Source organism: Mycobacterium innocens, assembly GCF_900566055.1.
Taxonomy (GTDB): domain Bacteria; phylum Actinomycetota; class Actinomycetes; order Mycobacteriales; family Mycobacteriaceae; genus Mycobacterium; species Mycobacterium innocens.
On record NZ_UPHQ01000212.1, the window covers coordinates 1 to 50,899 of the forward strand.

Consider the following 50,899-nt stretch of genomic DNA (forward strand, 5'->3'; position numbering starts at 1 on the left):
GCCCCAGCCCCGCCACCACCGGCTGCCCCGGCACCGTCCGGCTCGGCGTCGCCGAAACCGGCCGGGCCTTCGCATGCCCCGGCGCCCACCACGCCCGTGCCGGGCGGGCCGATGCTCACCCCGGTGAGCTGACCGGTCGACCGCCCGGCCGGCCGGAGCCGCCGCCGCATAAACTCGGCGTTGATGTCCGAAACTCGAGATGACGCCGCCGACCTGACCGCCGCAGTTCGCTCCGCGCTGGCGAAAGTGATCGACCCCGAACTACGGCGGCCCATCACCGAACTCGGAATGGTCAAGGGTATCGACGTCAGCCCGCAGGGCGAGGTCCATGTCGGGATCTACCTGACCACCGCGGCCTGCCCGAAGAAGTCGGAAATCACCGAGCGTGTCGCCCGGGCGGTGTCCGACGTTCCCGGCACCGGAGCCGTCCGGGTCAGCCTGGACGTCATGAGCGACGAGCAGCGCACCGAGTTGCGCAAACAGCTGCGCGGTGACGCGCGGGAACCGGTCATCCCGTTCGCCCAGCCAAGCTCCTTGACCCGGGTCTATGCCGTCGCTTCGGGCAAGGGCGGCGTCGGCAAGTCCACCGTCACGGTCAACCTGGCCGCGGCGATGGCCGCCCGTGGCCTGTCGGTCGGCGTGCTGGACGCCGACATTCACGGCCATTCCATTCCCCGGATGATGGGTACCACCGACCGGCCGACGCAGGTGGAGTCGATGATCCTGCCGCCCATCGCCCATGAGGTGCGGGTCATCTCGATCGCGCAATTCACCGAGGGCAACACGCCGGTGGTGTGGCGCGGGCCGATGCTGCACCGGGCGCTGCAGCAGTTCCTGGCCGACGTCTACTGGGGTGATCTGGACGTGCTGCTGCTCGACCTGCCGCCCGGGACCGGCGACGTCGCCATTTCGGTGGCTCAGCTGATTCCCAACGCCGAGATCCTGGTGGTGACCACGCCGCAGCTGGCCGCCGCCGAAGTGGCCGAACGGGCCGGCAGCATTGCCCTGCAGACCCGCCAGCGGATCGTCGGCGTCGTCGAAAACATGTCCGGGCTCACGCTGCCGGACGGCAGCACGCTGCAGGTGTTCGGCGAGGGCGGAGGTCAGCAGGTGGCCGAGCGGCTGACCCGCGCGATCGGCGCCGACGTGCCGCTGCTGGGTCGGATCCCGCTGGACCCGGCGCTAGTGGCCGCCGGTGACTCGGGCGTGCCGCTGGTCTTGAGTGCGCCGGATTCGGCGGTGGGTAAAGAGCTGCTCAACATTGCCGAGAGCTTGGCCTCACGGCGGCGCGGGCTGGCCGGCATGTCGCTGGGGCTCGACCCGACCCGGCGCTGAGCGGCTGTTCAGGTCGCGTCGGAATCGAACGGAGGACGGGCGGGCTCGTCGGGAACGGGCCGTTCCGTCCCGGGCGTCGGGTGGGCCGGCTGCGCCGGAGTCGCGGCGGCCGGCTGGTCGAAGTTGCCGGTGAAGAAGGAATCGTCGCCGTCGAGCAGGTGCTTGGTCAGCGCCGCGCGCGGCGTCATGCCCCGCAGCTTCTGCAGGTCGCTGATGTGCCCGCGAAGGTCGTCGAATTCAGGCCCCATGTCCTCGCGCAGCTGATTGGTCACGCCGCTGAGGTATTCCCGAGCCTGACGCAGCGCGCCCGCAGTCCAGCGGATCGCGCCGGGGAGCCGTTCCGGGCCAAGCACCACCAGCCCGACCACGACGAGTACGAGCATCTCCCCCCAACCGACGTTGGCGAACATCAGGTCGGATGGTGATGACCCGCTGCGCCCGGCTGCGCCGCGCTTGCGATCATCATGAGCTGGTATCGGGTTCGGGCTTGACCGTCAGCGTGACGTGGCGACCCTCGCGGACCACCTCCACCGGCGCGTCCTGCCCGATAGTCAGCTGCCGCACGGCGACGACGAATTCATCGGAGTCGGCCACCTTTCGGTCGCCGATTTTGACGATCACATCGTTTTCCAGAATTCCGCCCTTCTGCGCGGGGCTTCCGGCCTTCACGTTGGCCACCTGCGCACCCGATGCGATCGCGTTGCTCACCGAACGGGTGCTGATACCCAGCGTCGGGTGGACGATCTTTCCGTCCTTGATCAGCGTTTGGGCGACCACCTTCATCTCGTTGACCGGAATGGCGAAGCCCAGTCCGCTCGCGCTGTCCGAGAGCGACTTACCGGCGGTGTTGATGCCGATCACCTGCGAATCCATGTCGATCAGCGGACCGCCGGAGTTGCCGTGGTTGATCGAGGCGTCGGTCTGAAGCGCGTCGATCACCGTATCCGTGTCCGAACCCTCGCCCGACAGCGGGACGGGGCGGTGCAGTGCGCTGATGATGCCATGGGTCACGGTGCTGCGCAGTCCCAGCGGGGCTCCGGCGGCCAGCACCTCGTCGCCGACTCGCACCTTGCCGGAGTCACCGAGCCGGGCCACGGTCAGGTTGTCGACATTGTCGACCTTCAGGACGGCCAGGTCGGTCTTGGGATCGCGGCCCACCAGGCTGGCGGGTACCTCCTTGCCGTCGTTGAACACCACGGTCGTCTTGAACTGGCTGGGGTTGTTGGCGGCCTCGGAGATCACGTGGTTGTTGGTGACGATGTAGCCGCGACCGTCGATGATGACGCCGGAGCCCTGCATGCCCTCCTGGTCGCTCTTGGACTCGATGGTCACGACCGAGTCGGCGACCGCCGCGGCCACCTTGGTGAACCGGCCGGCCGGCTCCTCGGCGTTGCCGCTGGTCGACAACGTCACCTTCGACGTCGTGAACGCCTCGACGACTTCGGCGGTCTTGCGACCGATCACACCGCCGATCACCCCGATCACCAGCGCCAAGACGGCCAGGACAACCAGCGCGAGATAGGACACCTTGCCGCCGAACAGCACATCGCGCACCCCGAGCTTGCCCCGCTGGCCCAGCGCGCTGTGTGGTGGCGGCGGGGTCAGTGCCGGGGTTCCCAGCGCGGCCGCCGCGGCGGGATCGCGCCACGGATCATCAGGCTCGTCCTGCTGGCCGTCCTTTTCGGCGGCCAGCGCCCCGGCGTCGATGGGGTGGCGTTGCAGCGAGTCGACGCCGCCGGGTGGCCGGCTGAAGGCTTCCTCCAGCACCGGGTCGGCTGGTTGCTCGTGCGCTCGGAACTCGGCCTGGTCCTGGTACTTCGGCGGACGCACTCGCTCTGCCACAAACGAACCCTGCACCCCCGATGGTCGCCCGAACGCTTGACGCGATGCGGAATCGACCGGTGGCCGAAAGACTGGACGCGGCGCCAGGCGGGGGCCGCCGTCCCCCACACCGGTACTGCCACTGTTTTTGCCTTGGTCGGAGGTCACGTGATCCTCTTCTGGTTCTCTGCTGAGCGTTGGCGACACGGACCACGACGGCCCGCCCTGCCGGACGCGGCGTTATCGGTGTCCACCCTAGTATCCGTGACATTTCTGATGGCTGAAGCCAGCAGCCGGCCGGCCTTCATTCGGGGTGCAGCCAACCAAGCTAGCGACGCTTCCGCTGGCCACGGACATCGCGCGGAACGAAGGGATCCGGCAGCGGGGTCGCGTCGTCGGACGGCCGATGCGGGATTTCGGACAGCAACCCGAGCAGCGTGCTGGGGATGCGGATCGGGCGCGAGTCGCGTAGCGCGGCACGAGCACGGCTGTGGTCGTCTACTTCGGCAGCGCACTGCGGGCACAGCGACAGGTGATGCGCCGCGCGCAAGTGGGCGTTCATTGTCAGCTCACCATCGACAAACGCGGCAATGGCCTCGATGGAGAGGTGCTCGGTGGACCGGAACCGACGCGGCGCACCGACCGGCGCATCGCTTTGGGAAGCGAATTGGGTGGGAAGCCAGGAGAACGCGCGCCGAAACACATGTCCCCGGTCGGCCATCACCGGCTCCTTCCCTGCGCTTTCGAGCCTTTTCCAGGCGTCATCTAGCCATTTGTTGGCTTGGTATTTCGAATGTAGCGCGGCCCGGTGCCGGATAACCATCTTCAGCGAGTAAAACCCGAGGATTTGGGACCAGTTGGCAACCACGAAGTAGCCAAACCGATGGTTGGCTTGCTGGCGAGCGTCTTAACCGCCTGCCCTGGCCGGTCGTGCGTAAGCCTCGCCGTGTTCGGGATGGGCGGCAAGATAGTCGCGCAACGCCTGGCGTCCGCGGTGAATCCGGCTCCGCACGGTGCCGAGCTTGACACCGAGGGTGGCGCCAATCTCCTCGTAGGACAGACCTTCGATATCGCACAACACGACTGCGGCACGGAACTCCGGCGGCAGCGAATCGAGGGCAGCCTGCAAATCGGGCCCCAGACGTGCGTCGTGATAGATCTGCTCGGGGTTGGGGTCGTCGGCAGGCACCCGGTCGTAGTCCTCGGGCAACGCCTCCATCCGGATGCGGGTCCGGCGGCGGACCATGTCGAGAAACAGGTTGGTGGTGATGCGGTGCAACCAGCCCTCGAAGGTCCCCGGCTGGTAGTTCTGGACCGACCGGAAAACCCTGATGAACGTTTCTTGCGTCAGGTCCTCGGCATCGTGCTGATTGCCGGAGAGCCGATAGGCCAGCCGGTACACCCGGTCGGCGTGCTGGCGCACCAACTCGTCCCACGACGGCATTGTGGCCTTGTCCCCGGTCGCGTCGAATACAGCCGTACCCAGCAACCCGTCGGACGGTTCGACCCACTCGTCATCGCGGATCTGTCGGGGGTGAGACATGGTTGTCGTGCTCAAAGTGGCGATGTCCTGTCCCTCCGGAACTCCCCTGCCATCAAGAGTTGGCAGCTCGTCTCCGGCAACGCGAAGTTGCCACTCAGTATTCCCCGCCCAGCGTCCGCCTCGTTCCATACCGATACCGTCGCGTACCGGCGTGTGGGCGGTATATGAGCAAACTGAGCTTTAGCTGAGAAACCATTTTGTTACCTGGATTTTCCTGGGCTTTTCGGTGGCGGGGTGACCTTCATCGCGCGACGCATCCCGGGCGTGTCCGCAGCGGCTGCGCGGTGCGGGTGCAGGTCCGGCCATCGGGCGCGCCTGCCCGACGGCGTCGCCGATCCGGCATACGCTGCCGACATGGACGGCACCGGTGACAGCTCGGTCGCCCACGGCCCGCAGGCCCCCAGTCGAGCCGAACTGATGTCTGCGCACGCCGAGGGGTCGATATCTGAAGACGCGATCCTGACCAGCGCCCGTGAGCGGGCCATGGACATCGGCGCCGGAGCGGTGACTCCCGCGGTCGGCGCCCTGCTGAGCCTGCTGGCCAAGCTCAGCGGCGGCAAGGCGGTCGCCGAGGTGGGTACCGGAGCGGGTGTCAGCGGACTGTGGTTGCTGTCCGGCATGAGCAATGACGGCGTGCTGACCACAATCGATATCGAGCCCGAGCACCTACGGCTCGCCAAGCAGGCCTTCCACGAGGCGGGAATCGGACCGTCGCGCACCAGACTGATCGGCGGGCGTGCCCAAGAGGTGTTGACCCGACTCGCCGACGAAGCCTATGACCTGGTATTCGTCGACGCCGACCCGATGGACCAACCGGACTACGTGGTCGAGGGTGTGCGGTTGCTGCGACCCGGCGGGGTCATCGTGGTGCACCGGGCAGCGCTGGGCGGACGGGCCGGTGATCCGGCGGCACGCGACGCCGAGGTGACCGCGGTCCGGGAGGCGGCCCGACTGATCGCCGAGGACGAACGGCTCACCCCGGCACTGGTGCCGCTGGGTGATGGGCTGCTGGCCGCCGTCCGGGATTAGGAGAAAGCTCGGATTTGGCCGAGTGCTCGTCTGGCTTCTACGACGTTCGCGTCGAATCGTCCACGGTGGATCCACCCGTGACCGCCGCGGGGATCGGCCTGGGCTTGATCGCCGCCGAACAGATTCCGGCGGTAGGAGGCAGCAACGCGAACATGTTGCCCTCAGGTACCTGATGGCAAACAAGCCTCGCGTCCACGAGTTCCCGACCGCCCCCTCCACACCCAGTGCTTCACTGCTCAGGCCGATAATCCAGCGAGGCGCACCGGCCAACGATCAGGGGCACATGAACGAAATCGGCGGGCAGACAAACGTGCCCGGGTCAAGTGGGCCTTCGGCATAGACCCCTGGCTGGCCTGATACCTGGTGGTATTCGTGGCAGATGTTCATGTCCCAGCCAGTCGCCAGGTCTCGAACCCGAAAATCAACTGGGTCTCCCGGGCAAGGTGCCGTGGCAGACCGGGTCGCACCGAACATCGGCACCCGCAGTCGCGGCGCCCGGCCCTTCCATGTCCGCGCCCATCCTCAGGGAGCATGTTCTTTTGCTGCGCCCAAGTACACATTGGCGGCGCCGCTATCGATCCCAAATTGCGTAATCGCACGAAACGCGTTGAGGCCGACATCACATAGGGAAGGTCCGGCATCTCGTCGGCTGCCGCGTCGGTTGGCCACTCGGTAGGCCGATGACGCATGGGCGGCCGCGTCCGCGGTCTTGCAGAACTGAACAAAGGCCCGCAGAGACACAGGCCACCTCCTTGACTTTGTCCTGAACGACCGTTTAACCTACTGAACATGCGTTCAGTCGACTTGACTGCGGCGGCCCGCATCAGAGACGCGGCCATCGAGCAGTTCGGTCAGCATGGCTTCGGCGTTGGACTGCGAACCATCGCCGAAGCCGCGGGAGTGAGCGCCGCCCTGGTCATCCACCATTTCGGCTCCAAGGAGGGTTTGCGCAAGGCCTGCGACGACTACGTCGCCGAAGAGATCCGCAGCGAAAAGTCGACGGCCATGCAGTCCAACGACCCGGCCACCTGGCTCGGCCAGCTCGCCCAAGTCGAGTCCTACGCACCACTGATGGCCTACCTGGTGCGCAGCATGCAATCCGGCGGTGAATTGGCAATGACGTTGTGGCAGACGATGATCGACAATGCCGAAGACTACCTCGAAGAAGGAGTGCGCGCCGGCACCGTCAACCCCAGCCGCGACCCGCAAGCCAGGGCCAAATACCTGGCCATCACCGGCGGTGGCGGCTTTCTGTTGTACCTGCAAATGCACTCAACCCCAACCGATCTGCGTGCGGTACTCCGTGATTACACGCGCGACATGGTGCTGCCGGCGCTAGAGGTCTACACCGAGGGCCTGCTGACTGATCGCTCCATGTACGAGGCCTTCCTCGCCGAAGAGAAGCAAGGAGAATCCGATGTCCAGTGACAACGCCTCGACCCTCATCGATATTCGAGGGCTGATCAAGAACTTCGGGGTGGTGCGTGCGCTCGACGGCCTTGACCTCACCGTGCACGAAGGCGAGGTGCACGGATTTCTCGGACCCAATGGCGCCGGGAAGTCGACCACCATCCGGATCCTGTTAGGCCTGGCGAAAGCTGACGGCGGCAGTGCGCGGCTGCTGGGTCGCGACCCCTGGGCTGACGCGGTTCAGTTGCACCGCCAAATTGCCTATGTTCCAGGGGATGTCACATTGTGGCCGACGTTGACTGGTGGCGAGACGATCGATCTGCTGGCTCGGATGCGGGGGGGTATCGACGAGAAGCTTCGGGCGGAGTTGATCGAGCGCTTCGAGTTCGACCCTGGCAAGAAGGTACGCACCTACTCGAAAGGCAACCGCCAGAAGGTGTCCCTGATTTCGGCATTTTCGTCACGGGCCAGGCTGCTGCTGCTGGACGAACCTTCCAGCGGGTTGGACCCGTTGATGGAGAACGTCTTTCAGCAATGTGTCAAGGAAGCGCGCGACCGTGGGGTCACCATCCTGCTCTCCAGCCATATTCTGGCCGAAACGGAAGCCCTGTGCGAACGGGTCACCATCATTCAGGCCGGCAAGACCGTCGAGAGCGGCTCATTGGAATCCATGCGCCACCTCAGCCGAACCTCGATCAAGGCCGAAATGATCGGCGACCCGGGCGATCTCACCAGGATCAAGGGCGTCGAGGACGTTACGGTCGAGGGCACCACGGTGCGGGCCCAGGTCGACAGCGAAAGCCTGGGTGAACTGGTCCGGGTGCTCGGTGACGCCGGGGTGCGCAGTCTGGTCAGCCAACCACCTTCGCTCGAGGAACTTTTCCTGCGCCACTACAGCGTCGGCTCGCGCGCCGGCGAACACGCCCAGGAGGTACCGGCGACATGAGCACCGCAACGCTGAATCGCCCGCGCCCCGAACCACAATCTGCACCGCCACGCGGCTCGGCTTTCACCGGCACCCTCGGACTGCTGCGGCTTTACCTGCGTCGCGACCGCGTGGTGTTGCCGCTGTGGGTGTTGCTGCTCTCGGCGCCGCTGGCCACGGTGTACGTGAGCAGTATCGAGAAGGTCTACCCCACCCAGCAGGATCGTGCGGGGTTCGTGGCCTCGATCGCGGCCAGCCCGGCCCAGCGAGCGCTCTATGGTCAGGTCTACAACGACAGTCTCGGCGCCGTCGGCGTCTGGAAAGCCGGAATGTTTCACACCCTCATCGCGGTGGCGGTCATCCTCACCGTTATCCGCCACACCCGGGCCGACGAGGAGACCGGCCGCGCCGAGCTGATCGAGTCCACCGCCGTCGGCCGCTACGCGAGCCTCAGTGCGGCACTGCTGTTGTCGTTTTCGGCATCGATCGCTACCGGTGCTATCGGTGCGGCGGGGCTGCTGACCACCAAGGTGGCACCAGCCGGGTCGCTGGCCTTCGGCGCGGCCCTGGCCGGGTCGGGATTGGTGTTCACCGCCGTGGCCGCCGTCGCCGCGCAGCTATCGCCCAGCGCCCGAGTGACCCGGGGTGTCGCGTTCGCCGTGCTCGGCACGGTGTTCGCGCTAAGGGCCGTCGGTGACGCCGGATCGGGCGCGCTGTCCTGGTTTTCCCCGCTGGGGTGGTCACTTCAGGTCAGGCCCTATGCGGGGGATCACTGGTGGGTGTTGCTACTGCACCTGGCGACGGCCGCCGCGCTGACCGTGGTGGCCTATCGGCTGCTCGCCGGCCGCGACGTCGGCGCCGGGCTCATCGCCGAACGCGGCGGCCCCGTCGCCGCCGCACCCTGGCTGGGCAACGTCTTCGGGCTGGCGTGGCGGCTTGACCGCGGCGCGGTGCTGGTCTGGACCGTGGGGCTGGTGCTTTACGGCCTGTTGATCGGCAGCGTGGTGCACGGCATCGGACAGGAGTTGGGCAGTGGCACCGCGGTACGAGACATCGTCGCGCGGTTGGGCGGCACCAGCGTGCTGGAGCAAGCCTTTGTCGCGGTGGGCTTCACCATGCTGGGCATGATCTCCGCCGCGTTCGCCGTCTCGGTGTCGCTACGCCTGCACCAGGAGGAACTCGCACAGCACGCCGAGACCCTGCTCGCCGGATCGGTGTCCCGGATTCGGTTACTGTCAAGCCATTTGGTGATCGCGCTGGCCGCGCCTGCGGCGGCGATACTGCTCGGCGGCGTGGTCACCGGCCTTACCTACGGCGCCGCCGCCGGCGACCTCGGCGGCAAGCTGACCACCGCTGTCGCCACCGCGGCGGTCCAGCTGCCGGGCGTCTGGCTGCTGTCCGCGGTGACCATCGCATTGTTCGGTGTGGCACCGCGGTTCACCCCGGTGGCGTGGGGGGTGCTGGTCGGCTTCGTCGCGTTGTACCTGCTTGGTTCGTTGTCGGGGTTCCCGCAGTGGGTGCTGGACTTGGAACCTTTCGCACACACTCCGCGAGTTGGCGGCAGCGACTTCACCGCCGAGCCACTGCTGTGGCTGCTGGCGATCGATGCGGGATTGACCACGTTGGGCGCCGTGGCTTTTCAACGGCGTGACATGCGGAGTTAGCCGAGAGCATCGGGAGGGGATATGAAAACTGGTCTGCGGGCCGTGATCTCGGGGCTGGCCGGTCTGGCCGTATTCGGATTCGTGCTGTTTTACCCTGCGGGCACGTTCAACTATTGGCAGGCATGGGTTTTCATCGCAGTATTCACGGTTGCAACGATGGTGCCCAGCATCTACCTGGCCCGGACAAACCCGGCCGCACTGCAGCGGCGCATGCACGCGGGACCGCGCGCGGAAACCAGAACTGCCCAAAAATTCATCATCATGGGCGCGTTCGTCGGTGTCTTCGCCATCATGGTGCTCAGCGTGCTCGACCATCGATTCGGGTGGTCGGCAGTGCCGATGGCGGTATGCGTAGTCGGCGACCTACTCGTCGCGACCGGACTCGGAATCGCCATGCTGGTGGTCGTCCAGAACAGTTACGCCGCCGCGACGGTGACGGTGGAGGCGGGCCAGAAGGTAGTGTCCAGCGGTTTCTACCGGTTCGTGCGGCACCCGATGTACGTCGGGAACGTGATCTTGATGGTGGGCATGCCGCTTGCGCTCGGCTCCTATTGGGGGCTGCTGGGTGTCATCCCGGGGATGCTCGCCCTCGTTTTCCGCATTCTGGACGAGGAGAAGGCACTCGCCGTCGAACTGGATGGATATCGCGACTACATGCAGCGGGTGCGCTATCGGTTACTGCCCCACGTCTGGTAGCAAGTCGGATCTGAGCTACGAAATTCGGTTGCTGCCAAGCCGGCACGTTCTAAGGTAACGGCGTGGCCAGAGATCCGGCACCCGCCCTGGACCGGCCGTGGCGACGGCCGGGGGCTCTTCGGTACGCACTCAGCCGGATTCGCGGAATCGTCAAACCCCCGGTCACCGTTACCGATCCCCCGGCCGACGTCCTCGTCGAGCGTGACGTCGACGTCATTACCCGCGACGGGACCGTATTGCGGGTCAACGTTTTCCGGCGATCCGGCGGGGCCGCCCGACCGGTCGTCGTCAGCATCCATCCCTACGGCAAGGACGATCTGCCGACCAGGCGGCGCAAGCGCTGGACCGTCCCCCGGCTATACCGGGTGCTGCGCCAACCCAAGCCGGTGAAATTCTCCGCCCTGACCGGTTGGGAGGCGCCGGACCCCGTCTGGTGGACCGCACACGGGTTCACCGTGGTCAATGCCGACTCGCGCGGCTGCGGTCGCTCTAACGGCACGGGGAGGCTGCTCTCCGCCCAGGAAGCAGAAGACACCTACGACCTGGTGCAGTGGGTGGCCGACCAGCCCTGGAGTGACGGCCGGGTGGTCATGCTCGGAGTGTCCTACCTGGCCATCAGCCAGTACGCCGTCGCCGCCCTGCAGCCACCGGCACTGCGGGCCATCTGCCCGTGGGAGGGCTTCACCGATGCCTACCGTGACCTGGCGTTTCCCGGCGGAATTCGCGAGGTCGGCTTCACCCGGTTTTGGTCACGCAACGTGCGTCGTACCCGGCAGGCCTACGACCTGGAGCAGATGCAGGCCGATCATCCGTTGCGCGACGAGGAATGGCGCGCAATCGTTCCCGATCTATCGGCGATCACGGTGCCGATGTTGGTCTGCGGCAGCTTCTCCGACAACAACCTGCACAGTCGCGGCTCGATCCGGGCGTTCACCGATGCCGGCTCCCGGCACGCCCGGCTCTATACGCATCGCGGTGGCAAGTGGGAGACGTTCTACTCCGAGTCCGCGTTGGCCGAGCAGCTCGAGTTCTTCCGCGACGTGCTCGACGGCGCACCCACGTCGCGCAGCGTTCGGCTCGAGGTTCGCGAAGATCGCGACACCATCGCCGCGGTGCGCGAGGAGGCTGAATGGCCCCTCGCCCGCACCCGTTGGCGGCCAATGTATCTTGCCGACGCTGGAATGCTGACGGCCGAAAGGCCGCCGAAAGCCGGCAGCGTCACATTCGAAACAAATTCTCGCGCAGCATCTTTCAACTGGACAGTGCCGTCCGACATCGAACTGACCGGACCTATGGTGGCCCGGCTGTGGGTGCAGCTGGACGGCGGCCAAGACGCGAACCTGTTCGTTGGCGTCGAGAAGTGGCGCGACGGGCGGTTCGTCGGATTCGAAGGGTCCTACGGCTGGGGCCGCGACCGGGTCACCACCGGCTGGCAGCGGGTCGCGCTGCGCGAGCTAGATCCTGAAGCCTCCCGGCCCTGGCAGCCGGTCCCGGCGTGCGTCCGGGCGCGGCCGGCTACCCCGGGCGAGGTGGTCGCCGTTGATGTCGCCCTCGGTCCGTCGGCGACGTTGTTTCGCGCCGGAGAGCAACTGCGCCTGGTGATCGCCGGTCGATGGTTATCCCCGCGCAACCCGCTCACGGGTCAATTCCCGGCCGCCTATCCTGACCCGCCGCGCAGTCGAATCACGCTGCGCTGGGGCCCCCGCTACGACGCCCACCTGCTGGTCCCAGAAATCCCCTGACCCGGTCACGGCCGGACAAGCCTGCACGTCCGGCTGCAACGCAGGCTGTGCAGGCGCGACGATCTGACGCAGTCGCCGGACGGTCCAGACCGCGACACGTTGCTGGCACCGCGCCGCTACCAAACCCGCTGGAAACCGTGCCGGGTGCGATGAACGCGGCTACCCAAGCGTGATCGGACACTGATCGGCGGCGTCTGACCACTCACCGGTGTCGTTCTACACGCTTCAGATCCAGACGCCCTTGCCCACCGCGACCACGCCGCCGGCGCTGACCGCGAACCTATCCCGGTCTCGGTCCAGGTCCACTCCCACCATCTCGCCAGGCCCCACGACGACGTTCTTGTCCAGGATCGCGTGGCGTACCACCGCGCCACGGCCGACCCGGGTGCCGGGCATGATCACACTGCCCTCCACGATGGCGCCGTCGTCGACAACGACATTGGACGACAACACCGAGTTGCGTACCGAGGCCGCCGAAATGATGCTGCCGGCACCGACCACCGACTCCTGCGCCGAACCTCCATTGACAAATTTCGCCGGCGCCAGGTTCTCCGACTCACCCCGGATGGGCCAGCGCCGGTTGTACAGGTTGAACACCGGGTGCACCGACACCAGATCCATGTGGGCGTCGTAGAACGCATCCAGCGTCCCGACGTCACGCCAGTAAGCTCGGTCGCGGTCGGTGGCACCCGGCACGTCGTTGTCGGAAAAGTCGTATACCGCCGCCATCCCGTCCTCCACCAGCCGCGGGATGATGTCCCCGCCCATGTCGTGATCCGAGTGATCGTCATCGGCGTCGGCGCGAATTGCGTCGATCAGCACCTTGGTGGTGAACACGTAGTTGCCCATAGAGACGAACGTGCTGGTGGGGTCATCGGGGGTGGCGGGGGGGTCCAGCGGCTTCTCGAGGAAGCTGCGGATGCATCCGGAGTCGTCGGCGTCAATGCAGCCGAACGCGCTGGCACCGGCACGCGAGACCCGGATGCCGGCCACCGTAGCGCCGGCACCGCTGTCGATGTGGAACCGGACCATCTGTTCCGGGTCCATCCGGTACACGTGATCGGCCCCGAAAACCACCAGGTAGTCGGGATCTTCGTCGTAGATGAGATTGAGCGACTGGTAGATCGCGTCGGCGGAGCCGGTGTACCAGCGCGGACCCAGACGCTGCTGCGCCGGCACCGGAGTGATGTACTCACCGGCCAAACCCGACAACCGCCAGTTCTGCGAAATGTGACGGTCCAGCGAATGTGACTTGTATTGGGTGAGAACGCAGATCCTGAGGTATCGGGCATTGACGAGATTGGAAAGCACGAAATCGATCAACCGGTAGGCGCCCCCGAAGGGAACCGCGGGTTTGGCCCGGTCCGCCGTCAACGGGTAAAGCCGCTTGCCCTCACCGCCGGCCAAAACGACGCCCAGCACGTGTGGCGCTTCCCTCATGGCCTCAAACCTATCGGCACCCGCGAACCGTTGCCAGGGGCATCCCTGTCTAACCGCCGTTGTGACGGGCTGCTGGCCAAGGTAATTGGCCGGTCCGTCCGGCTCCTCAACTGCCCGCAATGCGGGCCGCCTCGTCGCCGACACCACCCACCCGTCCGGCTCCTCAACTGCCCGCAATGCGGGCCGCCTCGTCGCCGACACCACCCACCCGTCCGGCTCCTCAACTGCCCGCAATGCGGGCCGCCTCGTCGCCGAACTACGGTGCTGCGTATGCGGGTAGCGATGATGACTCGGGAATACCCACCGGAGGTCTACGGCGGCGCCGGGGTACATGTCACCGAACTGGTATCCCAACTGCGGCGTTTATGCGCAGTCGACGTGCACTGCATGGGCGCGCCTCGTCCGGGAGCCATCACACATCAGCCCGACCCGCGGCTGCGCAACGCCAACACCGCACTGTCGACCCTGTCCGCGGACCTGGTGATGGCCAACGCCGCGAGTGCGGCCACGGTCGTGCATTCACACACCTGGTACACCGGTCTGGCGGGCCATTTGGCCGCGCTGCTTTACGACATCCCGCATGTGTTGACCGCGCACTCGCTCGAGCCGATGCGGCCGTGGAAAGCCGAGCAGCTAGGCGGCGGCTACCAGGTCTCGTCCTGGGTGGAGAACACCGCGGTGCTCGCCGCAGACGCCGTCATCGCCGTCAGCGCCGGTATGCGCGACGACCTGCTGCGCATCTATCCGACGCTGGACCCGGATGTGGTGCATGTGATCCGCAACGGGATCGACACCGACGTGTGGTATCCGGCCGGACCGGTGCGCACCGGGTCGGTACTGGCCGAACTCGGAGTCGACCCGAACCGGCCGATAGTGGCGTTCGTCGGCCGGATCACCCGGCAAAAAGGCGTTCCACATTTGCTGGCAGCGGCCCACCAGTTCAGCCCGGATATTCAGGTGGTGCTGTGCGCAGGGGCTCCCGACACCCCCGGGATCGCCGATGAGGTGCGGTCCGCAGTGGCCCAGCTGGCCCGCACCCGCACCGGCGTTTTCTGGGTGCGCGACATCCTCCCGATCGGGAAACTACGCGAACTACTCTCTGCTGCAATGGTTTTCGTATGCGCTTCGGTGTACGAGCCGTTGGGCATCGTCAACCTGGAGGCAATGGCCTGCGCAACCGCGGTAGTGGCCTCCGACGTTGGGGGGGTACCTGAGGTGGTCGCCGACGGGGTCACCGGGTCCCTGGTGCATTACGACCCTGATGACCCGAGCGGTTACGAGGCAAGGTTGGCCGAAGCGGTCAATGCGCTCGTCGCCGACCCTGCCACAGCGAAGCGTTACGGCCAGGCCGGACGTCAGCGTTGCATCGAGGAGTTCTCCTGGGCGCACATCGCCGGGCAGACGCTGGACATCTACCGGAAGGTCTGCCAGTGACGCACCACCCGCCCGGAGCTGATTCAGCTGGTAACGCTCTTCAGTTCGTCACCGAGGGCCGCGGCCTCGTCGGGCGTCAGCTCCACGACGAGACGGCCGCCACCCTCGAGTGGTACCCGCATCACGATGCCGCGCCCCTCTTTGGTTGCTTCCAGAGGACCGTCGCCGGTCCGGGGCTTCATCGCCGCCATCGAGTGCTCCCTCCAGATTCGAGCTGGCCCGCCCTCGCGGACCTGGTCGGCGCCGAGCATGCCCCGTAAGTGGATTCCCAGCCGTACCCGACATTGAACTGCCAAATCACCCCTCCATTGTTCCCTATTCCGGTTCACCAGGTGCACAAGACCCGGTTCTGTGGCCGTGCAGGGCTGTCAAACCCGCTTGCCGGTCCCCCTGCAGGATTTTCGGCGCCCGGCGTCAAGAGATGCCTGCAACACCTCTGCACGGGGACTTATGAGGATTCCCGCCGTCCTCGACCGCCCGGCACCGGGCCGTCGACGGCGCATACTCACCGGGGAGGTACCCAGCACGTGCGGACGTGGTCGTCCACCATTCCGGTGGCCTGCATCAGCGCGTAGCCGGTGGTGGGCCCGACGAAGCGAAACCCACGCCGTTTCAATTCGCGCGCCATCGCCGCGGATTCCGCAGTGGCTGAAGGGATTTCGGATAGGGTTGCCGGCCGCCGCCGGGGCGGCGGCGCGAACGACCACAGCAGGTCCGACAAGTCCTGCGCTGACCCGAGCTCGGCAGCAGCCCGCGCGTTGGCAATCGTGGCCACGATCTTGGCCCGGTTGCGCACAATGCCCGCGTCTGCCAGCAATCGCTGCACATCGGTGTCGGTGTAGTCGGCGACCGCCTCGATGTCGAACCCGGAAAACGCGCGCCGAAAGTTCTCCCGTTTACGCAAGATGGTCAACCACGACAGGCCGCTCTGGAAGGCCTCCAAGCTCATCCGCTCGAACAATGCCACCCCGCCGTACAGCGGGCGACCCCACTCCTGGTCGTGGTAGTTGCGGTAAAGCTCGGCGTCAGGCCCGGCGCGAACCACCGCCCAGCCGCAGCGCACCAAGCCGTCGTCGTTCACGTCGGGTTGGGACGGTCGTAAGCGACAGCGTCCACGTCAGCTGCCTCGGCGCCCTGCAGCCGGGCCTCGGCTTCACCGGCGGGCGATCCGTGGACGGCAGCCAGCTGGCCGCGCAGCGCATCCAACTCGCGGCCGAGCCGGTCCAGCACCCAGTCGACCTCGCTGGTCTTGTAGCCGCGCAGCACCTGCGTGAACTTGACCGCCTCGACGTCGGCCGCGGTGATGCCGGACGCGGGCAGCACCGTCGCCGTCGTCGCCCGCGGCAGCGGCGGCAACTGCTCGCCGCGCCCGAACAGCAGGCTCGCCGCACCGAACAACACGATCGCCACCAGGACCAGCACCACCAGGTACAGCAATACCAACGCCACGTCGTCGATCTTGCCCTAAGCGGCCGACAATCGGCGTGGTCAGCGGGGTCTCAGCACTTTCATCGGCGGCCGGTCGGCCAGCGAGACCGGCCAGGTGTGCTCGGTGTAGCCGTCACCGACGGCGAAGAACTGGGTCAACCCGACCCCGGAATCGGGGATTCCGCACCGGGACAGCAAGGTAGCCATGACCTGGCGGCTCATCGCGCCCAGCTCTGCCAGTGGCCGGTTGCGGTGGGCCCGCACGCCAAGGTTGACCTGCGCGATCGCGTCCAGGCCCAGCCGGTCGAAAGTGTCGACCAACAGACCGATCTCCACGCCGTAGCCGGGGGCGAACGGTAGGGACGTCAACAGCTCCCGGCTGGCCGCATACTCACCGCCCAGCGGCTGCAGCACGCCGCCCAGCTCGGGCCGCAGCGCCGCCAACAACGGTCGCGCCACCAGCTCGGTGACCCGGCCCCCACCGGTGGCCCCCGCACCGCCGCCGGCATCGCTGACGGTGAGCGGACGCCGGTAAAAGCTTTTGACCAGGTGAATACCGTCGCGGGTGAGCAGTGGGCCGACCAGCCACGGAACGAACATCGGGTGCGGGTTGACCAGGTCGGAGTCGACGAACACCACGATGTCGCCACTGGTGGCGGCCAGCGAGCGCCACAGCGCCTCACCCTTGCCCGGACGCGTCGGAACCTCGGGCAGCGCCTGTTCGCGGCTGACGACGCGGGCGCCGGCGGCGATGGCACGGATCTCGGTGTCGTCGGTGGAGCCGGAATCCAGGACGATCAGCTCATCGACCAGGCCGCCGGAGTCCCGGACCAACGGCGAGATGCTGTCGATCACCGATTCGATGGTTTCTTCCTCGTTGAGGGCCGGCAGCACCACCGAGATCGTCCGCCCCGCCTTGGCCGCCACCAGTTCGCCGATCGTCCAGCGGGGACGGTTCCAGCTGCGGTCCGACAACCAGGTGTCGCCGGGTTTGGCCGCCAGGATCGCGTCATGGGTGAGGTCGCCTGCGACCAACTCCGATGCCGTCATGCGAGTCCCCTCACCGTGCGCATCGGAGGTCGCGTGCCCTGGATGGAGGCCACCATCTCCAGCACTCGTCTGGTGGCCGCGACCTGGTGCACCCGAAACATGCGTGTTCCGGCAGCCGCTGCCAGCGCGGTGGCTGCCAGCGTTCCCTCCAGGCGTTGGGTCAGGTCCACCCCCAGAGTCTCCCCGATAAAGTCCTTGTTGCTCAAAGCCATGAGCACCGGCCACCCGGTCTTAACAAGATCGTCCACGTGGCGCAACAGCATCAGCCCGTGGAAAGTGTTCTTCCCGAAGTCGTGAGCCGGGTCGATCAGCACCCGATCGCGGGCTACTCCCGCTGCGACTGCTCGCTCGGCCGCGGCGGTGACCTCCCGAATGACGTCGTCCACGACACCGCGGGCGCTCGTACCGTAACTCACCCGGAACGGACGGGTGCGCGGCAGCGCTCCCCCGGTGTGGGCACACACCAGGCCCGCGCCGAACTCGGCCGCCACATCCGGTAACGCGAGGTCTACACCACCCCAGGTGTCGTTGATCAGATCGGCGCCGGCCGCGCAGGCCAGCCGGGCCACCTCCGAGCGCCAGGTGTCGACACTGATCAGCTGGTTGGGGTAGGCATCGCGCAGCCACTCGACGAACGGCAGCAGCCGGGCGATCTCGGTGCCGGCGTCGACGTCCTGCCCGGGGCCGGCTTTGACGCCACCGACATCGATGACGTCGGCCCCCTCATCGATGGCCCGGTGGGCGGCTTCTCTGGCGGCTCCGTCGCTGAAGGTCGCACCCTTGTCGTAGAACGAATCCGGGGTGCGGTTGACGATCGCCATGATCAGCGGACGATCCGCGGCGACTGGGCGGCCGCACAGCGTTGACTGCACGTCTACATAGTGCCCGACCATCGGGCCTGCGCTCAGCGCTACTCGACGGTGGGGTGAGCGCGCTGTGGGCGCAGTTTCGACGCCTTCAACGCAGGCTCGACGACCACGCTTGGCCCCAGCGCGCCAAGCGGCTCGATTAACGGGTGCGCTACCGCGGCGCCGTTACGCCCGGGGGCGTTTGCCGGCCGCCACTTCGTCGGGGTAGCCCGCATAGAACGGCACATAGCCCTCGTCGCGGCCGGCCAGGACATACAGCGGATCCTCGATATCCGCGCCGTAGGCCTGCTGACGGAGCTCCACTTTGCGGCTCTTGAACGTCGTGGTGTGCGCCATCGACTCGACCACCCGCACGAACAGCGGCAGGGCATAGCCGGGCAGCCGACCGTACACGGCCCGGGCCAGCGATTGCCCGTCGAACTCGGCGCCGTCGCGCAGCTTGATCGCGGCCATGCCGGCGCGGCCACCGGTGTTGGGCACCTCCACGCCGTAGACCGTGCACTCCTCGACCGCAGGGTCGGCCGACAGCGCCGCTTCCACCTGCGTGGTGGCAACGTTTTCGCCCTTCCACCGGAAGGTGTCGCCCAGCCGGTCGACGAACGCGGCATGCCCCATGCCCTGCGGACTCATCACGTCGCCGGTGTTGAACCAGCAGTCGCCGTCACGAAAAGCGTTGCGCACCAACTTCTTTTCGCTGGCCGCCGGGTCGGTGTAGCCGTCGAAAGGCTGCAGCCGGTTGACCGGGCTGAGCAATAGGCCCGGCTCACCGGGGGGCACCCGGCGTACCCGGCCACTCTCGTTGCGCAGCGGAGCTCCGGTGTCCGGGTCGTATTCCACGTAGGCCAGCGGCAACGGCGAAACGCCGGTGGTTCTGGGCACGTTGAAGATGTTGATGAAAGCGGAGTTCCCCTCGCTGGCAGCGTAGAACTCGCAGACGCGCGCAATGCCGAACCGCTCGGTGAACTCGTCCCAGATCTCCGGCCGCAGGCCGTTGCCGGTGATCACGCGCACCCGGTGCGCGCGGTCGGTCGATTTGGCCGGCTGGTTGAGCAGATAACGGCAGATCTCGCCGATGTAGATGAACGAGGTGGCGCCGCTGGCGATCACCTCGTCCCAGAACCGCGAAGCCGAAAACGATGCGCCCAGCGCCAACGTCGCCCCGGAATTGATCACCGACGACACCGCCACCGTCAGCGCGTTGTTGTGGTACAGCGGCAGACAGCTGTACAGCGTGTCGGAGCTCTTCAGCCGCAGCCCCATGCCGCCGAACACCGCCAGCGCCCGCAACCACCGGTGGTGAGTCATCACGCTGGCTTTGGGGAAGCCGGTGGTGCCCGAGGTGAAAATGTAGAACGCGGTGTCCTTGGCTCGCACCCCCGCGGCTGAAGCCGGGTTGTGGGCTGGAGCGGTGGCGGCGAAGCGCTCCAGGTCGTCGACGGTCACCACCTCGCCGGCCGGGCCGCCGCTTTCGCTGACGGCGCTGACCAGGTCCGACTCGGCGAGCAACAGCTTGGCGTCCAACAGGCCCAGGCTGTGGGCGAGCACCTCGCCGCGCTGGTGGTAGTTGAGCATGCCGGCGACGGCGCCACACTTGACGACGGCCAGCATCGCCAGCACCGTGTTGGGCGAGTTGCGCAGCATGATGCCGACCACGTCGCCGGGGCCGACACCTCGGGCGGCCAGCACCGCGGCGTACCGGTTGGCGATCGCGTTGGCCTCGCGATAGGTCAACTGCTGCTCGCCGAACTTCACGAAGACCCGGTCACCGAAGCGGGCGGCCCGGTCCTGGAAAACGCTCCCGATCGATGCCTTGGACGTCGGCCGGGCCAGAAAACCGGTCACCGCCCCCCGCACGATCGACGGGGTGTCGGCCAGCACTGCGGGCACCCGGGCTGCGACGTCGGTGAGCTTGACCCGTGCGCGCGCGCCACCCTGGTGATCGGACACGTTCTCCCTCGATTCGCTGCTGAGAAGTGACGGGCGCGGCGCCCATGCCCGGTCACACGGGTGCGCACAACTCCAGCGCCGCGCCCACCTTATCGACCACCGTCAGCCGCTCCATTGCTACCTGCGCGATGTAACCGGTATCGACCAATCCGTTCAGCCACGCCAACAGACCGTCGTAGTGTCCCCACGGGTCGAGGATCACGATGGGTTTGCGGTGCATACCCAGATAGCCGGTAGTCCAGGCATCGAGAAGCTCATCCAACGTCCCTAAGCCACCCGGCAGCACGATGAATCCGTCGGCGCGTTCCTCCATGATGTGCTTACGCTCGCGCATGGTGTCGGTGACGATCAGCTCGTTGGCCGCGTCAGCGTCGGACAGTTCGCGGCGGATCAGCAACTTGGGAATCACGCCGACGGTCCGGCCGCCGCGCGCGTGCGCCGCCCCGGCGACAGCGCCCATGGCCGACAGGTTGCCGCCGCCCCAGACCAGGGTCCAGCCGGAGTCGGCGATTGCCTCTCCGAGCTCCGCGGCGAGCTCGAGCAATTCCGAGTGCGTCGGTCCGGCCGCGCAGTAGACACATACGGCCCACTCGCGTTCGGTTGAGTCGAGTCTTGGGCACATATACCGAAACGTAGACCAACGCCGGCTCGGGGGCGGCGGAACGCAAGCAGAATTGGGCCACCCTTGCGCCAGTTCATATCGAGCGCCATAAGATTTCAGCGGTGGCCATTCGATGGAACGTCCCGCAACATGCGGCCGCGCTGGAGCGGCTGGACGTTTCTCTGGGTGACGCATCGGCTACCGGGGGGGCCGTCGTCCTCGGACCCGATGGCGTCGGCAAATCCACCTTGGCCCGGTTAGCGGCCGAACAATTCTGCCGCCGGCACCCGGCCACTCTCATCCGCTGGGTCATCGGCACCCCGACCGAACGCGTGGTGCCATTCGGCGCCTTCGGCCATCTGGTGAACATCGCCGAGCTTGGCAAGCCGGCCGCCTTACTGCGGGCCGCCCGGGCATCGCTGAGCGGCGACGATCAGCAAGGCGATTTGCTGCTCATCGTCGACGACGCCCACAACCTGGACATCCTGTCGGCCACCCTGGTGTACCAATTGGCGCTGACCGGTACGGGCCGGATGATCGTCACCGCCCGCGGCGCGGATGTCAGCGCCGCGCCCGAGGCCATCGCAGCGCTGTGGACCGACGGTTTGCTGGACCGGATCGACATCGAGCCGCCGGGCGGAGCGACCGAACCGGGCGAGGTCGACGAATTCATCGCCGAACTGCCCGCCGCGGCGCGGTCGGTCCTGGATTACCTCGCCATTGCAGAACCCTTGTCGCTCGCGGACCTGACATACCTCGCCGGTGACGGCGCCGTGCAGCAAGCGGAGGAGCTGGGAGCGGTGGAAACCCGGGTACGGGGCGGACACGCCGAGGACCCGGTGGTCTACACGGCGCACCCGCTGTTCGCCGAACGCGCGCGTGCGGCGCTGGGCCACGACGGGGCGCGACGACTCCGAACCGACATAGTCGCGCTGCTGTCGCGGCATCCGACCGAACACCTCAGCGACCGGCTGCGGCTGGCGTCGCTCGCACTGGACAGCGAAGCCGCGCAGCCGCTGACAGAGGTCGTCGACGCCGCGCAGCAGGCGCTGCGACTGGGCGACGTGCGGCTTGCCGAGCGGTTGGCCCGAGCGGCGCTGGATCGCTCGGCCGCACTGGACGCACGACTGGTGCTGGCCCAGGCGCTGAGCTGGCAGGGACGCGGCCGGGAAGCCGCCGGAGTGCTGGCGGCGGTGGACCCTGACGGCCTGTCCGAGACCGAGCTGAGGGCGTGGGCGGTACCGCGGGCGGCCAACCAGTTCTGGATGCTCGGCGAGCCGGAGCGGGCCACGGCGTTCCTGCAGACGACCCGAAACCGGATCGCCGAGCCCACCGCGCAGGCCGAGCTGGACGCGTTGACGGCGACGTTCGCCATGAACGCCGGCAACCTGCCGCGGGCAATCACGCTGGCCGGCAAGGTGTTGTCCCAACCGTCCCCCGGCGACACGGCCGTGGCCTGGGCGGCGAGCGCGGCCGCGCTGTCCTCGGCTCGAATGGGTCGCTTCCGCGACGTCGAGCCACTGGCCCAACGGGCGTCGGCCGCCGAGCATCCCGGGCTGCTGCGGTTCACCGTGGGCCTGGCTCAGATCACCTCGCTACTGATGGCGGGTGAGGTCGCCCAGGCTCAGGCGCTGGCCCAGCAGTTCACCGACTTTGCCGAGCTGCAGCAGCCCGGTCGGGCCATCGGTGAGGTGCTGCTGGGACACGTGCTGCTCACCAAGGGCGAATTCGATGCTGCGGCATCGCTATTGGAGCCCGCCGCCGCCGAACTGGAACGCAGCGGCTATTCCTGGGGTCCGCTGTCGCTGATGCTACTGGCCACCGCCATCGCGCAGCAGGGCCGCATCGCCGAGTCCGCGAAAGCGTTGCGGCGCGCCGAAACCCGACACGGTACCAAGTCAGCGTTGTTCGCACCCGAACTCATGCTCGCCCGCGCGTGGACCAAAGCGGCCGCCCGGGACAAGGCCGGCGCAATCGCCGATGCCCGCGAGGCGGCCCGGACCGCTGAGCGTGGCGGGCAGTCGACGGTGGCGCTTCGGGCCTGGCACGACGCCGTTCGCCTCGGCGATATCCGGGCGGTAGTCCCGGTGACCCGGCTGGCCACCGAAATCGACTGCCTGGTAGGTGATCTCGTGGCCAAACAGGCCCGCGCGCTCGCCGATGGCGACGCTGCCGCGCTGACCGCGGTAGCCGAAGAGCTGGCCGCGATCGGGATGGCCGCCGCGGCTTCGGACGCAGCAGCAGCCGCGGTGGCGAACCAGTCGGGCTCGGTGTGACTCTCGGACCCAGGCGTCGCGACGGCGGCGGTTTCCGGTTTGCCCGAGCGACCCAATCGCGTAACTAACACCAGACTCAGCAACACTGGTCCCCGAACGGCCCAGCTCTTCGACTCCCTCCGCGGCGGCCGCAACATGCTCGCCAGCCACCGCGCTGAACCCGGCCGCGGTCTCCAGCGACACCGGGTCCGCCGCCGGTGGTACCACCGCCGTAATCGCCGGTATTGCAGCAGCATGTGCAGCAGCCAGGCGAGCCGTCAGTGCGTCCACCGCTGCACTTGCCGCCGCTAAACCCTCAGGAACCACTCGTAACATCAACCGCAACTCCTCAATTAATCGACGAATCCGCTGCGTATGGAAGTCCGCGTGCTCACAACCGTTGGAGCAGAACATCTTTGAAGCCCCGCCCGCATAAGCAACGCGCCTGATGAATTCTCGACCAGCTGCACACGAGAGTTACAGGGCCAAATCATCCCAATCCACCCCGCAACATGTGGCAGAGCGCTCAAGTTGGCGGACGACGGCGACGCCCGGTTGTGCGAAACGACCACGCGAACTGCTTGTGCAATGGGCACAGTGCACCATTCGGACTGTCCACAGCGGGCAGCTACGACGTGGTTCGCTATGCGAGGTCACCCCCACGTCGACCGGAACAAGGGATCTAAGCCGGCCCGTCAATCGGGCCGTGTCCAGCCCGCAGCTTGCGTGGCGGCGGCTAGCTGCTACGACAAACTGATCGTCACTGAGCGCCGTGGCACCATCCTGCTACGCGCCATCACCGTATGAATCAAGCAATGTGGGAATGCGCTACCCGCTCAAGTAGCGCCGCAACATGTCTACGGCCACCGTGATCTGGGCGGCCGGAACCCGCTCATCGCGCCGGTGCGCCAGGTTGGGATCACCGGGTCCGTAGTTGACCGCGGGGATGCCCAGCGCCGCGAAGCGCGACACGTCGGTCCACCCGTACTTCGCCCGGACCTGCCCACCGGCGGCCTCGACCAGTGCTTTAGCGGCCGGCTCCGACAGCCCGGGCAGTGCGCCCGGGGCGGCGTCGGTCTGCTCGATCTGCACGCCGAGCCCGTCGAACACCTGGTGGACATGTTGCAGGGCCGCGGCCACCGACCGGTCGGGCGCAAAGCGGTAGTTCACCGTGACCGAGGCGCGATCGGGAATCACGTTGCCGGCCACGCCGCCGTCGACACGCACCGCCGACAATCCCTCGCGGTAGGTGCAACCGTCGATGTCGACGCTGCGGGCCTGGTATCGCGCCAGCCGGTCCAGGACCCCGCCCAGTTTATGAATTGCGTTGTCGCCCAACCAGGGACGCGCCGAATGGGCCCGGATTCCGGCGGCGCTGATCACGACGCGCAGCGTACCCTGGCAGCCGGCCTCGATATAGCCGGCGGTCGGCTCGCCGAGGATGGCCACGTCGGCCGACAACCAGTCCCGCAGCTCATTTTCGATGCGGCCCAAACCGTTTGCCGCAACCTCGATTTCCTCGCAGTCGTAGAACACCAGCGTCAGGTCGTGCACCGGATCGGCTACGGTGGCGGCCAAATGGAGGAAAGCCGCGTCACCGGACTTCATGTCGGCGGCGCCGCAGCCGTACAGGTCGCCATTGTCGAGCCGGCTGGGCAGGTTGCCGGCAGGCGGCACGGTGTCGAGGTGTCCGGCCAACAGCACCCGTGACGGCCGGTTGCGGCTGGTGCGCGCCAGCACGGCGTTGCCGTTGCGAGTGATCTCGAAGCCGGTTGTCTGGGCCCGCAGCGCGGCCTCCACCTCGTCGGCGATGCGGGCCTCGTTGCGCGACTCGCTGGGGATATCGACCAGCGCCGCGGTCAATTCGATCGGATCCCCGTGTAAGTCCAGCACAGCGACCAGGGTAGTGGGTCGCCCCTTGCGGCGAGCAGACACCGAATCGCATTCCCGGGCGCCCCGGGATGCGATTCGGTGTCTGCTCGCGCCAGCAAGTAGCGTGTCGAGGCGTGACTGGAGCAGCAGGCATCGGCCTGGCGACCCTTGCCGCCGACGGATCGGTCCTCGACACCTGGTTCCCCGCACCGGAGCTCACGGAATCGAATAGCAGCGGAACCTCCCGGCTGGCGCTGTCCGACATTCCCCCCGAGCTGGTCGCACTGGTCGGCCGCGACGACGATCGCGGCACCGAAGTCGTCGCGGTCCGCACCGTCATCGGCTCGCTGGACGATGTCGCCGCCGACGCGTACGACGCCTACCTTCGGCTCCATCTGCTGTCGCATCGATTGGTGGCGCCGCACGGGCTGAACGCCGGCGGCTTGTTCGGGGTGTTGACGAATGTGGTGTGGACCAATCGCGGACCGTGCGCCATCGAGGGTTTCGAGGCGGTGCGGGCCCGGCTGCGCCGCCACGGTCCGGTCACGGTTTACGGCGTCGACAAGTTCCCGCGGATGGTCGACTACGTCCTGCCCACCGGGGTGCGCATCGCCGACGCCGACCGGGTGCGGCTGGGCGCCCACCTGGCGCCGGGCACCACCGTGATGCACGAGGGCTTCGTCAACTACAACGCCGGAACCCTGGGCGCCTCAATGGTCGAGGGCCGCATCTCGGCGGGCGTGGTAGTGGGCGACGGCTCCGACATCGGCGGCGGAGCGTCGATCATGGGGACCCTGTCCGGGGGTGGCACCCAGGTCATTTCGATCGGCAGACGCTGCCTGCTCGGCGCCAACGCCGGGCTGGGCATCTCCCTGGGCGACGACTGCGTGGTGGAGGCCGGTCTCTACCTCACCGCGGGCACCAAGGTCACCACGGCGGACGGCACGCCGGTCAAGGCGCGCGAACTTTCCGGCCGCAGCAACCTGCTGTTCCGCCGCAATTCGGTGACCGGGGCCGTCGAGGTGGTAGCCCGCGACCGGGAAGGCATCACACTCAACGAGGATCTGCACGCCAACTAACCCTCAAGTAAGCGAGCCGAACGCGGTGCCCGTGGTTTCGGGAAGCAGAGTTTCGGGAAGCAGATAGGTGCAAACCAGGCTGACCACCGCCAGAGCGGCCATCATCACGCCGACCGCCCAGCTGCCGTAGACGGCCACCAGGGTGCCGGCGACCAAGGGCGGCACCGCCCCCCCCGGCAATGCCGGCGAGGTTGATCGACAGGGCCGTGCCGGTGTAGCGGTAGCGGGTGGCGAACAGTTCGGGGATCAGTGCGACGACGGGTCCGAAACCAGCCGCCGCGATGGCGTAAACGCCCAGGATGGCGACCGCGAACCAGGTGCGATCGCCGGAATCGATAAGCGACATCACCACCAGCGACCACGGGAGACCCGCTGCCCACCCGACCAGCATGAGGCGCCGGCGCCCGAACCGGTCGCACAGCGCCGCCGTCGTCGACGCGAACACGATGCAGGTCAGCCCGCCCAGCACCCCGACCAGCAGGATGAAGTCGCGGGAATAGCCCAGGCGGGTTTGCGCGTACGAGGGAAGGTAGGTGCTGGCCAGATACAGGTCGCCGAAGACCGCGAGCACACAACCCGCAGCCAGGACCAGTTCGCGGCGCTGCCGGCGCAGCACTTCCGCCAACGGAGCGGGGCTATCGGTTGCTTTCCCAGCGTCAGTCCTGGCCATCTCGGTGGCGAAGACCGGGGTCTCGCTGATCTTCAGGCGCACAAACAAGGCGATGACCACCAGCACCGCACTCAGCAGGAACGGGATACGCCATCCCCAATGCATGAAAGCGGAGCTGTCGGCTCCGACGGTGTAGTTCACCACCAAGAAGGTGAGGCCGCTGAGCACCAGTGCGATGCCGCCGCCGATCGCGGTGAACATCCCGTAATAGCCGCGTTTGTGCGCGGGCGCTGACTCGGCGCTCAACAGCGCCGATCCGGCCCATTCACCGCCGGCGGCGAAACCCTGCAGCAGGCGCAGCAGTATCAGGATCAGTGGGGCTAGCACCCCGATGGTGGCCGTCGCCGGAACAACGCCGACGGTGACCGTCGCCATGGCCATGATCAGCAACGTCGCGACCAGGGTTTTCTTACGGCCCAGTCGGTCCCCGAAATGTCCGAACACCGCCGCACCGAGCGGCCGCGACAGAAACGCCGTGGCGAATGTCCCCATCGAGGCGACGGTGGCCATCGTAGGGCCGAGACCGGGGTAGAACACCGAGGGAAACACCAGCGCGGCCGCGGTGCCGTAAATGTAGAAGTCGCAGTGCTCGACCGCTGAGCCGACGACGCAGGCAAGCGCCACCCTTCTCATCGGCGTTACCAGCGGACTGGGCTTACCCGTCCCGATGCCGGCCACTGCGCCGCCGGCCGTCTCCGCGGCTCCATACACGGCGATCACGATAGGCCATGAAGCCGACCGGATTCCGTTCCAGCGCCGTGAATGTACTGCCAACATGCTGAGCAATACCGAGCATGCGGATGGTCACGAGCTCGCGGATCGCTATCCGGCCTGACGAAACCCGTTGCGCCCCAGGCTGAGCCTCGTCCGGTGCGCGACGATCGTCACATTAAGCAACCATAGTTGACAATAAGGGCGCGTGGCCCTACCGCCATATTGTCAACCATGTATGACAGCCAGGCGCCGGGGCGGACTCGACGACATGGCAACGGGTTTCCAGCAGACCCGGTTCATTCAGCGTCGACAACGCGGGCTTTTCGAGCCGAACAGGCTCATACCGAACCGAAGGGAGTTCGACATGTCAACCATTCGCATCTTGTCGGCGGGTGTCCTGTGCGCCCTTGGCCTTTCGCTCGCGGGGACGTTTGCCGGACCCGCTATAGCGTCGGCCGCCCCCGGGCAGCCTGTCGCGGGTCCGATGGATCCGGGCGGGGCTCCGATGAACTCGGTCGCGGGCCCGCTTCACCCGGGCCGGGGGCCGATGAACCCCGCGTCAGGTCCGATGCGCCCGGACGTGGCTCCGATGCATCCGATGCACCCGGTGCCGCCGGTGCCGCCGCCAACCCACCCGATCTACCACTACACCGATGACTTGACCCACCCGGCTTGGTCGGTCACCCATCCGTTCGGGGCACTTGTCCCCTGATAGACCCACTGCTTTGCCCCCGGCACATCCCCCCTCCCCCGTGTGCCGGGGGCAAACCCCGTTGATCGACCGGTCGTCCGCACCGGCCCGGGCGGGCCGCACGGGCGACCGGTCACCGCCTGATGTGGTGCACGACGACCCGCCCGCCGTCTTTCGGCAGGAAGCCGAGCCCGCCCGCCCGAATCTTCTCCGGCGGTGCCGTGGTGATTTCGATGGTCAAGTGGCGCAAGATGGTTCGCAGCACCACGTTCATTTCCATCTTGGCGAACGCGGCCCCCGCACAGCGCCGGGTTCCGCCCCCGAACGGAACCCAGGCAAACGGAGACGGTTTCCCCTCGATGTAGCGTTGCGGATCGAAGCGATCAGGATTGGGGAACGTGCCGGCATCGGCGTGGCACCGCGAAATGCTGACGACGATGGAATAGCCCTCGGGAATGACGTACTCCCCCAATTGGAACGAGGGCGCGAGCACCCGGCGACCGGAGAAGTCGATCACCGACCTGGTGCGCTGCACCTCGTAGATCGCCGCATGGCGCAGCTCGTTGTCGTCGGTGTCGGCCTCCTCGACGAGCGCCGACAACACCTCAGGTTGGCGGGTCAGCCGTTCAAACACCCAGGCCAAGGTGGTTGCGGTGGTCTCGTGTCCGGCGACCAGAAGAGTGAGCAGATCGTCCCGGACGTCCTCTCGCGACATGGGTGAACCGTCGTCGTATGCGCTGCGCAGCATCAGCGAGAGAATGTCGCCGCGGTCCGCCAACTCCGAGCCCGATTGGGCGCCTGATTGGGACTTGTCGATGATTCTGTCGATGATCGTGTCGTACTTGCCCCGCCATTCCGCTAGCCGGCCCCACGGCGTGTAGCGACCATAGGTTCGGTTCGGCAGGGGCAGCGTCGACAAGCGTGAACCCCACTTCGCCCACGGCACGATGACCTGGCGCAGCTCGTCGAAGTCGTCTCCCTCGGCGCCGAACACGGCGCGCAAGATCACGTTGAGGGTGATGCGCTTCATCGCCGGCAGCGTCGGGAAGGCCGTGCCGTCGGGCCAGTCGGCGATTTCGCGCAGCGTCTCCTGCTCGACGATCCGCTCGTAATTCCGCATGTTGCTGGCGCGGAAGGGATGCGCCAGCAGCTTTCGGCGCCTGCGGTGCTCTTCGCCGTCGAGCCCGAATACCGAACCCGAGCCCAACAGCCGGCTCAAGTTCGGCTGAATGGCGCCGAGTTCGTCTGTCGTGCTGGTGAATACCTTTTTGGCCAGCCTCGGGTCGGCCACGACGACCAGGCGTCCGAACACCGGGACATCGAGCCGAAACGCACCGCCGTAGCGACGTGCCAGCTGCTCGGTAGCCCACCGCCGCGCCGCGAAGAACGCAATGCCCTGCAGGCCCTTGGGGATTATCCGCGGTGGCGCCGGCGGCAACGTGGCCGTCGTGATCGCCGGGCCGGCGGGCCCGACCGGTTCACTCATGTCGGCAATCCTGCGAGACGGTGATCGCGCGGCCGGCGGCTAGTGCGAGGGTCATGAGCGAGGGATACCCGGCGGAATACGTCTAAAACGGTTGACAGTCTTTATGAGTTTGCTATGCCCGACAGCGGATCCCGGTTACTCGATCACCCCGCTGAGATCGAACTCGGCCAGGGTACGCGCCGCCAGCTCACGCAATTGCGGCTTGGAGCAGACCTCACCGGCCTGGTAGGCGACGACGGTGATGCACATCTTGCCGCTGATCCGGACGAATACCAGCGATAGCTCGCCGTGGCGCTCGAGATGCTCCCGCATGACCCGTTGGATCACACCACCGCCGAACGCGTATTCGGCTTCGGTTCCGTCCGGGCAGGCCGCCACGGCGGCCAGATCGCCCAGACTGGAACACGCCACGGGCAGATCACCATAGCCGAACGCGGCTTCGGCCAGCCGTTTGAGCGCGCGCTTCGGGACGAACGACACCAGCGGGGCAAGCGGAAGCATCGGCGCGGCCACTTCCGGGGTTTCGCGCAAGGTGTTGAACACCTGCTTGATGGCCGCGCGGGTTTGCGACAAGTCGGTCGTCACCAGGCTCGGGTCGACACTCACGCTCACAAACGACAGCGTGTTGGCCCGGGCGTCGTCTTCGGTCCGGTCGCTGAGCGGCACCTGCAGGGTGACCGTGCCGTCACCGGCACGCCGGCGCCCCATCCGCTCGCCGAGTTTGGCCGCCAACCCGGCAGCCAGGTGGTGGCTGGTTCCGCCAAGGGCGTTGGCGCGCTCATCCCACTGATCCAGATCGACGTGGACGGCGATAGCCGGCACCACGACACGTTCGTCGCCGCAACCGCTCCCGGCGGCGACGGACCGCGACGGTGACGACGCGGTCGCAGTCGCCTCCTCGTCGCGACGACGCCGGGCCGCTCGCGCCGCCCCGGCAAGGGCCCGGCCAACCTCGGGCGCGTCCCGCACGGTTTGGCGGGCGTCCTGGGCCAGCGCCCGCAGCCGGGTCCGGGAATGCGGCGGCGGATAGCCGAGGTTGCGTGTCTTGCCGATGGCCGCCTCGGCGACCGCCAGGCCCATCCCCAGCCCGTCGATCAGGCAGTGCGACGCCACCAGGCTGATCGCGGTCGAGCCGTCCGTCAGCGGAAGGACGCCAAGGTGCCAGGCGGGCCCCCGCTCCGGATCGATCGGTTCCTGGGCCCGCTCGTCGATCCAGTCGCTGAGTTCACCACGCGGACGCGGACGCTCGGCCACATCCATGTCCGCCGGCCCCCGGTCGCAGACCCAGCGATGGCGGGCGAACGGCAGTGGCGAACGCTCGATGCGCCGCCCCAGCAATCCATGGCCGAGGTTGTGGTGGAAGCGTTTCAGTGCCTCGAAGTTGACGGGATGTTCGTATACCCACACACACTGGACGACAGCGGCCCGGTCCATGGCGTGCAGCAGCGCAAACATGGCTTGGTCCATAGACGACAGCTGATTGTCCGGCGGTACTTCGCCGATGGGTGCGTTGCCTTTCCGGAGCGTCTGCAGCGCTCGCGCCGGCCTTATCTGGACTGGCACTTGTCAGCCTCCGATCGATTGCGGGTTGTGTCGCCGGGCAAACACCCGCACCGCGTCAACGGGTCAACGCCGGCACCACGCGCCGGCCTAACCGCTTGCCGGCGATGGCCACCAGAACCCGTTTCCGGTCCTTTCCCGCTGCGCGCCGAACGCGGCATCAGACATTGGTCACGACGCGGTTGGCGACGGTGTTGGTGTGCTCGTTGATGTAGAAGTGCCCGCCGTCGAAAAACGACAACGTGAATTTGCCGTCGGTGTGGTTGGCCCACCGGTGCAGCGACCCGGCATCGACGCGGTTGTCATGGCGGCCGCCGATGACGTGGATATCGGCGCGAATGCGCACCCCGTTGCTGCAGTCGTACCGGTTGAGCGCCTCGTAGTCGCATCGCGCCGCATTGGTCAACAGCTCGGCGAACTCCTCGTCGGCCAACAGCCGGGGGTCGGTCCCGCCCATATTGGCAAGATCGGCCAGCAGTTCGGTGTCACTGGTCGGCAGCTCGGGCAGATCTGCGACCGCGGACGGTACCGGGCCGGCCGATACCCACAGCTTGCGCACCGCGATGCCGCGTTGTTCGGCAATCCGGGCGAACTCGAAAGCGACCACCGCGCCCATGCTGTGCCCGAACAGCCGCAGCGGCGCCGCCTGGTGCCAGGGGCCCGCCTGGAACAACCCGCGGGCCAGGTCGTGGATATCTCTGGGCGCCGGATGGTTCAGCCGCTCGGCCCGCTGCGGGTATTGGACGATGAACGTGTCGCCGCCGGCGGCCAGGGCCGCTGCCAATTTCCGATAGCTGGCGGCCGCCGCTCCGGCGTGCGGGAACACTACGATAGCGCCGCGGTGAGGTTGTCGTTCTGGCCCCGGCACGCGCTTGATCCAGGGCGCGAATGTGGTTGACATGCTTGTCCTTTCATCGATTGTCAGTGGGTGCCGTGTGGGGCATCGCTTGGTGGCGGCCCGGCCCTTGTTGACCGGGTCCTCCTTGGTTGTCGGTGCGCTCTGGTGTGTTCTGGGCAGCTCGCGACGGCTGCGTCACACGACATCTGATTCGGGATCGGGTGCCGCTGCGGCCCGGGCTGCATTCGTGGCGGGCCCGCGGCGCGCAGTCGCTATGGTCATCGGCGTCATCGGCGTCATCGGCGGTCGGTGCGGCCAACACCGACCCGGACCCAGTCCGCGCCAGGTGTTGCCCGCCGAGCCGCCCGCCGATCCGCTCGAACACATTCACTGCGATTCCCTGCGCAGACGAAATCAAAACTATGACGGGGATAACGAAATAGCGGGCCCTGACGATCGCCTTTGACAGGCCATCTCAGCGTCGGCAACGGTCATGACCAGGATGCGCCGGGGATGCGCGGCAGGACGTCGTGCACGTCGTGGCCGGCGGGGCGGTGAAGGTCCGTTCATCGGGTCGCCCATAAACCGCGCGGTGCACTCTCAGCTGCGTGTTTACCGGCTGGCAGCGGCGGGTATCCGGGTCTCGACGGTCAGCCTATTGGCTGATCGCACATCGACATCGATTTCGGAACTTCGGCCGGTGGGTGGTTCGTCGGCGTTGCATCGCCAGCCGATCTGCCGGCCGGCCAAAAGATGAACATTCGGAGCTGATCGTGGGGGGAGGTGGCTATGGCGGCATTGCACCTGGGTTCCCCCAGGTTTGGCCGGTACCCGCATGGGTACGGACGAACCTATGGCTCGGCCAGACTTGGCCCAGTTGGGTGCGGCGGCGCTAGACCTGCCGTGCGCCGATCGGTCGCCGCGCCCCGAGGCGAGGCAAACCACGATGTCTGACCACCAGCCGAGCACCGTCGTCGACCCCGATCCGATCGTCATCGTCGGCATGGCGATCGAAGCACCCGGCGGTGTCGACACCGCGGAGCGCTACTGGGAGTTCCTGTCGCAACGGCGGGAGGGGTTGTGCCCGCTGCCCACCGACCGGGGCTGGCCGATTCGCGACCTGCTGACCGGATCCTGCCGTAAGGGATTCAAGAGGATTCGCGATTGCGGCGGTTTTTTGACCGGGGCGGCGACCTTCGACCCGGCGTTCTTCGGCATTTCGCTGCGCGAGGCCATCGCGATGGACCCGCAGCAGCGGGTCGCCCTGCGAGTCGCCTGGCGCGCCCTGGAAGGCAGCGGTATCAACCCCGACGACCTGGCCGGACACGACGTCGGCTGCTACGTCGGCGCCTACCTCACTGGTTACGGCCCCGACATGGCGGAGTTCTCCGGCCACAGCGGACGCTTGCTCACCGGCACCGCGTCCGGCGTGATCTCCGGCCGGATCTCCTACCTGTTGGGGCTGGCCGGCCCGGCGTTGACGATCGACTCCTCCTGCTCGTCTGCGCTGGCAGCACTTCACGTTGCGGTGCAGGCATTGCGGGCCGGCGACTGCGACATGGCCCTGGCCGGCGGGGTCACCGTGATGGGCTCTCCCGGCTTCTTCGTCGAGTTCTCCAAGCAGCACGCCCTGTCCGACGATGGCCACTGCCGCCCCTACAGCGCCCAGGCCAGTGGCACCGTCTGGGCCGAGGGTGCGGCAATGTTTGTCCTGCAACGGAAGTCGGCTGCGCTGCGCAACGGCAGGCGAATCGTCGCCGAGGTCCGCGCCAGCGCCCTGAACCAGGACGGCCGCAGCGCGGGGCTCGCCGCCCCGTCGAGTGCGGCGCAGAGCCGTCTGTTTCTGCGGGCCATGGCCCAAGCAGGGCTCGGGCCCGAGCAGATCGGCATGATCGAGGGACACGGCACCGGCACCCGGCTCGGTGATCGCACCGAATTGCAGGCGCTGGCCGAAACCTACGGTGACACCGAACCGGGTCGCGGCGCACTGCTGGGGTCGGTGAAGTCCAACTTCGGCCACGCGCAGGCCGCCGGCGGCGCGCTCGGGCTGGCCAAGGTTCTGGTCTCTGCCGAGCATGGCGCTGTTCCACCCACCCTGCACGCCGCCGAGGCGAGTCGGGAAATCGATTGGGACAGCCACGGTTTGCGACTAGCGCAGGAACTGACCCCGTGGCCGGCCGTGGACGGGCAACGGATCGGCGCCGTCTCCGCCTTCGGCATCAGCGGCACCAATGCCCATCTCATCGTCTCGATGGCCTCGATAGCAGGCGCCGCATGATGGTGACGCACCGACTTCCCGATAACCGCGTGCCGGTGCTGCTCAGCGCACATGAAGAAGAGCTGATCGGTCAGGACGCCGCGGCCATCCTCGACTACCTCGGGCACCTCTGGGCGCAACCGGGAACCGACGACGTGACCCTGGCGGTGGCGGCCACGCTGCTGCGCACCCGGCGGGTGCGCCGCCACCGCGCGGTCGTGCGGGCCGCCGACCGCGCCGAACTCGAGGCCGGGCTGCGCGCACTGGCCGCTGGTGAACAGCATCCGTTGGTAGCCCGGTCTTCGGAGAACGCCAAAACGCGAACCGCGTTCGCGTTCCCGGGCCAAGGCAACCAGTGGCCCTCGATGGGAGCCGAGGCGTACCAGCACCTTCCGGCGTACCGGGCGGAGGCGGACCGATGCGCGCAAGCGTTCGTCGCCGCGGGTTTGCCTTCGCCGCTGCCCTATCTATTGGGTCCCGTGCCAGCCGGCTTAGCGGCCGGCTGGAGGGCCGGCTCGTCAGCCGACACGGACCACGGCTGGTCGCAGATCGACATCCAGGGAGCACAATTCACCCACGCCGCCAGTTTGGCGCAGCTGTGGCGATCCTGCGGAGTGCTGCCCGACCTCACCATTGGGCACAGCCTGGGAGAGGCGGCTGCCGCCTACGTGGCTGGGACCATCACGCTGGCGGACGCGGTCGCCGTCGTGGCCGCCCGGGCCACGGTAGTCAGCCGGCTGTCGGGCCGCTACGGCATGGCGGTCCTCAGCAGGGGCGCCGACCAGGCTGAGCAATTGATCACCGAAACGCCGGGCTGGCTGGAACTTTCAGCAGTCAACTCGCCGTCGTCGAGTGTCGTTTCCGGGGACCGCGACGCGGTGGCCGCGATCGTGAGACGAGCCGAAAAGGACGGCATTTTCGCCCGCGAGCTGACCGTTGACTATCCGGGGCACACCAGCAAGCTGGAATCGCTGCGCGACGCATTGAGCGAACTGCTGCCCGCATCGAAGTTCTTGGACGCACCGGTGGAGTTCGTCAGCTCGGCTCACGGCGACGTCGTCACGCCCGACACCGACTTCACCGACTACTGGTACCAAAACTTGCGCAACACAGTCAGATTCGATCAGGCAGCGGCAACGGCCGGCCAACGCGGCGCGGGCACGTTCGTGGAAATCTCGGCGCATCCGTCGCTGCGCTACGCACTCGCCGAACTCGCCGAAGACGCCCTGATCGTGGGTTCGGGCCGCCGTGACGAACCCGTCGTGGAGCACTTGTCCGCCAACATTGCCGCTGCCGCGGTGGCTAATCCGGGTTACCGCTGGCGCGACGTCGCGGGCGTCGGCGACCAACCGCTATTGCGGGGTTTCCCGACCGCGCCGATGCGGGCCATACATTTGTGGGCCACCCCCGAGCCGTTGCCGCCACCACCCGGGTCGGCTCTGGTGGTTGCCTACGAGCAGTGGGAGCAGTTGCGGCCGCACGACCGGAGTCAACACAACGCGGCAGACCGGCAGCCCACCGCCGTCACGATCGCGACGCCCGACTCGGCCGACGATCCGTTGGCGCGGCGGCTGACCCAGGCGGTCGGGGCGCATCCCGCGTGCGACCTGGCGGCCACCGCCGAGGCGGAAATCGCCGTGATCATCGCACCGGCCCTGATGCAGCCGGACGCGATCGTCGCAGCCGGCCAACTCCGCAGCGGTGCACGACAACTCGACTATCACCACGCGGTCGGGCCGCGCTGTCGGCGCGTCTGGCTGGTCACCATCTGCGGTGAACAGGTGGACGCCGCCGCACCTGCGGCTTTGCCGGCGCAGGCCGCGCTGGCCGCGATGCACCGCAGCGTCGGTTTCGAGTTCCCCGAGCAGACATTCGCCCACCTCGACGTGCCGAGCCGGGAAATCGACGAGGCGACCGCTCACCAGTGCATCGATATGCTGCTGGACGATCACACCGAAGTCGCGGTGCGGGCCCGCGATTCCGGCACCGGGCTCGATTGGTTCGTCCGGACGCTGCGCGAGGCCGCCGAATCCGCGCCCGAAGGCGTCGACGCCGCGGCGCTGGACCACGTGGTGATCACCGGCGGCAACGGCACCATCGGCCTGCGGTACGCCCGGCACTGCGTTGAACACGGCGCCCGGCGGGTCACGCTGTTGAGCCGCAACGGTGTCGACCGGGCCGAGCTGGACCGGTTGACTGCGGGATACCCGGCGCAGGTGCACGCCCCGGCTTGCGACATCACCGACGCCGACGCGCTCGCGGCGGTTGCCGGCGAGTACGCCGGCGACGGCGCTTCGCTGTTGATCCACGCCGCCGGCGCAGCCCGCTTCGCCCCCCATGACCTACTCGGCGACCAGGAATGGGCAGATGTGTTCTCCGCCAAGGTAACCGGGCTGGTCCGAATGACCGACGCATGGCCGCTGCGGCCGGATGCGCGGATCCTGCTGTGTTCCTCGGTATCCGGAGTGTGGGGCGGCTACGGGCACGCCGGCTATGCGGCATCCAACCGGATGCTCGACACGGTGGCCGCCCAGTTGCGCGGCAACGGACTGAACTGCATGTCGGTGCGGTGGGGCTTGTGGCAGGGCACCACGATCGCCGGCGCCGACGACGTCGCCCGCATCGAGCGGTCCGGCTTGATCGCCATGGACCCCGACGCGGCGGTCGCGACCAGTCTCGGGTGCCGTCAAGCCGACCCGCTGATTCTGGCCGCCGACTTCGACCGCCTTCGGGCGTTCTTCGAAAGCCAAGGCGTCGCAAAGCCGTTCGCGACGGCAACCACCGAACGCAACGACGATTCGCCGGCCGACAGCCAGAGCTCGGACCAGCGACCGATCAGTGAGCTGGTACGCGCCGAGATCGCTGCGGCATTCAGTCTCGACGGTCCGGCGGCGGTCGACCTGAACGTGGCGCTGGTCGACCTCGGCGCAGACTCGATGCTGGCGCTGGACCTGCGTGACCGGCTGCGCCGATGGACCGGCCAATCGGTGCCCGCGGCCCGACTGCTCGGCGGTATCACCGGCGCCGAGCTGATCGCGATTCTGCAGTCGGCCCCCAGCGCGGACGGCCCAGCCGCAAGCCCGGAGCCAATGGCCCCGGAGCCAACGGCGGAGCCCGGGTCTACCGCGAATCCCGAAAGACGAGAAAGGTTGAGATCCTCGCGTGACTGACACCCACCAAGACTTGACGTCGTTGCGCCGCGGGCTGGCCGAGCCTGACTTGGCCTGGTCCGCGTCGCCTCCCCAGGATTCACAGCAGGACTCCAGCCCCCGGCTGTCCGATGGTCAGCGCCGGCTGTGGTTCGTGCAGTCGATCGATCCGAGCAGCTCACTGCTCAACGTCTGCGCGTCCTACCGGCTGACGGGAACCGTCGACGTCGGGCGGTTGCGCCGGGCGCTGGACGCCGTTGCGGTTCGGCACCCGGTGCTGCGCACCACTTATCACGCCGACGACGACGGAGATCCGCGCCCGGTGGTGCACAATGACCTGCGGCCCGGCTGGGCCCAACACGACCTTTCCGGGATGGCCGAGCAGGCCCGGCAGTTGCGGCTGGAAGTGCTGGCGCAGAGGCAGTTTCGCCGTCCGTTCGATCTGGCCGCCGTCTCCCCGTTGCGGGTCACCGCGGTGCGGATGGGCGCCGACGAGCTGATGCTGTTGATCACCGCCCATCACATCGCCTGGGACGACCGATCGTGGGGCCCGTTCTTCACCGACTTGACCCGTGCCTACTCCGACCCCGACGGCCTCGACGGCGCGACACCGCCGGTGCCGGCTGCTGCCGCCGGCACCCTCGACGAGGATCTCGCCTATTGGCGGTCGTTGATGGCGGATCTGCCTGAGCCGCTCGAACTTCCGGGTGCCAACGGTTCATCGGTACCCAGCACCTGGCGAGCGCAACGGGTGTCGGCACAGCTGTCCGCGGATACCCTCGACCGGGTCACGGCGCTGGCCGGCGAGTGCGAGGCCACCCAGCACGTGGTGATGCTGGCCGCATTCGCCGCGCTGATCCACCGCTACACCCATGCCACGGATTTCCTGATCGCGGCACCGGTTACGGACCGCAATGCCGGAGCCGAGGATGCGATCGGCTGCTACTGCAACACCGTTGTGGTGCGAGCCCAGCCGCAGCCGCGGCAAACATTCCGTGACCTGCTGGCGCACACCCGCGACGTCACCACCGGGGCTTTCGCCCACCAGCGCGTCAACCTCGACTGGCTGGTGCGGGAGTCCAACCCCGACCGCCGCCACGGCGCCGACCGGATGACCCGGGTGAGCTTCGGCCTCCGCGAATCCGACGGCGGCGACTTCTGCCCGCCCGGCGTGCAGTGTCAGTGTGGCGATCTGCAAGGCCAATTCAGCCAGTTGCCCTTGAGTTTCACGGTGCAATTGTCCGGAACCGGGGCGCTGGTGGAGGCTGAGTATCTCGTCGAGGTGCTCGATCCGCCGCTGGCCGCTCAGCTGGTCGAGCATTACGCCATCCTGCTCGACAGCGCCCTGGCCGACCCCGACACCGAGCTGAATCGGCTCTCACTGTTCGGTGCCGCAGAGGCCGAGTGGCTGCGCAAAGTCGCCACCGGCCAGGCGTTCTCGACGACACCCACCACCATGCCGGCGTTGGTGGCCGAACGCGCGACGTCCTCGCCCGACGCCGTCGCCGTCGTCTACGAGGGCCGTCAATACCGCTACCGCGAACTCAACGAGGAAGCAAACCGGCTGGCGCACTGGCTGATCGACCGGGGTGTCGGCACCGAGGACCGGGTCGCCGTGCTGCTGGACAAGTCTCCCGAGCTGGTGATCACTGCCTTGGGCGTCCTCAAAGCCGGTGCCGTCTACCTGCCGGTCGACCCGACCTATCCGGAGGACCGGCTGTCCTACATCCTCGACGACGCCGAGGCCAAACTCGTGCTGCGCGAACCGGTTACCGACCTGGCAGGGTATTCGCCGGCCGACCCGACCCCCGACGAACTGGTCCGGCCGCTGCGGCCCGACAACACCGCCTACCTGATCTACACCTCCGGATCCACCGGGCTGCCCAAGGGGGTGCCGGTGCCGCATGCGCCCGTCACCGAATACTTCGTATGGTTCGGCGACGAGTACCAAGTGGACGAGACGGACCGGCTGCTGCAGGTGGCCTCGCCGGGGTTCGACGTGTCCATCGCCGAGATCTTCGGGCTGCTGATCTGTGGGGGGCGGCTGGTGATTCCGCGGCCGGACGGGTTGCGCGACATCGGTTATCTGACCGATCTGCTCTACCGCGAGGGCATCACCTCGATGCACTTCGTGCCGTCGCTGCTCGGCCTGTTCCTGTCGCTGCCCGGCGTCAACCAGTGGCGCACCCTGCGCCGCGTGCCGATCGGCGGGGAGCCGCTGCCGGGTGAGGTCGCCGACAAGTTCCACGCCACCTTCGACGCGCTGTTGTACAACTTCTACGGACCGACCGAGACCGTCATCAACGCCACCAGCTATCAGGTCGAAGGTACTCAGGGCACCCGGATCGTCCCGATCGGCCGGCCCAAGATCAACACCCAGGTGTATCTGCTCGACAATGCGCTGCGGCCCGTCCCGGTCGGGGTGATCGGCGAAATCTACATCGGCGGAACGCATATGGCGCATGGTTACCACCGGCGGCCGGCGCTGACCGCCGAACGCTTCATCGCCGACCCGTTCACCCCCGGCGGCCGGCTGTACCGGTCCGGGGACCTGGCGCGCCGCAACGCCGACGGCGACATCGAATTCGTGGGCCGGGCCGACGAGCAGGTGAAGATCCGCGGCTTCCGCATCGAACTCGGCGAGATCGCCGCGGCCATCTCGGTCGACCCCAGCGTCGGGCAGGCGGTCGTGATCGCCACCGATCTGCCGGGGCTCGGCAAGAGCCTGGTCGGCTACGTCACCCCGTCCGACGGCGGCACCGAAACCGTCGACGTGGACCGCATCCGGGCCCGGGTGGCCGCCGCGCTGCCGGACTACATGACCCCCGCCGCTTATGTCGTCCTCGACGAAATCCCGATCACGACGCACGGCAAAATCGACCGGGACGCCCTGCCGCAGCCCGAGATCGCCTCAGCCGCCGAATATCGCGAACCCACCACGGCGTCCGAGCGCACTGTCGCCGGCTTGTTCACCCAGTTGCTGGGCCACGACCGTGTCGGTGTGGACGACTCGTTCTTCGACCTCGGCGGGCACTCCCTGGTGGCCACCAAGCTGGTCGCCGCGATCCGCTCCGAATGCGGTGTCGAACTGGGCATCCGCGACGTCTTCGAGCTGGTGACGGTGGGGCGGCTGGCCGAACGGGTAGACCAGTTGCAGTCGGGTGCGGTCACTTTCAAGCGGCCCAAGCTGGTCAAGACCTCACACGAGGGTCCGCTGCCGCTGTCGGCCGCCCAGCTGCGAACCTGGTTCGCCTACCAGATCGAGGGCCCCAGCGAGGTCAACAACATCCCCTTCGCCGCCCGGTTGAGCGGGCCCTGCGATGTCGACGCGCTGGTCGCCGCCGTCGGCGATGTGGTCCGGCGCCACGAGATCCTGCGCACCACCTACACCGAAATCGACGGTGTGCCATATCAAGTGGTCCAACCGGTCGCTGAACTGCCGGTGCGGCAGGCCTCCGGGGAGGGTGAACAGTGGTTGCGGCAGCAGCTGGACAGCGAGCGCCACTACAGTTTCCAGCTGGACCGCGAATGGCCGATCCGCGCCGCGGTGCTGCACACCGGTGACGAGCACGTGCTGTCGTTGGTGGTGCACCACATCGCGATCGACCACTGGTCTGGCGGAGTGCTCTTCGCCGACCTGCTCACCGCCTACCGCGCTCGCCACGCCCGGCAACAGCCGTCCTGGGCACCGTTGCCGCTCCAATACGCCGATTACGCGGCCTGGCAGGGCGAGTTGTTGTCGGAGCAGGACGACCAGCCCAGCATCGCCCGAGCGCAACGCGACTACTGGGTGCGCCAGCTGGAGGGCGTACCCGAGGACACCGGGCTACGGCCCGACCTCCCGCGCCCGGCGGTGCCCAGCGGCGCCGGCGACTCCGTCGAGTTCAGCATCGACGCGCAGACCCGCGGCAAGCTCGCCGAGCTGTGCCGGGAGCTGGGTGTCACCGAATTCATGCTGCTGCAATCGGCCGTCGCCGTGGTGCTGCACAAAGCCGGCGGCGGCGTGGACATTCCGCTGGGCACACCGATCGCGGCGCGCACCGAGCCCGAACTCGACCAACTGATCGGCTTTTTCATCAACATCCTGGTACTGCGCAACAACTTGGACGGCAACCCGTCGCTGCGCGAGGTACTGACCCGGGCCCGCGAAACGGCGCTGGCCGCCTACGCCCACCAGGACCTGCCGTTCGACCGGGTCGTGGACGCGGTCAGCCCGGTGCGCACGCTGTCGCGAAACCCGCTGTTCCAGACCGTCGTGCACGTCCGCGATCACCTGCCCGGCGAACGGGTGATCGACACCAGCGCGGCCGGCGACACCGTATTCACCGCGCTGGAGCCGACATTCGACATCGCCCACGCCGACCTGAGCGTCAACTTCTTCGCCACTTTCGATGCTGAAGAAGCCGCATATCACGGCAACATCCTCTACCGCACCGAGTTGTATCACCGCAGCACGATCGAGCGGCTGGTCGGATGGCTGATGCAGGTCGTCGACGCATTTGCCGGCGACGTCGACCAGCGGCTGCGCGACGTGCAATTGCTCGATGCCGAGCTGCGGCAGCACATTCTCGCCCAATGGAGCCGCGGCCCCGAGCCCCCGGCCGAGCGCCCGCGCACGATCGCCGAGCTGCTCGAGCCCAGCCGCCGATGGGGCACCGATCGCATCGCGCTGCGCTGCGGCGACGAGCAGATCGACTACGCTGCGCTGCATCGTCGTTCGGACAACTTCGCGCAGCTGCTCGTCGAGCGGGGCGTGGGGCCCGGATCGCTGGTGGGCCTGTCGACACGGCGCTGCATCGACATGGTGGTCGCGCTGGTCGGCATCATGAAAGCCGGCGCCGGCTTCTTCCCGCTGGATCCCGGTTATCCCGCCGCACGCAAACAGCTGATGCTCGACGACGTCGCGCCGCAGGTGGTGGTCGTGACGTCCGAGGCTCTGGACACCATGCCGGAATCGCCTGAGGTGACGTTTATTTCGCTCGACGACCCGGCGGTGCAGGAGGCTCTGGACCGCCAGCCGTCGGCAGATCCGTTGCCCGCCGCGCATCCCGACGACCCGATGTATCTGGTGTTCACCTCCGGGTCGACGGGCACACCCAAGGGTGTCTTGGGCACCCACCGGGCGATGACCACCCGGCTGAACTGGCAGCTATGGAATTACCCGGTAGCCGGCAACGACACCGAAGATATACGCCTGGCGCAGGCGTCGTGGACCTTCCTGGAGGGGTGCATGGAAACCCTGGGCGGCCTGGCGGCGGGGGCCACCACGATCCTGGCCGACGACGCCGAGCACCGCGATCCCGAGGCGCTGGCCTCGCTGATCCAGCGCCACTCGGTGGCCCAGGTCACCGCGGTGCCCAGCCTGGTCTCGACCATCGTCGACGCGTGGCCCGAAGCATTGGGCTCGCTGTACCGGCTGGTGTGCGGCGCCGAGCCGCTGACCGCGTCACTGCAGGAGCGGCTGCTGGCCAACTACGGCTCCGACGGTTCGGGTTCCGGCCCGCAGCTGCTGAACAACTTCGGCGCCACCGAAACGTCCGGCGCGCTGGTCCGCGGACCGATGACCCCGCCGGTGCCGCTGCTGGGCACCCCGATGCCCGACGCGCAGGTGTATCTGCTCGACGACGGCCTGAACCCGGTGCCGCCCGGCGTGGTCGGCGAATTGTATTACGCCGGTGGCCAATTGGTGCGTGGCTACTGGAAACGGCCCGGCCTGACGGCAGCGCGGTTCGTGGCCAACCCGTACACCGCCGAGCCCGGCGCACGGTTCTACCGCAGCGGTGACCGGGCTCGCTGGACGCAAGACGGTCGACTCGAGTTCGTCGGGCGCACCGACCATCAGGTCAAGGTGCGCGGGTTCCGCGTCGAACTGGGCGAGGTGGAAGCCGCCTTGAAGGCCGTCGACGGGGTGGCCGTGGCGGCGGCGCGCACCTGGGACGTCGGCGGCAGCACCACCTTGGCCGGCTATGTGGTGCCGCATCACCGCGCCGCCGGCGAGGAGGCGAAATCCGGGTTCGCATCGGCGGTTCGGGCCGAAGTCGCCGCGGCGCTGCCGGGCTACATGATGCCGTCGTCGATCACCGTGCTCGACGAGATGCCCAAGACCGAGTCGGGCAAGCTGAACCGGCCCGGCCTGCCGCGGCCGTCGGTGAGCACCGCCGGCCACCGCGAGCCGCCGAGCACCGACATCGAGCGGGCGCTGGCCGAGGTCTTCGTCGACCTGCTGCCGATCACCGAAATCGGGCGCTTCGACGACTTTTTCACCCTCGGCGGTGACAGCATCCTGTCGGTGCAGCTGGCGGCGCGGGCGCGGACTGCCGGTCTGCCGGTCAGTCCGCGGATGGTGTTCGAGAACCCGACCGTGCAGCAGCTGGCGGCCGCGGTGGAATCCGGTGGCGCCGCCCTGGACTCCGGAGGCGCCGACGGCGATACCCACCACGAGCCGATGAGCACATCCGGGTTGTCCGCCGAGCAGCTGGCGGCGGTGACGCAATCGTGGAGTAACCAATGACCGCCACCGAAACCGGTGCGCCCTCAGGCATCGAGGATGTGATGGCGCTGAGCCCTTTGCAGGAAGGGCTGTATTCGCTGACCGTGCTTTCCGGGCTGGCCGATGCCCGTGACGGCTCTCCGGTCGATGATCCCTACCTGGTCGGGATCGCCGCCGATATCGCCGGTCCGCTCGACGTCGAGCTGCTCAAGGACTGCGCGGCGAAAATGCTGATGCGCCACCCGAACCTGCGGGCCAGCTTCGTCAGCCGCGACATCCCCCGGCCCGTGCAGATCGTGCCGTCGCGGGTCGAGCTGCCCTGGCGCCAAGTTGCCGCCGAGCCCGCGGATATCGAAAAACTGGCGGCCGCGGAACGGTCTCGACCGTTCGACTTCGAAAAGACACCGGCGATCCGTTTCCTGCTGATCGAATTACCGGATCAGCACTGGCATTTGGTGATCACCGCGCATCATATCGTGATCGACGGGTGGTCGCTGCCGGTGTTCGCAGCGGAGATGATCGCGCTGTACGGAGCGGGCGGTGACCTCGACACGCTGCCGGTCAAGCCGCGGCCGTACCGCGATTACATCGGCTGGCTGGCCGGGCGTGACCGCTCGGCCAGCGAGCAGGTGTGGCGCGAGCACCTTGCCGGGTTGCCCGGCCCGACGCTGCTGGCGGCGTCGATGGCCACCGAAGCGCCCCGGACCGGGCTGCCGCGGCGCACCGAGTTACGCACCGACCGTCAGACCACCGCGCGGTTTAGCGACGGTGCCCGCTCCCGCGGAATCACCGTGAACACCTTGATGCAGATGGCCTGGGCGCTGGTTTTGTCACGGCTGACCGACCGCGACGACGTGGTGTTCGGCGTCACAGTGTCGGGCCGGCCCGCCGAACTGTCCGGCGTCGAAACCATGATCGGGTTGTTCATCAACACCGTGCCGTTGCGGGTGCGGCTCGACGCCAACACCGATGTCGGCGCGCAATGCGTTGCGCTACAAAGGAATGCGGCGACGCTGCGGGACCACAGCTACCTCAGCCACGCGCAACTGCGGGCGATCGGCGGCGTCGGCGAGATGTTCGACACGCTGCTGGTCTATGAGAACTTCCCCACGTCGGGACTGGCCGAAGGTGGTGAGTTGACCGCGGGCGGCGTGACATTCCGGCCGGCGGGGCTGGAGAGCGTGACGCATTTCCCGGTCGCGCTGGCCGCCCACCTGGACGACGGGGAGCTGGTCATGTTCGTCGAGGTGCTCGACGGCGCGCTGGGCGCTACCACTGGTGAGATGCTCGGCCGGCGCGTGCTGGCCACCGCCGAGCGGCTGCTGTCGAGTTGGCAGCGCCCGCTGCGCGAGGTCAGCGTGCTGTTCGACGAAGAGACCCGGCCGCTGCGCGCCGCCGGCACGGCGCCGGCCCGCCAGACAGCAGGCTTTCACACCCGCTTCGCCGCGGTTGCGCAGGCCGGGCCCGACCAGGAGGCGCTGAGCTGGACCTCCGGGTCCATGTCCTACGGCGAGCTGGACGCGGCGGCCAACCGGCTGGCCGCGGTACTGATCGGTCGCGGGGCCGAGCCCGAATCGCCGGTGGCGGTGCGGCTTTCCCGCGGCCCGCAGTATGTCGTCGCGCTGCTCGCGGTGCTCAAATCCGGCGCGGTGTGTGTGCCGCTGGAACCGGGAACGCCGCCGGAGCGGGTGGAATCGATCCTGCGCCAGACCGGTGCCACCATCGTGATTGACGAGGACATGGTCGCGTCGGTCGACTCCGAGGCACCCGACCAGGCCGACGGTTTCCGTCCCGTCGACGTCGACCCCCGCCAAGCCGGCTACCTGGTCTTCACCTCCGGGACCACCGGAGAACCCAAGGGCGTCATCGGAACCCACGCCGCGCTGGGCGCCTACGCCGACGACCATATCGACACCGTGCTGCGGCCCGCCGCCGCCCGGCTGCGGCGTCGACTGCGGATCGCGCACGCCTGGTCGTTCGCGTTCGACGCCGCCTGGCAGCCGCTGGTCGCCCTGCTCGACGGCCACACCGTGCACGTCGTCGACGAACGCACCCAGCGCGACGCCGAGTCGTTGGTGCAGGCGATCGCCGAGCACCGCATCGACATGATCGACACCACCCCGTCGATGTTCGCCCAGCTGCGAGCCTTCGGTTTGCTCACGAGCGTGCCGTTGACGGTGCTCGCGCTGGGCGGCGAAGCCGTCGCCCCGCCGACCTGGAATATGATCCGCGACGCATGCGCGCGCAGCGGGATGGCGGCCTGCAACTGCTACGGCCCCACCGAAACCACCGTCGAGGCAGTGGTCGCCGACATCACCGAGCACGCCGCGCCGTCGATCGGACGCCCGACCCGACATAGCCGCGCCTACGTGCTGGACTCCGCGCTGCGCCCGGTGCCCCACGGCGCCGCCGGTGAATTGTATGTCACAGGAGCACAATTGGCGCGCGGCTATCTCGGACGCCCCGGTGAGACGTCACACCGATTCATCGCCGACCCCTTCGGGTCCGGGGAGCGGATGTATCGCACCGGCGACGTGGTGCGCCGCCAGCCCGACGAGTCGCTGGTCTATCTGGGCCGCGCCGACGAGCAGGTGAAGATCCGCGGCTATCGGGTGGAACCCGGCGAAATCGCCGCGGCGCTGCAGGCGCACCCGGGGGTACGTCACGCCCACGTCGTGGTCCGCGAGCACCAGGGCGGCGCCCGGTTGACGGCCTGCGCCGCGACCGCGAACGGCTCCGAGCCCACCGAAGCCGAGTTGCGGACCATGCTTGGTGAGCGGCTGCCGCGCTACATGGTGCCGCAGCGCATCGTCGTCGTCGATGAGATCCCGCTGACCGCCAACGGCAAGCTGGACGCGGCCGCGCTGCCCGACGTCGATGCCGGCGCTGTCGGGTCGGCACCTGAATCCGCCACGGAATCCGCTCTGGCCGAGTTGCTTTCGGAGATGTTGCAGATCCCCGAAGTCGACGTAACCGCAGATTTCCTGGAATTGGGACTGGACAGCATCGTGGCGCTTTCGGTGGTCCAGGCGGCACGCCGCCGCGGCATTCCACTACGCGCCCGGCTCATCCTGGAGTGCAACAACATTCGCGAACTCGCCGCCGCGATCGACGCCGAAGCCACCGGCGCAGCCCGCGACACCGAGCACAGCACCGAACCGATTCCGTTGCTTCCCAACGCGATTTGGGTCTACGAATACGGCGAGCCGCGGCGGATGGGACAGGTCGAGGCCATCCGGCTGCCCGAGGACATCACCGCCGAGCAGCTGCGGGCGGCACTGACCGCCATCGTCGACAGCCACGAAGTGCTGCGCACCCGCCTGGACCGCACCGGCATGACCCTGGTGCCCACCCCGGTCGGTGACTTCTTCGACGAGGCAGCGGTGTCCAGCGATCTGCAGGCAGCGGTCGCCGGTCATGCCGGAGAGGCCCTGGAAAGCCTTGATCCTGAACGTGGTTCGCTGCTGTCCGCCAGGTGGTTGCGGCCGCCGGCCGGACCGGGCGTGCTGCTTCTGGCCGCGCATGTGCTGGCGATGGACCCGGCGTCGTGGCGGGTGGTGCTCGGTGAACTCGACGCCGCGTTGCATGCGCTGGCCGGCGGCCACTCACCCGCGCCTGTTCCCGAGCACACCAGCTACCGGCGGTGGGCCCAAGCGCTCCTGCGGCGCGCCGAAACCCTCGACACCATGCCGTTTTGGCTTTCCCAGCTCCAAGGCGAGGACCCGGATCTGGGTGCCCGACGGGTACAGGCCGACCGTGACCGGGCCGCCGGCCTGCTGATCCGCGCCGCGGTGACCGACACCGACATCACCGGTCGACTGCTGGATTCGGGTGTGCCGATGTTCGACCTGCTGGTCGCGGCGGCGGCGCGGACGGTGACCCGGTGGCGGCAACGCCGGGGTCAGCCGACGCCCGCGCCGCTGCTGGCCCTGGAAACCCACGGCCGCGCCGACGCTCTGGTAGACGACACCGACCAGGACACCAGCGACGCCGTTGACACCACCGACACCGTGGGCCTGCTCAGTGCGATCTATCCGCTGCGAGTGCATTCCGCCGACCCGCATCGCGTGACCGAGCAATTGGCGGCTATCCCCGGCGCCGGAATCGACTACGGTCTGCTGCGCTACCTGCGCGCCGACACCGCGGCTGCGCTCAACAGTGTTCCGGGGCCGCAGCTGTTGCTGAACTATCTGGGCCGCACCGACGTCGGTGACGCCGGCAGCGGCGTGCGCCTCGACCGCGAGCTGCTGGGCGGACTGCCGCCGCTGCCCGAACCGAACGTGGCGGTGCGTCACGAACTGGTCGTCATGGCCACCCTGCTGGGCTCCGGTGATCAGCAAATCTTGTTGACTCAGTGGCGCGCCCTGCCCGATATCCTCAGCGAGCCGGATCTGACCGTGCTGCAGGATCTTTGGAATGAATCTCTCAAGGAAACCGTGACATGACTACGCTAGCGGTCGTCGGCGCCGGGGCCAAGGCGGTGGCCGTCGCCGCCAAGGCGTCGGTGTTACGCGCCATGGGTGTCGACACACCTGACGTCGTCGCTGTGGAACGCACCGGGGTGGCCGCCAACTGGCAGGCCGGCGGCGGCTGGACCGACGGCGCCCAAAGCTTGGGCACCAGCCCGGAAAAAGACGTCGGCTTCCCGTACCGCTCGTCGCTGGTGCCGCGCCGCAACGCCGAGCTCGACGAGCGGATGACGCGCTACAGCTGGCAGGCGTATCTGATCGCCACCGGTCAATTCGCCCAATGGATCGACCGTGGCCGCCCGGCGCCGACCCACCGCCGGTGGGGCCAGTATCTTCGCTGGGTCGCCGAGCGAATCGACATGACGGTGGTCTACGGCGAGGTCGACCGAATCGCCCTCGACGGCCGACGCTGGGCGTTGCACACCTCCGAGCGCACCGTGCACGCCGACGGGTTGATGATCACCGGGCCCGGCCAAGCCGAACGGACCCTGCTGCCGGGCAATCCGCGGGTACTCTCCATCGCCCAGTTCTGGCATCGCGCCGCCCAGCACGACCGGATCAGCGCCGAGCGAGTCGCGATGATCGGCGGCGGTGAGACGGCCGCGGCCATGCTCCATGAGCTGTTCCGGCACCCGATTTCGACGATCACCGTCATCTCACCGCAAGTCACGCTGTTCACCCGGGGCGAAGGCTTCTTCGAGAACTCGCTGTTCTCCGACCCGTCCGACTGGGCCGCCCTGACTCTGCCGGAACGACGCGACGCGATCGCACGCACCGACCGCGGAGTGTTCTCGTCAAGCGTGCAGGACGCGCTGATGGCCGACGACCGGATCCGGCACCTGCGCGGCCGGGTTGCGCACGCGGTCGATCGCGACCAGCAGATCCGGCTCACTCTGAGCACCGACCGGGGCACCGAAAACTTCGAAACCGTCCACGGTTTCGACCTGGTCATCGACGGCTCGGGGGTGGACGCGTTGTGGTTTACCACGCTGCTGAACCAGGATGCGCTCGACCTGCTCGAGCTCGGGCTGGGCGGGCCGCTCAGTAGCGAACGCTTGCAGGAGTCGATCGGCTACGACCTCGCCGTCAACAGCGTCACGCCGAAGCTGTTTCTGCCCGGCCTGGCCGGACTGAACCAGGGACCCGGATTTCCCAACCTCAGCTGCCTGGGACTGCTTTCCGACCGGGTGCTGGGCGCCGAGCTGCCCCAAAACGACCCTTCGAGTAGGAGAAATGATGAGCACCAATCCCTTCGATGACGAGACCGGCACCTTCGTCGTGCTGGTCAACGACGAGGAGCAGCACAGCCTGTGGCCCACGTTCGCCGAGATCCCGGCCGGCTGGCGCAAGGTGTACGGCGAAGCCAGCCGGGCGGATTGTCTGCAATACGTCGAGGAACACTGGACCGACATACGGCCCAAAAGCCTGCGTGAGGCGGTCAATTCGAGGCGGTCTGGTTAGCCAAGCCAGCCGGCGCCGGCCATGCCGTGAGTTCGATTCCCGAATCGCGACACCTAGGACATCAACGGACAACAACCGAAACCCGAGATGACATGAGTGAACCCGACGTGATGCTGCCGCGGGAACTGACCGACCTACCCGACGAGGTCCGCAACATCCCGCCGCCGCCTGCCCAACCCGAAGTGCCCGAACCATACGCATTTCGGCTGGCCGATCCCGATACCGACGCCGACATGATCGCCGAATGGATGCGCCGGCCCCACCTGGCCGAAGCATGGGAGTACGTGTGGCCGGTGTCGCGGTGGCAGCGCTACCTGCGCGCCCAGCTCGACGGCAGCTATTCGCGACCGATGATCGGCAGCATTGACGGACAAGACCACGCCTACGTCGAACTCTATTGGGCTGCCAAGGATTCCATCGCCACCCGGTACGAGTGGGCTCCCTATGACCTGGGTATACACGCCGGTATGGCCGACCCGGAGATTACGAACAAGGGAATCGCCCAATTCGTGTTGCCGCACTTGGTGGCCAGTGTGCTCAACGCTGAACCGCGATGTCGGCGAGTCATGTTCGATCCGGACTACCGAAACAAGATGGCGCGCAGGTTCTGTGAGAGCGCCGGCTGCGTATTTCTCGGCGAACACGACATGGCGAATCGCCGGATGGCGCTCTATGCATTGCCCCGCACGCCCCACGACGTGCCCCGGTCCAAAGAATCGTGATTGCCGATACGCGAGCTATAGCACACAACTGCGACGGTCACATCAGCCACACCAGTCTCTAGACGGAAGTTACGGCTGCCTGGGTAAGGGTTTTCCGCCCTGAACTGGGGGTTTGCTGGTTTGCTTGGTTTGTGTTTGTGGCTACGCGGCGATGGTCAGGGGGATGGTGGCCTCAATGAGGTCGAAAGCACGGCGTTGAGTGGGGGTGGCCTCGGCGAGTTTGTCGATCTCGATGTCGGTGTGGTGGTAGCG

At 67.6% G+C, this 50,899-nt stretch carries 34 protein-coding genes and 2 pseudogenes; 18 read left to right on the forward strand and 18 right to left on the reverse strand.

Going from position 1 to position 50,899, the window contains the following annotated elements:
- The first annotated feature begins 183 nt into the window (after positions 1–183).
- Entirely contained in the window at positions 184–1,335 is a 1,152-nt protein-coding gene (locus EET03_RS20020; RefSeq protein ID WP_075543168.1) for an Mrp/NBP35 family ATP-binding protein, read from the forward strand.
- A gap of 8 nt (positions 1,336–1,343) precedes the next feature.
- Here EET03_RS20020 and tatB read toward each other — a convergent pair whose 3' ends face one another.
- From tatB to sigE, 4 genes are all read right to left on the reverse strand, one after another.
- Positions 1,344–1,745, reverse strand: coding sequence for a Sec-independent protein translocase protein TatB (tatB, locus tag EET03_RS20025; RefSeq protein ID WP_063469232.1), 402 nt, complete (start codon positions 1,743–1,745; stop codon positions 1,344–1,346).
- Between the two features lie 52 nt (positions 1,746–1,797).
- Positions 1,798–3,324, reverse strand: a complete 1,527-nt coding sequence (gene htrA, locus EET03_RS20030) for a serine protease HtrA (protein ID WP_075543167.1) — start codon at positions 3,322–3,324, stop codon at positions 1,798–1,800.
- Positions 3,325–3,484: 160 nt separating this feature from the next.
- Positions 3,485–3,877, reverse strand: coding sequence for an anti-sigma E factor RseA (gene rseA, locus EET03_RS20035; protein ID WP_075543172.1), 393 nt, complete (start codon positions 3,875–3,877; stop codon positions 3,485–3,487).
- 186 nt (positions 3,878–4,063) lie between these two features.
- Positions 4,064–4,828 carry an RNA polymerase sigma factor SigE gene (gene sigE, locus EET03_RS20040; protein ID WP_075543166.1) on the reverse strand — a complete coding sequence of 255 codons (765 nt, stop codon included), beginning with the start codon at positions 4,826–4,828 and terminating at the stop codon, positions 4,064–4,066.
- A 225-nt stretch (positions 4,829–5,053) separates the two neighbouring features.
- Here sigE and EET03_RS20045 point away from each other — a divergent pair, with 225 nt between their 5' ends.
- The 6 genes from EET03_RS20045 (at position 5,054) to EET03_RS20075 (ending at position 12,165) form a co-directional block, all read left to right on the forward strand.
- Positions 5,054–5,728 carry an O-methyltransferase gene (locus EET03_RS20045; RefSeq protein WP_075543171.1) on the forward strand — a complete coding sequence of 225 codons (675 nt, stop codon included), beginning with the start codon at positions 5,054–5,056 and terminating at the stop codon, positions 5,726–5,728.
- Positions 5,729–6,517: 789 nt separating this feature from the next.
- On the forward strand, positions 6,518–7,156 hold the full coding sequence (locus tag EET03_RS20055; RefSeq protein WP_075543165.1) for a TetR/AcrR family transcriptional regulator: 639 nt from the start codon (positions 6,518–6,520) through the stop codon (positions 7,154–7,156).
- Complete coding sequence (locus tag EET03_RS20060) at positions 7,146–8,084, forward strand: ABC transporter ATP-binding protein (RefSeq protein WP_075543164.1); 939 nt, start codon at positions 7,146–7,148, stop codon at positions 8,082–8,084. Before EET03_RS20055 ends, EET03_RS20060 begins: the two co-directional genes overlap by 11 nt.
- On the forward strand, positions 8,081–9,727 hold the full coding sequence (locus EET03_RS20065; RefSeq protein ID WP_099193689.1) for an ABC transporter permease: 1,647 nt from the start codon (positions 8,081–8,083) through the stop codon (positions 9,725–9,727). The genes EET03_RS20060 and EET03_RS20065 overlap by 4 nt, the downstream gene beginning before the upstream one ends.
- Positions 9,728–9,748: 21 nt before the next feature.
- On the forward strand, positions 9,749–10,423 hold the full coding sequence (locus EET03_RS20070; RefSeq protein ID WP_075543163.1) for a methyltransferase family protein: 675 nt from the start codon (positions 9,749–9,751) through the stop codon (positions 10,421–10,423).
- A gap of 62 nt (positions 10,424–10,485) precedes the next feature.
- A complete protein-coding gene (locus EET03_RS20075; protein WP_075543162.1) occupies positions 10,486–12,165 on the forward strand; it encodes a CocE/NonD family hydrolase in 1,680 nt (559 codons plus the stop codon).
- 225 nt (positions 12,166–12,390) lie between these two features.
- Here EET03_RS20075 and glgC read toward each other — a convergent pair whose 3' ends face one another.
- Positions 12,391–13,605, reverse strand: coding sequence for a glucose-1-phosphate adenylyltransferase (gene glgC / locus EET03_RS20080; protein ID WP_075543161.1), 1,215 nt, complete (start codon positions 13,603–13,605; stop codon positions 12,391–12,393).
- A gap of 270 nt (positions 13,606–13,875) precedes the next feature.
- On the opposite strand from glgC, the gene glgA reads away from it, so the two are divergent.
- A complete protein-coding gene (glgA, locus tag EET03_RS20085) occupies positions 13,876–15,039 on the forward strand; it encodes a glycogen synthase (RefSeq protein ID WP_075543160.1) in 1,164 nt (387 codons plus the stop codon).
- A gap of 23 nt (positions 15,040–15,062) precedes the next feature.
- Here glgA and EET03_RS20090 read toward each other — a convergent pair whose 3' ends face one another.
- From EET03_RS20090 to EET03_RS20120, 7 genes are all read right to left on the reverse strand, one after another.
- Positions 15,063–15,230 carry a DUF3117 domain-containing protein gene (locus EET03_RS20090; protein WP_011211259.1) on the reverse strand — a complete coding sequence of 56 codons (168 nt, stop codon included), beginning with the start codon at positions 15,228–15,230 and terminating at the stop codon, positions 15,063–15,065.
- A gap of 314 nt (positions 15,231–15,544) precedes the next feature.
- A complete protein-coding gene (locus tag EET03_RS20095) occupies positions 15,545–16,120 on the reverse strand; it encodes a DNA-3-methyladenine glycosylase I (RefSeq protein WP_075543159.1) in 576 nt (191 codons plus the stop codon).
- Positions 16,117–16,488, reverse strand: coding sequence for a DivIVA domain-containing protein (locus EET03_RS20100; RefSeq protein ID WP_075543158.1), 372 nt, complete (start codon positions 16,486–16,488; stop codon positions 16,117–16,119). Before EET03_RS20100 ends, EET03_RS20095 begins: the two co-directional genes overlap by 4 nt.
- A 39-nt stretch (positions 16,489–16,527) precedes the next feature.
- A complete protein-coding gene (locus EET03_RS20105) occupies positions 16,528–17,517 on the reverse strand; it encodes a glucosyl-3-phosphoglycerate synthase (RefSeq protein ID WP_063470289.1) in 990 nt (329 codons plus the stop codon).
- Entirely contained in the window at positions 17,514–18,338 is an 825-nt protein-coding gene (gene folP / locus EET03_RS20110) for a dihydropteroate synthase (RefSeq protein ID WP_425271542.1), read from the reverse strand. Before folP ends, EET03_RS20105 begins: the two co-directional genes overlap by 4 nt.
- 213 nt (positions 18,339–18,551) lie before the next feature.
- The gene (gene fadD6 / locus EET03_RS20115; RefSeq protein WP_075543157.1) at positions 18,552–20,333 is read right to left on the reverse strand and encodes a long-chain-acyl-CoA synthetase FadD6; all 1,782 of its coding nucleotides are present in this window, start codon (positions 20,331–20,333) and stop codon (positions 18,552–18,554) included.
- Positions 20,334–20,385: 52 nt separating this feature from the next.
- Positions 20,386–20,955, reverse strand: a complete 570-nt coding sequence (locus EET03_RS20120) for a TIGR00730 family Rossman fold protein (protein ID WP_075543156.1) — start codon at positions 20,953–20,955, stop codon at positions 20,386–20,388.
- Between the two features lie 101 nt (positions 20,956–21,056).
- Between EET03_RS20120 and EET03_RS30915 the strand changes: the two genes are divergently transcribed.
- Positions 21,057–23,210 carry an AAA family ATPase gene (locus EET03_RS30915; RefSeq protein WP_099193691.1) on the forward strand — a complete coding sequence of 718 codons (2,154 nt, stop codon included), beginning with the start codon at positions 21,057–21,059 and terminating at the stop codon, positions 23,208–23,210.
- Between the two features lie 51 nt (positions 23,211–23,261).
- Here the strand turns inward: EET03_RS30915 and EET03_RS20130 are convergent.
- A pseudogene (locus tag EET03_RS20130) lies at positions 23,262–23,528 on the reverse strand (PE family protein); the annotation flags it as partial.
- Positions 23,529–24,017: 489 nt separating this feature from the next.
- On the reverse strand, positions 24,018–25,082 hold the full coding sequence (dapE, locus tag EET03_RS20135; protein ID WP_075543154.1) for a succinyl-diaminopimelate desuccinylase: 1,065 nt from the start codon (positions 25,080–25,082) through the stop codon (positions 24,018–24,020).
- Between the two features lie 68 nt (positions 25,083–25,150).
- Here dapE and dapD point away from each other — a divergent pair, with 68 nt between their 5' ends.
- Positions 25,151–26,140: a 2,3,4,5-tetrahydropyridine-2,6-dicarboxylate N-succinyltransferase gene (gene dapD / locus EET03_RS20140; protein ID WP_099193692.1), complete on the forward strand. Its 990-nt coding sequence runs from the start codon at positions 25,151–25,153 to the stop codon at positions 26,138–26,140.
- Between the two features lie 3 nt (positions 26,141–26,143).
- On the opposite strand, the pseudogene EET03_RS20145 reads toward dapD, so the two are convergent.
- Positions 26,144–27,443 (reverse strand): annotated as a pseudogene (locus EET03_RS20145) (MFS transporter).
- 670 nt (positions 27,444–28,113) lie between these two features.
- Between EET03_RS20145 and EET03_RS32480 the strand changes: the two are divergent.
- The gene (locus tag EET03_RS32480) at positions 28,114–28,236 is read left to right on the forward strand and encodes a hypothetical protein (protein ID WP_279637722.1); all 123 of its coding nucleotides are present in this window, start codon (positions 28,114–28,116) and stop codon (positions 28,234–28,236) included.
- Between the two features lie 112 nt (positions 28,237–28,348).
- Here the strand turns inward: EET03_RS32480 and EET03_RS20155 are convergent, their stop codons facing one another.
- The 3 genes from EET03_RS20155 to EET03_RS20165 form a co-directional block, all read right to left on the reverse strand.
- A complete protein-coding gene (locus EET03_RS20155) occupies positions 28,349–29,701 on the reverse strand; it encodes a cytochrome P450 (RefSeq protein WP_075543151.1) in 1,353 nt (450 codons plus the stop codon).
- Positions 29,702–29,836: 135 nt separating this feature from the next.
- Entirely contained in the window at positions 29,837–31,264 is a 1,428-nt protein-coding gene (locus tag EET03_RS20160; protein WP_075543150.1) for a wax ester/triacylglycerol synthase domain-containing protein, read from the reverse strand.
- A gap of 157 nt (positions 31,265–31,421) precedes the next feature.
- Positions 31,422–32,162: a thioesterase II family protein gene (locus tag EET03_RS20165; RefSeq protein ID WP_208649101.1), complete on the reverse strand. Its 741-nt coding sequence runs from the start codon at positions 32,160–32,162 to the stop codon at positions 31,422–31,424.
- Between the two features lie 883 nt (positions 32,163–33,045).
- Here EET03_RS20165 and EET03_RS20175 point away from each other — a divergent pair.
- The 7 genes from EET03_RS20175 to EET03_RS20205 all read left to right on the forward strand — a co-directional run bounded on the left by EET03_RS20175 (position 33,046) and on the right by EET03_RS20205 (position 50,647).
- A complete protein-coding gene (locus tag EET03_RS20175; protein ID WP_075543147.1) occupies positions 33,046–34,377 on the forward strand; it encodes a beta-ketoacyl [acyl carrier protein] synthase domain-containing protein in 1,332 nt (443 codons plus the stop codon).
- Positions 34,377–37,526: a mycobactin polyketide synthase MbtD gene (gene mbtD, locus EET03_RS20180; protein WP_425271543.1), complete on the forward strand. Its 3,150-nt coding sequence runs from the start codon at positions 34,377–34,379 to the stop codon at positions 37,524–37,526. The genes EET03_RS20175 and mbtD overlap by 1 nt, the downstream gene beginning before the upstream one ends.
- A complete protein-coding gene (locus EET03_RS20185; protein ID WP_075543145.1) occupies positions 37,519–44,016 on the forward strand; it encodes a non-ribosomal peptide synthetase in 6,498 nt (2,165 codons plus the stop codon). Before mbtD ends, EET03_RS20185 begins: the two co-directional genes overlap by 8 nt.
- Complete coding sequence (locus EET03_RS20190; RefSeq protein ID WP_099193694.1) at positions 44,013–48,440, forward strand: non-ribosomal peptide synthetase; 4,428 nt, start codon at positions 44,013–44,015, stop codon at positions 48,438–48,440. The genes EET03_RS20185 and EET03_RS20190 overlap by 4 nt, the downstream gene beginning before the upstream one ends.
- Positions 48,437–49,723 (forward strand): NADPH-dependent L-lysine N(6)-monooxygenase MbtG, encoded by a 1,287-nt coding sequence (gene mbtG / locus EET03_RS20195; protein WP_075543143.1) that lies wholly within the window; start codon positions 48,437–48,439, stop codon positions 49,721–49,723. Before EET03_RS20190 ends, mbtG begins: the two co-directional genes overlap by 4 nt.
- Positions 49,701–49,925: an MbtH family protein gene (locus tag EET03_RS20200; RefSeq protein ID WP_075543142.1), complete on the forward strand. Its 225-nt coding sequence runs from the start codon at positions 49,701–49,703 to the stop codon at positions 49,923–49,925. The genes mbtG and EET03_RS20200 overlap by 23 nt, the downstream gene beginning before the upstream one ends.
- Before the next feature lie 92 nt (positions 49,926–50,017).
- Positions 50,018–50,647, forward strand: coding sequence for a GNAT family N-acetyltransferase (locus tag EET03_RS20205; RefSeq protein WP_063470271.1), 630 nt, complete (start codon positions 50,018–50,020; stop codon positions 50,645–50,647).
- Positions 50,648–50,899 lie beyond the last annotated feature (252 nt).

Bases quoted from the DNA above. Each gene is read 5' to 3' on its own strand.
- EET03_RS20175 (WP_075543147.1), top strand. From the start codon at position 33,046: ATGTCTGACCACCAGCCGAGCACCGTCGTCGACCCCGATCCGATCGTC.
- EET03_RS20065 (WP_099193689.1), top strand. From the start codon at position 8,081: ATGAGCACCGCAACGCTGAATCGCCCGCGCCCCGAACCACAATCTGCA.
- dapD (WP_099193692.1), top strand. From the start codon at position 25,151: ATGCGATTCGGTGTCTGCTCGCGCCAGCAAGTAGCGTGTCGAGGCGTG.
- EET03_RS20045 (WP_075543171.1), top strand. From the start codon at position 5,054: ATGGACGGCACCGGTGACAGCTCGGTCGCCCACGGCCCGCAGGCCCCC.
- EET03_RS20060 (WP_075543164.1), top strand. From the start codon at position 7,146: ATGTCCAGTGACAACGCCTCGACCCTCATCGATATTCGAGGGCTGATC.
- EET03_RS20105 (WP_063470289.1), bottom strand. From the start codon at position 17,517: ATGACGGCATCGGAGTTGGTCGCAGGCGACCTCACCCATGACGCGATC.
- folP (WP_425271542.1), bottom strand. From the start codon at position 18,338: ATGGCGATCGTCAACCGCACCCCGGATTCGTTCTACGACAAGGGTGCG.
- sigE (WP_075543166.1), bottom strand. From the start codon at position 4,828: ATGGAACGAGGCGGACGCTGGGCGGGGAATACTGAGTGGCAACTTCGC.
- EET03_RS20155 (WP_075543151.1), bottom strand. From the start codon at position 29,701: ATGAGTGAACCGGTCGGGCCCGCCGGCCCGGCGATCACGACGGCCACG.
- tatB (WP_063469232.1), bottom strand. From the start codon at position 1,745: ATGTTCGCCAACGTCGGTTGGGGGGAGATGCTCGTACTCGTCGTGGTC.
- EET03_RS32480 (WP_279637722.1), top strand. From the start codon at position 28,114: ATGCATCCGATGCACCCGGTGCCGCCGGTGCCGCCGCCAACCCACCCG.
- EET03_RS20200 (WP_075543142.1), top strand. From the start codon at position 49,701: ATGAGCACCAATCCCTTCGATGACGAGACCGGCACCTTCGTCGTGCTG.
- EET03_RS20070 (WP_075543163.1), top strand. From the start codon at position 9,749: ATGAAAACTGGTCTGCGGGCCGTGATCTCGGGGCTGGCCGGTCTGGCC.
- mbtD (WP_425271543.1), top strand. From the start codon at position 34,377: ATGGTGACGCACCGACTTCCCGATAACCGCGTGCCGGTGCTGCTCAGC.
- glgA (WP_075543160.1), top strand. From the start codon at position 13,876: ATGCGGGTAGCGATGATGACTCGGGAATACCCACCGGAGGTCTACGGC.
- EET03_RS20020 (WP_075543168.1), top strand. From the start codon at position 184: ATGTCCGAAACTCGAGATGACGCCGCCGACCTGACCGCCGCAGTTCGC.
- EET03_RS20165 (WP_208649101.1), bottom strand. From the start codon at position 32,162: ATGTCAACCACATTCGCGCCCTGGATCAAGCGCGTGCCGGGGCCAGAA.
- rseA (WP_075543172.1), bottom strand. From the start codon at position 3,877: ATGGCCGACCGGGGACATGTGTTTCGGCGCGCGTTCTCCTGGCTTCCC.
- EET03_RS20090 (WP_011211259.1), bottom strand. From the start codon at position 15,230: ATGGCGGCGATGAAGCCCCGGACCGGCGACGGTCCTCTGGAAGCAACC.
- EET03_RS20205 (WP_063470271.1), top strand. From the start codon at position 50,018: ATGAGTGAACCCGACGTGATGCTGCCGCGGGAACTGACCGACCTACCC.
- EET03_RS20055 (WP_075543165.1), top strand. From the start codon at position 6,518: ATGCGTTCAGTCGACTTGACTGCGGCGGCCCGCATCAGAGACGCGGCC.
- EET03_RS20190 (WP_099193694.1), top strand. From the start codon at position 44,013: ATGACCGCCACCGAAACCGGTGCGCCCTCAGGCATCGAGGATGTGATG.
- EET03_RS20120 (WP_075543156.1), bottom strand. From the start codon at position 20,955: ATGTGCCCAAGACTCGACTCAACCGAACGCGAGTGGGCCGTATGTGTC.
- mbtG (WP_075543143.1), top strand. From the start codon at position 48,437: ATGACTACGCTAGCGGTCGTCGGCGCCGGGGCCAAGGCGGTGGCCGTC.
- glgC (WP_075543161.1), bottom strand. From the start codon at position 13,605: ATGAGGGAAGCGCCACACGTGCTGGGCGTCGTTTTGGCCGGCGGTGAG.